General features: G+C 39.2%; 47 protein-coding genes and 1 other RNA gene (2 of these 48 running past the window's edge). 18 read left to right on the top strand and 30 right to left on the bottom strand.

Annotation, left to right across the window (positions count from 1 at the left end):
* The 3 genes in view from P0077_RS01915 to P0077_RS01905 are tightly spaced (at most 46 nt apart) and all read left to right on the top strand, a layout consistent with a single transcriptional unit that may run on beyond the window.
* A protein-coding gene (locus P0077_RS01915) for a sulfocyanin-like copper-binding protein (protein ID WP_276167495.1) crosses the window boundary here: on the top strand, positions 1 to 790 show its 3' portion. It extends 1160 nt beyond the left edge of the window; 790 of the gene's 1950 nt are visible here — the last part of the coding sequence; its start codon lies beyond the left edge, outside the window; it ends in the stop codon at positions 788 to 790.
* Positions 791 to 823: 33 nt separating this feature from the next.
* On the top strand, positions 824 to 1456 hold the full coding sequence (gene trhA / locus P0077_RS01910) for a PAQR family membrane homeostasis protein TrhA (RefSeq protein WP_276167494.1): 633 nt from the start codon (positions 824 to 826) through the stop codon (positions 1454 to 1456).
* Positions 1457 to 1502: 46 nt separating this feature from the next.
* Complete coding sequence (locus P0077_RS01905) at positions 1503 to 3734, top strand: DUF7133 domain-containing protein (RefSeq protein ID WP_276167493.1); 2232 nt, start codon at positions 1503 to 1505, stop codon at positions 3732 to 3734.
* An 8-nt stretch (positions 3735 to 3742) separates the two neighbouring features.
* On the opposite strand, the gene P0077_RS01900 is transcribed toward P0077_RS01905, so the two are convergent.
* The 3 genes from P0077_RS01900 to P0077_RS01890 are packed head-to-tail and all read right to left on the bottom strand — an operon-like array spanning position 3743 to position 6542.
* Positions 3743 to 4558 carry a DUF6503 family protein gene (locus P0077_RS01900; protein WP_276167492.1) on the bottom strand — a complete coding sequence of 272 codons (816 nt, stop codon included), beginning with the start codon at positions 4556 to 4558 and terminating at the stop codon, positions 3743 to 3745.
* Between the two features lie 37 nt (positions 4559 to 4595).
* A complete protein-coding gene (locus tag P0077_RS01895) occupies positions 4596 to 5510 on the bottom strand; it encodes a ThuA domain-containing protein (RefSeq protein ID WP_276167491.1) in 915 nt (304 codons plus the stop codon).
* 15 nt (positions 5511 to 5525) lie between these two features.
* A complete protein-coding gene (locus P0077_RS01890) occupies positions 5526 to 6542 on the bottom strand; it encodes a LacI family DNA-binding transcriptional regulator (RefSeq protein ID WP_276167490.1) in 1017 nt (338 codons plus the stop codon).
* A gap of 245 nt (positions 6543 to 6787) precedes the next feature.
* Between P0077_RS01890 and P0077_RS01885 the strand changes: the two genes are divergently transcribed.
* From P0077_RS01885 to uxuA, 7 genes are all read left to right on the top strand, one after another.
* On the top strand, positions 6788 to 10000 hold the full coding sequence (locus tag P0077_RS01885) for a SusC/RagA family TonB-linked outer membrane protein (RefSeq protein WP_276167489.1): 3213 nt from the start codon (positions 6788 to 6790) through the stop codon (positions 9998 to 10000).
* 23 nt (positions 10001 to 10023) lie between these two features.
* Positions 10024 to 11883 carry a RagB/SusD family nutrient uptake outer membrane protein gene (locus tag P0077_RS01880; RefSeq protein ID WP_276167488.1) on the top strand — a complete coding sequence of 620 codons (1860 nt, stop codon included), beginning with the start codon at positions 10024 to 10026 and terminating at the stop codon, positions 11881 to 11883.
* Between the two features lie 56 nt (positions 11884 to 11939).
* On the top strand, positions 11940 to 13184 hold the full coding sequence (locus P0077_RS01875; protein WP_276167487.1) for a DUF6807 domain-containing protein: 1245 nt from the start codon (positions 11940 to 11942) through the stop codon (positions 13182 to 13184).
* A 17-nt stretch (positions 13185 to 13201) separates the two neighbouring features.
* Positions 13202 to 14578, top strand: a complete 1377-nt coding sequence (locus P0077_RS01870; RefSeq protein WP_276167486.1) for a Gfo/Idh/MocA family protein — start codon at positions 13202 to 13204, stop codon at positions 14576 to 14578.
* A gap of 119 nt (positions 14579 to 14697) precedes the next feature.
* The gene (locus P0077_RS01865) at positions 14698 to 16074 is read left to right on the top strand and encodes a putative oxidoreductase C-terminal domain-containing protein (RefSeq protein ID WP_276167485.1); all 1377 of its coding nucleotides are present in this window, start codon (positions 14698 to 14700) and stop codon (positions 16072 to 16074) included.
* A 5-nt stretch (positions 16075 to 16079) separates the two neighbouring features.
* Positions 16080 to 16898 (top strand): SDR family oxidoreductase, encoded by an 819-nt coding sequence (locus P0077_RS01860; protein ID WP_276167484.1) that lies wholly within the window; start codon positions 16080 to 16082, stop codon positions 16896 to 16898.
* Positions 16899 to 18098 (top strand): mannonate dehydratase, encoded by a 1200-nt coding sequence (gene uxuA, locus P0077_RS01855; RefSeq protein WP_276167483.1) that lies wholly within the window; start codon positions 16899 to 16901, stop codon positions 18096 to 18098. It abuts the gene before it with no gap.
* A 2-nt stretch (positions 18099 to 18100) separates the two neighbouring features.
* Here uxuA and P0077_RS01850 read toward each other — a convergent pair whose 3' ends face one another.
* Entirely contained in the window at positions 18101 to 18529 is a 429-nt protein-coding gene (locus P0077_RS01850) for a DUF4268 domain-containing protein (RefSeq protein ID WP_276167482.1), read from the bottom strand.
* 1 nt (position 18530) lies between these two features.
* Entirely contained in the window at positions 18531 to 19202 is a 672-nt protein-coding gene (locus tag P0077_RS01845) for a ZIP family metal transporter (RefSeq protein WP_276167481.1), read from the bottom strand.
* A 203-nt stretch (positions 19203 to 19405) separates the two neighbouring features.
* Here P0077_RS01845 and P0077_RS01840 point away from each other — a divergent pair, with 203 nt between their 5' ends.
* Complete coding sequence (locus P0077_RS01840; RefSeq protein WP_276167480.1) at positions 19406 to 20575, top strand: THUMP domain-containing class I SAM-dependent RNA methyltransferase; 1170 nt, start codon at positions 19406 to 19408, stop codon at positions 20573 to 20575.
* Between the two features lie 42 nt (positions 20576 to 20617).
* Here P0077_RS01840 and P0077_RS01835 read toward each other — a convergent pair whose 3' ends face one another.
* Genes P0077_RS01835 through rlmD form a run of 3 tightly spaced genes read right to left on the bottom strand, consistent with a single transcriptional unit; the run spans position 20618 to position 23328 of the window.
* On the bottom strand, positions 20618 to 21445 hold the full coding sequence (locus tag P0077_RS01835; protein WP_276167479.1) for a DUF6048 family protein: 828 nt from the start codon (positions 21443 to 21445) through the stop codon (positions 20618 to 20620).
* Complete coding sequence (locus P0077_RS01830) at positions 21426 to 21914, bottom strand: DUF6452 family protein (RefSeq protein ID WP_276167478.1); 489 nt, start codon at positions 21912 to 21914, stop codon at positions 21426 to 21428. The genes P0077_RS01835 and P0077_RS01830 overlap by 20 nt, the downstream gene beginning before the upstream one ends.
* 4 nt (positions 21915 to 21918) lie before the next feature.
* Entirely contained in the window at positions 21919 to 23328 is a 1410-nt protein-coding gene (gene rlmD, locus P0077_RS01825; protein WP_276167477.1) for a 23S rRNA (uracil(1939)-C(5))-methyltransferase RlmD, read from the bottom strand.
* Positions 23329 to 23803: 475 nt separating this feature from the next.
* Between rlmD and rocD the strand changes: the two genes are divergently transcribed.
* Complete coding sequence (gene rocD / locus P0077_RS01820) at positions 23804 to 25048, top strand: ornithine--oxo-acid transaminase (RefSeq protein WP_276167476.1); 1245 nt, start codon at positions 23804 to 23806, stop codon at positions 25046 to 25048.
* Positions 25049 to 25117: 69 nt separating this feature from the next.
* Here the strand turns inward: rocD and P0077_RS01815 are convergent, their stop codons facing one another.
* The 3 genes from P0077_RS01815 to P0077_RS01805 are packed head-to-tail and all read right to left on the bottom strand — an operon-like array spanning position 25118 to position 26073.
* Positions 25118 to 25423, bottom strand: a complete 306-nt coding sequence (locus P0077_RS01815; protein ID WP_276167475.1) for a CCC motif membrane protein — start codon at positions 25421 to 25423, stop codon at positions 25118 to 25120.
* A gap of 4 nt (positions 25424 to 25427) precedes the next feature.
* A complete protein-coding gene (locus P0077_RS01810) occupies positions 25428 to 25757 on the bottom strand; it encodes a CCC motif membrane protein (protein WP_276167474.1) in 330 nt (109 codons plus the stop codon).
* A 4-nt stretch (positions 25758 to 25761) separates the two neighbouring features.
* A complete protein-coding gene (locus tag P0077_RS01805) occupies positions 25762 to 26073 on the bottom strand; it encodes a DUF2752 domain-containing protein (protein WP_276167473.1) in 312 nt (103 codons plus the stop codon).
* 62 nt (positions 26074 to 26135) lie between these two features.
* Between P0077_RS01805 and P0077_RS01800 the strand changes: the two genes are divergently transcribed.
* Complete coding sequence (locus P0077_RS01800) at positions 26136 to 26681, top strand: DUF8465 domain-containing protein (RefSeq protein WP_276169160.1); 546 nt, start codon at positions 26136 to 26138, stop codon at positions 26679 to 26681.
* On the opposite strand, the gene P0077_RS01795 is transcribed toward P0077_RS01800, so the two are convergent.
* The gene (locus tag P0077_RS01795) at positions 26678 to 27691 is read right to left on the bottom strand and encodes a hypothetical protein (protein WP_276167472.1); all 1014 of its coding nucleotides are present in this window, start codon (positions 27689 to 27691) and stop codon (positions 26678 to 26680) included. The genes P0077_RS01800 and P0077_RS01795 overlap by 4 nt on opposite strands.
* Positions 27692 to 27793: 102 nt before the next feature.
* Between P0077_RS01795 and P0077_RS01790 the strand changes: the two genes are divergently transcribed.
* Positions 27794 to 28942, top strand: a complete 1149-nt coding sequence (locus P0077_RS01790; RefSeq protein ID WP_276167471.1) for a cysteine desulfurase family protein — start codon at positions 27794 to 27796, stop codon at positions 28940 to 28942.
* Between the two features lie 68 nt (positions 28943 to 29010).
* On the opposite strand, the gene P0077_RS01785 is transcribed toward P0077_RS01790, so the two are convergent.
* Genes P0077_RS01785 through P0077_RS01775 form a run of 3 tightly spaced genes read right to left on the bottom strand, consistent with a single transcriptional unit; the run spans position 29011 to position 33841 of the window.
* Positions 29011 to 29664 (bottom strand): hypothetical protein, encoded by a 654-nt coding sequence (locus P0077_RS01785; protein ID WP_276167470.1) that lies wholly within the window; start codon positions 29662 to 29664, stop codon positions 29011 to 29013.
* Between the two features lie 9 nt (positions 29665 to 29673).
* Complete coding sequence (locus tag P0077_RS01780) at positions 29674 to 32142, bottom strand: TonB-dependent receptor (RefSeq protein ID WP_276167469.1); 2469 nt, start codon at positions 32140 to 32142, stop codon at positions 29674 to 29676.
* Positions 32143 to 32149: 7 nt separating this feature from the next.
* On the bottom strand, positions 32150 to 33841 hold the full coding sequence (locus tag P0077_RS01775) for a M23 family metallopeptidase (RefSeq protein WP_276167468.1): 1692 nt from the start codon (positions 33839 to 33841) through the stop codon (positions 32150 to 32152).
* A gap of 194 nt (positions 33842 to 34035) precedes the next feature.
* Here P0077_RS01775 and P0077_RS01770 point away from each other — a divergent pair, with 194 nt between their 5' ends.
* The 4 genes from P0077_RS01770 (at position 34036) to rny (ending at position 36495) form a co-directional block, all read left to right on the top strand.
* Positions 34036 to 34326, top strand: a complete 291-nt coding sequence (locus tag P0077_RS01770) for a hypothetical protein (protein ID WP_276167467.1) — start codon at positions 34036 to 34038, stop codon at positions 34324 to 34326.
* A 15-nt stretch (positions 34327 to 34341) separates the two neighbouring features.
* Positions 34342 to 34638, top strand: coding sequence for a cell division protein ZapA (locus P0077_RS01765; RefSeq protein ID WP_194527991.1), 297 nt, complete (start codon positions 34342 to 34344; stop codon positions 34636 to 34638).
* Between the two features lie 56 nt (positions 34639 to 34694).
* Positions 34695 to 34805, top strand: a non-coding RNA gene (gene ssrS / locus P0077_RS01760) — 6S RNA.
* 121 nt (positions 34806 to 34926) lie between these two features.
* Complete coding sequence (gene rny, locus P0077_RS01755) at positions 34927 to 36495, top strand: ribonuclease Y (RefSeq protein ID WP_276167466.1); 1569 nt, start codon at positions 34927 to 34929, stop codon at positions 36493 to 36495.
* 67 nt (positions 36496 to 36562) lie between these two features.
* On the opposite strand, the gene P0077_RS01750 is transcribed toward rny, so the two are convergent.
* From P0077_RS01750 to P0077_RS01680, 15 genes are all read right to left on the bottom strand, one after another.
* Positions 36563 to 38044: a sulfatase family protein gene (locus P0077_RS01750; protein ID WP_276167465.1), complete on the bottom strand. Its 1482-nt coding sequence runs from the start codon at positions 38042 to 38044 to the stop codon at positions 36563 to 36565.
* Positions 38045 to 38080: 36 nt separating this feature from the next.
* Positions 38081 to 39721: a sulfatase gene (locus P0077_RS01745; protein ID WP_276167464.1), complete on the bottom strand. Its 1641-nt coding sequence runs from the start codon at positions 39719 to 39721 to the stop codon at positions 38081 to 38083.
* Between the two features lie 36 nt (positions 39722 to 39757).
* Complete coding sequence (locus tag P0077_RS01740) at positions 39758 to 41803, bottom strand: glycoside hydrolase family 127 protein (protein WP_276167463.1); 2046 nt, start codon at positions 41801 to 41803, stop codon at positions 39758 to 39760.
* A 185-nt stretch (positions 41804 to 41988) separates the two neighbouring features.
* Positions 41989 to 43959 (bottom strand): glycoside hydrolase family 127 protein, encoded by a 1971-nt coding sequence (locus P0077_RS01735; RefSeq protein WP_276167462.1) that lies wholly within the window; start codon positions 43957 to 43959, stop codon positions 41989 to 41991.
* 6 nt (positions 43960 to 43965) lie between these two features.
* Positions 43966 to 45540, bottom strand: a complete 1575-nt coding sequence (locus P0077_RS01730) for an MFS transporter (RefSeq protein ID WP_276167461.1) — start codon at positions 45538 to 45540, stop codon at positions 43966 to 43968.
* A gap of 39 nt (positions 45541 to 45579) precedes the next feature.
* Complete coding sequence (locus tag P0077_RS01725; protein ID WP_276167460.1) at positions 45580 to 47661, bottom strand: glycoside hydrolase family 127 protein; 2082 nt, start codon at positions 47659 to 47661, stop codon at positions 45580 to 45582.
* A 253-nt stretch (positions 47662 to 47914) separates the two neighbouring features.
* Complete coding sequence (locus P0077_RS01720) at positions 47915 to 48067, bottom strand: hypothetical protein (RefSeq protein ID WP_276167459.1); 153 nt, start codon at positions 48065 to 48067, stop codon at positions 47915 to 47917.
* Positions 48068 to 48199: 132 nt separating this feature from the next.
* The gene (locus P0077_RS01715) at positions 48200 to 49678 is read right to left on the bottom strand and encodes an arylsulfatase (RefSeq protein ID WP_276167458.1); all 1479 of its coding nucleotides are present in this window, start codon (positions 49676 to 49678) and stop codon (positions 48200 to 48202) included.
* A 39-nt stretch (positions 49679 to 49717) separates the two neighbouring features.
* On the bottom strand, positions 49718 to 51802 hold the full coding sequence (locus P0077_RS01710; RefSeq protein WP_276167457.1) for a DUF5696 domain-containing protein: 2085 nt from the start codon (positions 51800 to 51802) through the stop codon (positions 49718 to 49720).
* A gap of 26 nt (positions 51803 to 51828) precedes the next feature.
* The gene (locus P0077_RS01705) at positions 51829 to 52476 is read right to left on the bottom strand and encodes a bifunctional 4-hydroxy-2-oxoglutarate aldolase/2-dehydro-3-deoxy-phosphogluconate aldolase (RefSeq protein WP_276167456.1); all 648 of its coding nucleotides are present in this window, start codon (positions 52474 to 52476) and stop codon (positions 51829 to 51831) included.
* Positions 52466 to 53419 carry a 2-dehydro-3-deoxygalactonokinase gene (locus P0077_RS01700; protein ID WP_276167455.1) on the bottom strand — a complete coding sequence of 318 codons (954 nt, stop codon included), beginning with the start codon at positions 53417 to 53419 and terminating at the stop codon, positions 52466 to 52468. The genes P0077_RS01705 and P0077_RS01700 overlap by 11 nt, the downstream gene beginning before the upstream one ends.
* Positions 53416 to 54882, bottom strand: a complete 1467-nt coding sequence (locus tag P0077_RS01695; RefSeq protein ID WP_276167454.1) for an aldehyde dehydrogenase family protein — start codon at positions 54880 to 54882, stop codon at positions 53416 to 53418. Before P0077_RS01695 ends, P0077_RS01700 begins: the two co-directional genes overlap by 4 nt.
* Positions 54842 to 56008, bottom strand: a complete 1167-nt coding sequence (locus P0077_RS01690; protein ID WP_276167453.1) for a mandelate racemase/muconate lactonizing enzyme family protein — start codon at positions 56006 to 56008, stop codon at positions 54842 to 54844. The genes P0077_RS01695 and P0077_RS01690 overlap by 41 nt, the downstream gene beginning before the upstream one ends.
* A 35-nt stretch (positions 56009 to 56043) precedes the next feature.
* The gene (locus tag P0077_RS01685; protein ID WP_276167452.1) at positions 56044 to 57051 is read right to left on the bottom strand and encodes an L-rhamnose/proton symporter RhaT; all 1008 of its coding nucleotides are present in this window, start codon (positions 57049 to 57051) and stop codon (positions 56044 to 56046) included.
* Between the two features lie 146 nt (positions 57052 to 57197).
* Positions 57198 to 57671 carry the end of a GntP family permease gene (locus P0077_RS01680; protein ID WP_276167451.1) on the bottom strand. It continues 825 nt past the right edge of the window, so only the last 474 of its 1299 coding nucleotides appear in the window; the start codon falls outside the window, past its right edge — the gene reads right to left on this strand; the stop codon is at positions 57198 to 57200.

Here is a 57671-nt window from a genome sequence, read left to right as displayed (position 1 = left end):
GAAGGCTCAAGCTGATGGGTTTCTGCTAGAGTTTACTAAGCCTATAAATAAAGCTATGGGAGGTGATACATCTAGCTATCAGATTACAACCTTCAATTATTTGTATCATAATACCTATGGAAGTCCGATTGTAGATCAGCAAAAAGCTGTAGTTACAGAGGCTGATATCTCGGATGATGCCCTTTCTGTAAAATTGAAAGTAAATGGTATGCGTTTGGGTTTTATACATCAATTGAAAATACCTGAATTAAAGGCTACTAGTGGAGAGAAGCTTTTGCATGATGTTGGATATTATACGTTGAACGAAGTTCCTGGAGGTAATTTACAATCCTCTCCTATTGAAAGTAAAACAGGAAAAAATGGGCTGGTTCAACCTAAAAGAGTAAATGAAATGCCGTTGACGTGGGTAAACGGTCCTGATGAAAAAATAGTCATTAGTACTAAGCCGGGGTTAAAATATGATATTACTGAACTTAAACTGAGAAGAAAATCTAAGGTGGCCATAACATTCAATAATAATGATGACATGCTGCATAATTTAGTTATAACGGAAAGAGGGGAAGAGTCGGTAAATAAAGTGGGCGATTTGGCGCTGCATTTAGGATTGGATGGTGCGGATTTAAATTATGTTCCGGATACGGATTTGGTTCTTGCTCACACCGGAATTGTTCAGCCAGAAACTGACGAAACTATTTATTTTGATACACCTAAATTTGCTGGTGAATACTGGATTGTTTGTACCTTCCCGGGACATTCGGCTTCCATGAGGATTAAACTCATAGTAGAGTAATGTTGCCCTGAATGTGCTAGTAGTCTTGCTTGCATGAACGAAAGATTAGTTTTTACAAAAGAAGAAAAATTTAATAGCGTCTCACATGGAATTGGGGCGCTATTGGCTTTTGCAGGAATGATAGTTCTGTTTGTCAAAAGTGGAAATAAAACATCTTACGCCACATTTTCCATTTTACTTTATTCAGTAACCTTAATTTCTATGTTAGGTGTATCAGCAATATATCACCTTACCACAAATCCTTGGTTAAAAAATAAATTAAGAGTAAAGGATCATATCAATATCTATTTTTTAATAGCGGGTACATATACGCCCATAGCTCTTATCACTTTGTTTGAAGGAAATGGATGGCTAATTTTCTATGTTATTTGGGGAATTGCCATGTTGGGTACATTATTTAAATTATTTTATACCGAAACATATGAATTCTTGTCCTTAGTGCTCTATGTGGTCATGGGATGGTTCATAGTTTTGGATTTCAATAACCTTCTGAATAGTGTGCCTCAACAAGGTATTTGGCTGTTATTTCTTGGAGGTGTTTTATATACCGTCGGCATTATTTTTTATGCATGGGAGCGTATTCCTTTTAATCATTTTATATGGCATATTTTTGTCATTGGCGGTGCTACTAGTCACTGGTTTCTTATGTATTTGTACATAGTTTGATGTATCTTTAAACGATATAATTATTTGCATAAAGTTTTCTTATAGAATGAAGTATTTTAAATCCCCGATTCTTTTTGGTTTCCTTATTATTTTATTGTCTAATTGTAATACTTCGTATGAAGAACCTCGCATTTCTTTGGAAGGCTATGAGGTTGAAAGTGGGTTTAAATTAGCTGTTATAGCATCAGAACCGCATTTAAAAGCTCCTGTTGCTATAGATTTTGATGATCAAGGGAGAATTTGGGTAGCCCAAATGCCTGGTTATATGAATGATATGCAGGGTAGCGATGAGACTAAACCTAATGGGAGTATTGATATATTGGAAGATTTGGACAAGGATGGTGTTGTAGACCATGTCAAGACATTTTTAGACAGTCTGGTTATGCCAAGAGCCTTGGCGCATGTTTACGGTGGACTTTTGTATTCAGAGCCTCCATTCCTTTATTTTACCGAGATTGAAGATGATAAACCTGTTAATAGGGTAGTGGTAGATTCTATTTATGCCGTAGAAGGCAATCCAGAGCATCAGCCTAATGGTTTGATGATGAATATTGATAACTGGATATATAACGCAAAGTCCAATTTTCGCTATCGTCGGGTTAATGGCGTTTGGAAAAAAGAGGCAACTACTTTTAGAGGACAATGGGGAATAAGTCATGATAATTTCGGGAGACTTTATTTTAATGATAATTCAAGACAGTTGTTAGGAGATCATGTTCTGCCAAATGTATTGGTAAGAAATAAGTACTTTACGCCGCAACAGGGGGTAAACAGGATGTTAACAACCGATCAGCGGGTTTATCCTGTGCATGCTACAACTGTAAATAGGGGCTATGCAAAGGGGGTTTTGAACCAAGATAGTATTTTGGTCAAGGCTACAGCCGCTTGTGCACCATTGGTGTATAGGGGCGGGGCTTTCCCTCAAGAATATGATGAAAATGTATTTGTGTGTATTCCTGAAGGTAATCTTATCAAAAGAAACCTGCTCACGTTTACAGGAGACTCTACCATTGCAAAACAAGCTTATGAAGGTAAAGAGTTTTTAACCTCTACGGATGAAGGTTTTAGGCCTGTAAATTTGAATAATGGCCCTGATGGTAGTATGTATATTACCGATATGCACCGAGGTATGATCGGTCATCACGCGTATTTGAGTCCATATTTGAAGAAGAAAGTAGAAGTGAACAAATTGGATACACTTGTAAACTTTGGGCGCATATTACAAGTAAGAAAAGTGAATCAAGTTCATGAGCCGGTTCGTAACTTTAAAAAACTGAACTCTACGGAGCTTATTGCACTGTTAAAAGATGAGAATGGATGGGTACGTGATCGTGCGCAACAATCGCTGGTATATCAACAACAAAAAGAATCCGTAGATGAATTAAAAAATCTAGTTGGCGATGCTCAAAATCCTTTAGCTCAATTACATGCACTATACGCGTTAGAAGGCTTAGGGGCTTTGTCGTATGATTTTCTTAGCGAGGTAGCCAGAAGTGGCACAGCCAACTTAACAGCGCATGCTCTTATACTTATAGAGCCATTTTTCAATAAGGCGGATATAGATAAAAATGAAGCTTTGGTTACTGAGCTTTTAGCAAAGAATGATGTAACTGTGGACCTTTACTTAAGTAGTGTTATAGGGAGTTTAGTTTCTTTGGACAAGGAACGGTTTATGCCTGTAATGGTGGAATTAAGTTCAAAATATGCTAAAAACCCAATTTTTACGGAAGCTTTGGCTAGTGGAGTTCAAGGAGATGAAGGTGCGGTATCGGATGCTTTAAAGTCTAAAAACGAAAGACTTTCAAAAGCACTGGCGTTAAGCGAGGAAAAGAGAAAGGAAGACAAAGTCAATCCTATATTTGCGAGGAAGTCGTTAATAGAAGATACGAGAACTAGTGGTGCAAAAATGTTTTATGAGATTTGTGCATCATGTCATGGAGTTAACGGTCAAGGTATAGAAGGGCTGGCACCACCTCTAATGGGGTCGGAACATGTAGCGGATACAGAAAGATTAGGTCTAATTATTCTACATGGTCTTGAAGGACCTATTACGGTTAAAGGTGAACGTTACGATTTGAATCTGGCCATGCCTGGTCTAATCCGCAATGAAGATATTTCAAACAAAGATATAGCTGATATTATCTCATATGTGACGAATGCATTTTCAGATGAGCCCAAACGATTATCGATTGATAAGATTGAGGAGTTACGTAGCACCAAGCCTGAAAGTGGAGCGGAATATACGGAACAAGAATTGCTGGACTTCTCTAAGAAATAGGTTTTGTATTAGTTTATTTCTTCGGTTATAGCGTCTTCTCGTATTTCAAAAACAGTTGTATCCGCAATCGTATCTAGAAATTGAATATCACTAACCAATCTAATATGGTTGGTGCTTTCTCCCATTTCGTTATTTTTCCATTTAAAATTTTCTAGTTTGGTAGGTATCATGATACCTTGAACCTCTTTGTAGTTAGAGTAAACTTTGGCTGAATTTATTCCAGCATTATCCTTATCGAAAAATGAAACGGAATACGTAAGAATTTCTAATCTAGAAGTTTCCGGGTCTATATACAGGTAATAGATATCTTCTGGTGTAAGGCCTATTTCCGAGCCAAAGGTGATTTTTAGTGTCTCGTATGATTTTCCATTAACTACAGAATTACCTTCATCGGTGGCGATTACTCCTGGGTCTTTTAGCAAAAAGGGAATCCCGATGAAATAAAAGTCAAGATTGTAGTAAAATGAAGCTGATTTACCTGGGATTTTGGAGACATCTGGAAATGCCCAAGCTGTTTTTCCGTCAAAACCGACTTCAAAATCCTTTGATTTTAAGTAGGCTCTACGGTCCTTTATATTCGTTAGTTGCTTTACTTCTCTACCTTTTTCAGTAACAGTATAGCTCAAGGCAGTAAAAGAATTCCATACATCTATACCGCCATGTGCGGCAATGCATCGATCAAGTAAACTTATGGTTTCGGTAGTATCTGTATTTGAAACAGGGGTACTGTCAGTTGTTGTTTTGGAGGAGTCCTTCTTTTCTTCCTTGCAGGCAATAGAAAAAAAGAAGGATAGGACCAATATAAAGAGATGTTTTGCTTTCAAAATTTTATTATTTTAGGCAAAATTACTCCAATGGAATCTATTTTCCTATTGGAGAGTCGTCACATTCAAGGTCGCCCACAACATATTGTAGGCCATCCAAGAAGAACTGGAGGAGCTCAGGGTGATCCAAGCTTTGTGCATTGTGAGAAGGTGAGCTGTAAAAAACGCGACCTTTGCCATGTCTCTTGATCCATGAAACATAATTGACCTTTTCATCAACCTCTTTTTTCATGCCCTCCAACTTATCTATTTCAATATAAAGCAAGGGTCTAAAGTTGTAATCAAAGTAGGCATTATTAAAAAAATAAGGTTCATCAACATGTGTAAGTCCGTTTCCGTTAAAAGCTTGGACTAAAGGGTGTTTAGGATCTACTTCCTTAACATGCATTTCTTGTTGCTTAGGGTGATAGTCAAAGCTTCCTCCCGTCATTTTACTAAACTCTTTAGAATTGTTTTGAACCGTGATAGCTCCGTGCAGTATCATTAGACCACCTCCGCTGGCCACGTAATTCAATAAATTGGTTTCATATTGTTTGGAAAGAGCAGCTATCTTATTATCGGAAAGGTTGGAATTCATTTGTAATAAGTCCCAAAATAAATCACGCTTTGGTCCTGATGGGTTGCAATTGTTGAAGACTACGGCATTGTACTTTTTCAGGCTATTTTTTTCAAAACTATCAATATCATATGCTATGTGTATTTCAAACGCGCCTGTTTTTTTTCCTAAAATTTTCAGCATTTCGGTGTTATGCGGTATGGTCCAATGATCAAATCCCGTAGCCTTCGAAAAAACTAATATTTTCTTTTTGGCTACATTTTTTACGGTAGTTTCAGAAGGCGCCAACTGTTCCATTTTGGCAAGCCATTCATCTGTAATTTTAAATTCTTCAATATGCTGAGAAAAAATGAGACCGGAAACAAATAGAAATAGGGCAGTAATATTTTTCTTCATAGGTAACGATTGTATTTAAATCTTGGTAGATTCTCTTATGATTAATTTGTGTTTGATTAGTATTTGATCCGCAGACTGAATGTTGATAGACCCGCTCAAGTGACTGATTATACTTTGTCCGGCCAGCATACCCATTTTATAACCAGGGTATTCAATGGTGCTCAAGTTGGGAGAAATAACCTCAGAGACGGGGTCGTTATTGAAACCAATAATTTTTATGTCCTCAGGAATTTTGTATCCTTCCTTTTTCAATTCTTTTATACAGTGTACCGCAAATGTATCGTTCGATACAAAAATACCATCAACCTTATGTTTGGAGTCTTTGATGCGCTCAACAAATTTCTGTACATTCTCTATACTAAGGTCACTTTCGTATAAGTTCTCTTTGTGAAATTCTATGCCATTTTTGTGCAGCGCCCTTTGGTATCCGTCAAACCTGTCAGCATAAACGTTTCGCTTTAGGCTACCGCTTATATGAACTATATTTCTGCAGCCCTGCTGAATCAAATGTTGGGTGGCATCAAACCCTGCGGCATGGTTGTCTATAGAAATAGTAGGGCAATTTGGTAAATCACATACCCTATCAAAAAATAATAAAGGAATTTTTCTTTCCGTATACGTGGTGAAATGATCAAAGTTTTCAGTTTCGTAAGCCAGTGAAACAAGTAGAGCATCCACACCGCTATCAAATAGAGTTTTTGCATTCAACTTTTCTTTTTCCTCGGACTCTAAAGACTGACTAATAATTAAGTTATAGCCAATGTCATTTGCAATTTTTTCTATACCGGACAAGACGGTAGACATAAAGTTGGAATTCAGTTTGGGTACAATAACGCCTATAGTGTTGGATTTCTGTGTACTTAAGTTAGCTGCAAATTTATTGGTTCTATATCCTGTTTCCCTGGCGGCCAAAAGCACTTTGTTTTTGGTCTTTTGACTTATAGCGGGGTGGTCGTTTAAGCTTCTACTAACAGTTGCGGGCGAGATGTTCAGTTTCTGCGCCAAGTCATATATCGTGATTTTCTTTGCCATTTGGTCAGTGCAATGTTACTGCAACAATATTACGCAACAAATTTAAATATACAATATTAATTACTGTTTTATTAAGTTTTAGATACTTAACATGGGTTATTGTGTACTTTGTAGAGCTAAAATTATCTAATTAGCACATTTTATGTAATTAATTTACGCAATCGGTTGCGTAATTCATAATATTTTATAGTTTTGTTTTAAGTCAACCAGATTTAAATAATCCAACTCAATTTAATTTACTCTCTATGAAACAACTATTAAGCCATTTTAAGCTATTTAAACGAACGCCACTTCTCTTCGGGCTCGTGCTATTTTTTAGTTTCCCAGCACTAGCTCAAGACGATTTTACTGTAACAGGAAAAGTTACAGATGAGTATGATGCGCCTTTGCCAGGGGCCTCGGTTGTTGAAAAAGGAACAACCAATGGGGTGTCTACGGATTTTGATGGTAATTTTTCCATTCAAGTATCCAATCGGGATGCTATTTTGATGATTAGTTATATCGGTTACGCAGAAAAAAATGTTTCCATAGCTGGTAATAATCAAATAAGCACTTCTTTGGAGCCAAGTGCTTCCTCACTGGATGAAGTGGTTGTAGTAGGATATGGGGCTGTAAAGAAAAAGGATTTAACCGGTTCAGTTGCGCAGGTTGATGCTGCTGAACTTTCCAATCAATCCGTAAATTCTGTCACTGATGTTTTACGAGGAAATGTAGCTGGTTTAAATATTGGATTTTCTGCGTCACCTAAAGGAACCAGTCAGATTCAAATAAGAGGTAGCAATAGTTTGTCAGCTGGTACAAGTCCTTTAATTGTCGTAGACGGTATGCTTTACACAGGAGACCTTTCCGATATTAATCCTGCTGATATTGATAAATTGGATGTGTTAAAGGACGCGAGTTCTGCCGCGGTCTATGGAGCCCGCGGTGCTGGTGGAGTAATTTTGGTTACTACTAAAAGAGGTTCTAGTGATAAACCTAAAATAACTATTAATACTAGTGTTGGTTTTGCAAGTGAACAAAATCCGGTGAAACCATATAGCCCAGATGGATATGCAGATTGGCGTGTTGATGTCTTTAAAAGTAGTAGAGGGCAACTGGCTTCTGAAAACCCTGGCATATTTGATAACCCAAATAACCTTCCTGATGGGGTTTCAGTAGATGAATGGCTAGCTTATACAGGTGCACAAGGTGACCCTACGACTGTGTGGTTAACGAGAATAGGTTTTCAAGATGTTGAAGTCCAGAATTACTTAGCAGGTAAGAGTATTGACTGGTATGACAAGATTATGCAAACTGGGTTTAGGAATGAACAAAATGTTAGTATTTCGGGTCGCAATGGTGGATTGAATTATTATTGGTCTGTTGGACGAACCTCTAATGAAGGTATTGTTGTGGGAGAAAAATTTGAGGCACTTCGGTCACGTTTAAACTTAGATGCTACCATTAACGATTGGCTAACTGTAGGTATGAATACGCAATTTGCTAAAAGAAATGAAGGGTTTATTCCGGCCGACCAAAATCAGGTTTTTAATTCATCGCCTTGGGGTTCAGAATTTAATGATGAAGGTACATTGTTAAGAATAAGTCCTCAAGATGATCCGGGTGCAGGCGCATCATCGGCTTTCTTACGACCTACATATGATGATTTGGTAGATTTAGAACATACATTCAACTCAAGAGTATATGCAAAAGTGCAATTGCCATTAGGCTTTTCTTATGAATTGGGATTTACTAATCGACTGGATATTGAGGAATATTTTGTACATGCTTCTTCTTTAAATCCTAACAATGTTGTTGGTCGTGCGCAACGATGGAACAGAAAACAGAAGGAATATCAACTTGACAATATTATACGTTGGGATAAAAGTGTTAACAAACATACTTTTGGTTTAACCGCGTTGTTCTACGCAGAGAAGTTTGAGACTTACACGACAATTGCGAATGCAAATACATTTGAACCGAGTGATGCCTTAGGTTTTAGCAATCTACAAGCAGGTACAAATCAAACGGTTTTTACCGATGATGAAGAGACGACGGGCGATGCTATCATGACTAGATTTAATTATAACTACGATTCTAGGTACAATCTAAGTTTAACAATGAGACGAGATGGTTATTCGGCATTTGGTCTGAATAATAAGCGAGCCTACTTTCCTTCAGTAGGCGGGGCATGGACAATTTCAGAAGAGAACTTTTTCAAATCTGATTTTGTAACCTTTTTGAAATTAAGAGCTTCTTACGGTGAAAACGGAAATCGAGGCTTCGGTAGTGCTAGAGGTATTACAACAAATCCTAATCCAGGCGGATTTAGAACATTTAATAATGAAAGAGGTTTAGGAGCTTACGCCCAATTATCAGAATTATCCGGCGGTAATTACCTAAATGTAGATGGAGGTACGGTAACCCCTGTTCCAACATTCAATAATAATACCATAGCAAATCCGGACCTGCGTTGGGAGAGAACAAAAGCAGTTAACTTGGGCCTGGATTTTAGTTTTGCAGGTGGTATTGTAGAAGGGTCTTTAGATGCATACCGCAATGTCACTACTGATTTAATTGTAAGAAGACAATTGCCGAGCGTAATTGGTTTTAATGAAGTTTTTACGAATTTGGGAGAGGTTCAAAACAAAGGACTTGAATTTGTGGTTTCTACGCAGAATTATAACCGTGAAAATTTTAGTTGGAATACAAGCTTTAACTTTTCCTTAAATAGAAATCAGATTAACGAACTATATGGAGACTTAGATGAAGATGGGAATGAGCTTGATGATTTAACAACACAGCGTTTTATTGGTCAACCTACAGATATAATATGGGATTATGAAGTGCAAGGGGTCTGGCAAACAGAAGAAGCTGCGGAAGCAGCGGCCCTTGGTTTTGAACCGGGAGATTTTAAGTTAAGGGATGTTAATGGTGATGGTATATTTACTGATGCCGATAAAGTTTTTGTAGGTAATCGTTCCCCGCAGTTTAGTATGGGTATGTCTAACCGTTTCTCCTTTTTGAAAAATTTTGACTTCTCATTTGAATGGTATGCCAGACTAGGCCAAAAAAGAGTTTTTAATGAAGCAAAAAATAGAAATGGCTTTGTGGATAGGGTAAACTCTCCACAAACTCCCTATTGGACACCAGAAAACCCATTGGACGATTATGCCCGTTTATTTTCTAACGATGGGCCGGGTTTTAATGTGTATAGAAGTGCTTCGTTCGTTAGGTTGAGCAATATAACATTGGCTTACAGACTTCCTCAAAGTTTATTGTCAAAGTTGTCAATGTCAAGTGCACGCATCTATGCTAATATTAGAAATGCTGCTGTTTGGGCACCTGATTGGGATTTCTATGATCCAGAAGGATCAAATGTCAATGGGGCATCTAGGGGTTCTGATGGTTTGTTTGATGCCAATGGTCGAGAACCAACACCTAGATTCTTCACTTTAGGAGTTGATATTAGTCTATAATAAATTTAAAATTTAGCAGTAAGATGAAAAATATATATACAAACTATTTGAGAAATCTGATACGATTTTTTCTGGTGGCACTTTTCATTCCGATTTCTTGTTCAAAAGATTTTTTGGATCAAGAACCAAAGTCATTCTTTACACCTGAAAATGCTTTGAATACACCTGAAGGATTAAATGCGATTCTTTCACAAGCACTTACGGGTATCCGCGGCGAATTTTACGGAGATGGCGCGCCTATGATTACGGAGAACATTTTTTCCGAGGTTTCTATTGAGGGTACAACCGATAAGGCGGGGCCAGCACAGGATTTGAATGCTCAGATTTTACCAGATGCTAATAACAATAGTAGTAATACCAACAAAATCAACTGGTATTGGGAGAGTTTTTACGAGGGTATCAAATTTGCAAATACGGTTATTGATAGGTTAGACGATGCAGAGTTTGATAGTGCCGAACAGCGAGCTGATATTTTAGGTAGAGCTCTATTTCATAGAGCATATCGTTATTACCGATTGACGCATCAGTTTGGCGATATTCCTTTTGTATTAGAAGAAATAAGTGGACCAAAATTAGATTTTGTTTCAACGGAGAGAGATGTTGTTCTAAGAAAAATTCAAGAAGATTTGAATATGGCGGCATCCATGGTTAATGAAGTGGCATCTGGGGGAGAAGTTACAAGAGGGGCTGTTTTACATCTGTTAACGAAAGTAAATCTTGCTTTGGGTGATTTTGATGAAGCCATAACTTCGGCATCACAGGTTATAGATGGGGGACAGTATGCTTTAATGACGGAAAGGTTTGGTATTAATGCTAACGACGATACTAAAGATATAACCTGGGATTTACATCGAGTCGAAAATAAAAGTATACCAGGTAACACTGAAGGGATTTTAGTAGCGATAGATCGTTTGGAGTTTCGTGAACAAGGGGCTACAAGTGATGGTACCAGTATTCAGAGACAGGCGGTACCTTTATGGTGGCGTTTTATCAATACGCCAGATGGTCAGAACGGAATGTCTGACTCTCCGGAGGCAGAAATTAATCTGGTTACGGATATAGGCAGAGGAATAGGAAGAAACAGAGGAACCAATTATAGTACCAAAGAAATTTGGAAAGATGCTAACAATGATCAAAGACATAAGCTTGGTAATTGGTACGATATGGAAGATTTGGTTTATAATGCACCAAGTTTAAAGGAATCCGGGAATAGTTTTTATGGTAAGAATTTAGAATTGTACTTGCCAGACGGAACTCCTCTTTGTTCTGATACCATCAGAAATTGGTACGGATTTCCTCAATATAAATTTTTGGTTCCAGACCCAACGGCTACAAGACCAGCAGGAGGTCACGGAGACTGGTATGTCTATCGTATTGCAGAAACTTACTTATTACGGGCCGAAGCTTATTTTTGGAACAATAATAATGCTCTCGCCGCGGCAGACATAAATGCGGTTAGGCAAAGAGCTGAAGCTGATCCAATTTCCGCTACAGATGTTAATATAGATATGATTCTAGATGAGCGTGCAAGAGAGTTGTACTATGAAGAAAGCAGAAAAACCGAACTTACGAGAATAGCTTACATCTTTGCTAGAACGGGAAGAACGGCTTATAATGGTAAGTCATATAATTTAGATAATTTCTCTCAAGACAATTTTTGGTATGATAGAATTATGGATGTGACGGATTTTTATAATGTTCCAGGTCTCAAAACTATTTTTGGAGTGTCTTTTACCATGAGTCCGTACCATGTTCTGTGGCCTATTCCGGCTTCGGCTATAAATGCAAATACACAGGGGCGTATCAATCAAAATGAAGGATATCCCGGTGCAGAATTAAATATAGCGCCGCTTACCAGTGTTCCTGAAGAAAGCGACAATTAATTAGTAGTTTGTTTGAGTTAGTTTTTGTTTAAATTCCGTTATCAAAAGTAAAGTTTATGAGTAGAGTTCTTTTATTAATACTATCAATTGTGCTGTTTTCATCCTGCACAAGTGATAAATCGATTCAGTTTTCTTTAAAAAAGGGTAACGGAATTTTTTTAGCACAACCGGTTAGTTTCGACTTGACCAAAGCAGAGGTTGCTCAAATCGATATAAAAAAGCCAATGGTTCTTTTTCAAGAGAAAGATGGAGAGTCCGTAGAGATTCCTTTTCAGATAGATGAAGAAGAAAATCGCATTTGGTTTGTGCCTGCCGATGATACTCAAAATTATCGGTTGCAAAACGGAAGTCCATCCGCAAAATCAGATGCTGGCATTTCAGAACAAAAGCAAGGGGGTAGCTTACAGCTTAATTTTCAAAACAAGCCTGCTGTTTCCTATCGGTATGAAATGACGTATCCACCGGAAGGTGTAGATTCTATTTTTAAAAAATCAGGATATATTCACCCGATTATCACACCAAAAGGAGATACGATTACTCGTATACAACCAGATGATCACTATCATCATTATGGACTTTGGGGTCCGTGGACACATACACAAGTAGATGGGGAAAGGGTGGATTTTTGGAACCTTGGTGATGGTATGGGTACCGTACTGTTTAAAGAGTTCAAGGACACTCAATCTGGAGATATCTTTTCGTCCTTTACGGCTGCTCAAGAGCATATAGATTTAAAAACCAAAACGGAACCTCAGGTGGCAATGAACGAAGCGCTTGAAGTTAAATTATGGACGTTAAACCGTCCTGATCGCTATATGTTCGATTATACGACGCGGTTCAACTCTCCATTAGAAAACGGAATTTTATTTGAAGCATACCGCTATGGTGGTGGAATAGGTTTACGATTTAACGAACGGTGGAAAGCTGATAATTGTTCGGTTTTAACTTCTGAAGGTAACGACCGTTTAACTGCCGATGGAACCAATGCCAAATGGTGCATTGTATCTGGTACTTCTTCGGATGGAAAAGGCACAAATGGAATTCTGTTTATGAGTCATCCAACGAACAGAAAGCATCCTGAACCCATGAGAATATGGCCTATTGATGCTAACGGAGGTAGAGGCGATATGTTCTTTGAATTTTGCCCTATTCGTCATGAAGAATGGAAAATAGAACCAAATAAAGATTATGAATTGAATTACAGAATGGTTGTTTTTGATGGTACTTTAAATGCTGAGGAGGCAGAAGCGTACTGGCAGTCGTTCGCAAAACAGAACCAAGTAGAATTAATCAATAAATAGAAATACCGAATACCACGATGGAAAGAAGAAAATTTATAAACAGAACAGCTTTAAGTACCGCCGCTTTAGTAGGTTTTCCTAGTATTGTACCGGCTCATGTTTTGGGTAAAAATGCACCCAGTAATAAAATAAACATAGGTCAGATAGGTTGTGGGCGTATTGCTAGGAGCCACGATATTCATGATACAATTAGGTTTGATCAGGCAAATTATTTAGCCGTTTGTGATCTTGATTCCAAGAGAGCGGCAGACGCTAAACTTTTGGTAGATGGTTTCTATCAGAAAAAAACGGGCAAGGCTAAGTATGTCCGTACAAAGGTTTATGATGATTATAGAGAAATGCTTTTGAACAAAGATATTGATGCCGTAGTAATTAGTACACCGGACCATTGGCATTCGCAACCCGCTATGGAAGCTGCTTTGGCGGGAAAAGATATTTACCTTCAAAAACCTACATCCCTAACGGTTAGGGAGGGACAGCAATTAAGAGATGTTATTCAGAAAACGGGTGCCATTCTTCAGGTAGGAACACAGCAACGTGCCATGCCTCAATTTAGAATTGCGGCAGAATTAGTGAGGAATGGGCGCATTGGTAAAATACATACCGTAAAAATTGGTTTGCCCGGTGATCCTGCAGGTCCTGAGGCACCTGCAATGCCCGTGCCGTCAAACCTGAATTTTGACATGTGGTTGGGATCTACTCCAGAAGTTCCTTATACGGAAATTGGGGTGCATCCTCAAGCCGACTATAGCAGACCGGGATGGTTGCGCTCACGAAATTATGGAGCTGGCATGATTACCGGTTGGGGTCAGCATCACTACGATTCTGCCGCATGGGGTATGAATACAGAGTTAAGCGGACCAGTATCCGTGGAAGCTCTAGCAGAATTTCCGAAGTCGGGATTATGGAATGTACATGGAGATTTCTTCGTGAAGCATGAATATGATAATGGTATTACCGTTTACACCAGTGGAGGCTATACCAACGGAATCCGTTATGAAGGTTCTGATGGATGGATTTTCGTCTCTCGTGGTTCGTATCAAGCTTCGGCTACAGACCCAGTGGATAAAGAAAAGAGTAGTAAAGCGTTAAACGCTTCGGATCCTAAAATTTTGGAATCAGTAATCGGTGAAAATGAAATCCATTTAGAAAAAATTGATGACCAGCATGGTAACTGGTTAGATTGTATCAAAACCAGAAAAGCCCCTATCTCTCCTATTGAAAAAGGACATAAGGCTTGTGCTATTTGCTTGATTAGTGATATAGCCATGCAGTTTGATAGAAAACTGGAGTGGGATTATGATAAAGAAGTGTTTATTAATGATGATGAGGCCAATGCCATGTTGCGCCGCGAGCAAAGAAAACCTTACGGAACGGATACCGTAAAGTATTAAATTAGGAAAAGCCCGTTCATTGTGAACGGGCTTTTTAAACCGCTCACAAAAAATCTATTATATAGATTGAAGTAGCTTTTGCCCACCTTTGGTAAAAGCCAAAGACTAACAACCCATATATGAAAAAGAATATTGCATTTTTAGTTTTACTGCTCGGCATTGCTTGTGGTGAAAAAAAAACAGAAGATAAAATGGTTGAAACCGATACACAAGCTAAAGTTAAGTTAATGACATTGGATCCAGGTCATTTTCATGCGGCTTTGGTACAGAAAACAATGTATCCCCAAGTAGATTCTACAATTTATCTTTTTGCTCCTGATGGTCCTGAAGTCAATGATTTCCTTAATAAAATAGATTCTTATAATTCCCGGGAGACGGACCCTACTTCTTGGAAAGTAAATGAATACTTAGGCGATGATTATCTGGAAAAGATGATTGCTGATAAACCTGGTAATGTTATGATTGTGGCTGGGAAAAATAGTAAGAAAATCGATTATGTTCTTGAGGCAGTGAAAGCCGGGTTGAATGTATATGCGGACAAACCTTTGGTGATTAATCCCGAAGGATTTAAGAAGTTACAGCAGGCTTTTGAGATAGCGGAAAAGAACGGAGTGTTGATTTACGACATCATGACCGAGCGTTTTGAGTCCACCACTTTAATGCAGAAAACTTTTTCGGATATACCTGAAATATTTGGGGAATTAATTGATGGTTCTGTGGAAGAGCCCGCTATTAGCAAAGAAAGCGTACATCATTTTTTTAAGTATGTTTCCGGTCAACCGTTGGTGCGTCCGGCCTGGTTTTTTGATGTGAATGAAGAGGGCGAAGGTATTGTAGATGTTACCACACATTTGGTAGATTTGGTTCAGTGGGAAGCTTTTCCGAATCAGATAATCGACACTACTAGCATTAATATGGTGAAAGCCAAGCGCTGGCCTACCGTGCTGACCAAAGAAGAATTTCAGAAAGTTACGGGTCTTGATTCCTATCCAGAGTATTTAGAAAAGGATATAGAGAATGATAAGTTGAATGTCTTTTGCAACGGAGAGATGATATACAACATCAACGGAAAGTATGCTAAGGTTTCGGTGATATGGAATTATCAGGCGCCAGAGGGTACTGGGGACACGCACTACAGTATCATGCGGGGTACAAAAAGCGACTTGATAATCAAACAAGGAGAAGAAGAAGGCTATAAGCCAACTTTATACATTGCACCGAAAGAGCAAGACGGGTTTGATGGACTATTGAAAACCGCTATTGATGATAGGATAAATGCTCAGTTTGCAGGAACGACCATGGAAAAAACGGATGACGGAACGTATCGCGTAAACATACCCGATGAATTTAAAATTGGACATGAGGCGCATTTTGGACAGGTTACGGAGAATTATCTAAAATATTTGGAAGCTGGAGAATTACCAGAGTGGGAAGTGCCCAATATGATCAGTAAATATTACACGACAACAAAGGCATATGAACTGGCGAAGAAATAATACATATGAACGAGTTTTTTGATTTAAGAGGAAAAACAATAGCCCTGTCTGGTGGTACGGGAGTTTTAGGTGGTTCCATAGCGGAATACCTTGTACAGAATGGTGCTCGTGTGATTTTATTGGGAAGATCTCCTGATAAACTGGACGCCAAGCGTGAGGCGTTAAATACGATCAGTGAAAAAAGTGCTGCTTCATACGTTGTTGATGTTATGAAAGAAAGCCAGCTAATTAGCCTTCGTGAAAAAATAAGGGACAAACACAGTAAAATAGATGGTTTGGTAAATTTGGCTGGAGGTAACCTTCCGGGAGCTACATTACAGCCTGATCAGACTATTTTTGATATTTCGTTGAGCGATACAAAAGAAGTGGTTGATTTGAATCTTTTTGGTAGCGTACTGCCAACCATTGTGTTGAGTCAACTGATGGTAGAGCAGGGGAAAGGCACCATAATAAATATTTCTTCCATGGCTTCTAAGCAGTCCATAACAAGGGTGTTGGGCTATTCCATGGCTAAGGCCGGTATCGAAATTTTTACTAAGTGGATGGCGGAAGAACTGGCTACTAAATTCAGTGATAAAATTAGGGTTAATGCTATTGCACCAGGCTTTTTCATTGGAAATCAAAACCGAAAAATTTTAATTAATGAAGATGGTTCCCATACGGAGCGAAGCAAAAAAATACTGGCAAAAACACCTATGAACCGTTTTGGTGATGCCTCCGAACTCAACGGAATGGTGCACTATCTTTTAAGTGAAGCTTCTTCTTTTGTCACGGGAACGGTATATGATGTAGATGGAGGTTTCAATTCTTTTACCGGAGTTTAGATGGAATACTTAAAGAAAACATACCGCTGGTTTGGACCAAATTTTGGGGTGACTTTAGCTGACATTACTCAACTGGGAGCAGAGGGTATAGTTACGGCTTGCCATAGTGTGGCTACAGGAGAGGTTTGGCCGGAAGAGACTATATCGGATATTAAATCTGAAATAGAACAACACGGTATGGAATGGTCCGTTGTGGAAAGTGTGAATATTCACAACGCTATAAAGTACGGACTGCCGGAAAGAGATCTCTATATTCAGAACTACATTCAAACCTTAAAAAACCTAGCGAAGCATAACATTTATACTATTTGTTACAATTTTATGCCGCTTATTGATTGGACTCGTACCAACCTCGATTATCAATTGCCCAACGGGACTTCTAGTTTGCTTTATGACCCAATTGCCATAGCTGCATTTGATTTATTTATTTTACAACGGGAACGTGCTGTTGAGGTATATGAAGAGCAGGTTATTTCTAAAGCGGAAGCCTATTTTAAACGTTTGACAATTGAAGAAAAGAAAGCATTGGAGAGTGCTGTTTTGGCAGGTTTACCGGGTAGTAAGGAACCTATTCCTATATCCGTTTTTAGGCAAAACCTGGCAGTGGTTAGTCAAATTTCAAAAGAAGAGCTTCGGGAAAATCTTGTGTATTTTCTTAAGGCTATACTACCCGAAGCCGAGAAGTTGGGTATTAAAATGGCGATACATCCAGATGACCCGCCGTTTTCGGTTTTTGGTATTCCACGAATAGCTTCTTCCTATGATGATTTTCAGTTTGTTAAAGACTGTTACCCTTCAATTAATAATGGTTTTACTTTTTGCTCCGGCTCTTTGGGTGCATCGGCCAAAAATGATTTGGTAAAAATTGTGGAAGACTTTGGTGATTCTATTCATTTTGTTCATTTAAGAAATGTGCAGCTAAGTACCACAGGAGAATTCTATGAGGCGGAACACCTTAACGGTACGGTGCCCATGGCCGCGGTTATGGAAGCTTTTATAAAAGAGCAGCTAAAAAGGATGGGTTTAGGTCGTACGGATATTGCTATTCCTTTGCGGCCCGATCACGGTCATGTTTTACTGGATGATAAAAAAAGACAACAAGAATTTTACCCGGGATACTCACTAATTGGTAGAGCTCTGGGTATGGCACAGCTTTCGGGACTGGAAAATGGTATTCGCCATCAGATGAAGCTTTCCTGAGGCTATTCCAAAATCTCCCTGAAATCTTCAAAGAACAGTTCTACTTGGTTCATTTGTTCGCTCAAAAATATCATGGTTTCTTGCCATGTATTTTTATTGTGGATGGATACGTTTTCTAGGGTAACGTATATTCTAGAAATCTCTTTCCCGTTGGATAGAAAAAAGGCTTCGTCAAAAATAGCATCTGGCAGGTAGTCTTCAGATTGAAGTAACGATTGCAACGATTGAAATTTTTCCCAAAGTGTAATTCGTTTTTCAAGGTCATCGGTTTCTATATCAATGGAAACCATTGCCTTTTTTAAATTGAAATGAAACTTAAAAACAAGGCCTTTTATCTTGGTGTTGTAGAGTATCCACTTACGAGGATATGATTTGCCAAAGGCAATCCAAAAGTCTTCGCGTAGTTTTTTTGACTCGGCTTTGCTGAACATTTTATAAAAAATAAGCGATTATAATGCCCAAAAGTATGGCTACTATTTTTCGTAAATTAAAGGTATGTCCTTCGGAACTTTCGAAAAGTATAACCGTAGAAATATGTAAAAATACACCAATGACCAATGCGTTAATTGAGGCAAAATAAGTGTCTGCTAATTGGGTGTGCTCTGCAATATAACTGCCTAGTGGGGTCATTAATGAAAATACGGTGATAAACAAAAAGGCCTTTATTAGTGGTATTTTAGAGTTTAAGAGAAAGATACTCAATATAACAGCTATAGGTACTTTATGGATTAATATGCCGTAAATAATAGTGTTGTGGTGGTGTATGGGAAAACCTTCTAAAAAGGAATGAAGGCAAAGACTACCGAACAACAACCAAGGGAAAAGTTCTTTTTCTTTATCTAAATGTACATGGCCGTGTTCGGCCCCTTTAGAAAAATACTCCAAAATTATCTGAAGTAAGATTCCCAGCATCACAAAAAGCCCAACATTTTTAGGATCTCCGTGTTCATACACCGATGGAAAAAGTTCAAACAAGGTAAGCGCCAATAAAAAAGCACCACTAAACGCCAGAAGTAGTTTAAAATAACTTTTGTTATCAGGTTTTACAAGGTATACAAAAGCAAAACTCAGCAGAACGGCAAAAATTGGTAAGGCGTAATTCATTAACGGAAAATCGTTTTATAGGGGCTCTTAGTCTAAGAAATTTAATAATAATTACAGCTATAAACCCGCATTTTTCAGTTTTCCGAAAGAGCAATTTTGTTCTTTCAATAGAGAAAGAGCGAACGGCATTTTAGAAAGCAGAGGGTAGGTTCTTATTTCTCCGGCTAAAATACTGTATTTTTGCGGCAACTTTAGAATAAGACATGAGTAAAAATTTTAAAATGGTTGCCAAGACCCTCTTTGGTTTTGAAGAGATATTGGCTAAGGAAATTCGTAACCTTGGTGGAGGTAATGTGGTTGAAGGAGTTAGAAATGTGGCTTTTGAAGGGGATACCGGCTTTATGTATAAGGCCAATTTATGTTTGCGAACCGCCATTAAGATTATAAAACCTATTCATTCTTTTTCGGTACGTAGTGAGAATGACCTTTACAAAAAGATTTATGCCATGGATTGGGCCGAGTATCTTTCCGTGAACACCACTTTTGCCATAGATTCTACAGTTAATTCTGATAATTTTACGCATTCTCTTTATGTGTCGCAAAAGGTGAAAGATGCCATAGTTGATAAGTTTAGGGATATGGATGGAAGTCGACCTAGCGTAGACGTAAAGTTTCCTGACGTGCGTATTAATATCCATATTCATAATGAACATTGCAATGTGTCCTTGGATAGTTCAGGACGTTCTTTACACCAACGTGGATATCGTACGGCTACTAATATTGCTCCTATAAATGAAGTATTGGCAGCAGGACTTTTACTGATGAGCGGATGGGACGGGCAATGTGATTTTGTAGATCCTATGTGCGGTAGTGGTACTATGTTAACGGAGGCCGCAATGATTGCTTGCAACATACCGGTAAACATTAATAGAAAGGAATTTGCTTTTGAAAAATGGCATGATTTTGACCAAGACCTTTTTGAGAAAATTATAGAAGTCAGTCTGAACAAAGTTAGGGAGTTTCACCATAAAATTGTGGGTTATGATAAAGCTCCTTCTGCGGTGCGAAAGGCAACTGATAACGTTGAGAACGCCAACCTCTCTGAATACATTTCTGTGGAGCGAAAAAACTTTTTTGATACGGAAAAGTTCACGGACGGGAAGTTGCATATGGTCTTCAATCCGCCTTACGGAGAACGATTGAATTTGGATATGGAAGATTTTTACGCATCCATTGGAGATACTTTAAAGCAGAAATACCCAGGTACTGAAGCTTGGTTTATTACTTCAAATATGGAAGCTCTTAAATACGTAGGACTAAGACCTTCTCGAAAAATAAAGGTTTTCAATAGTCACTTAGAGTCACGTTTAGTGAAGTACGTAATGTATGAAGGAAGCAAGAAGGCCAAGTATATGAACAAGAACAACGATTAAGTAACTCTTTGTAAACCACCTTTGAGATGTAAATAGGAACGGCTATTGTCTTTGCGGTCGTTCTTTGCCTTCGGGTTTTGGTTCAGGTTGGGGCTGCGGAATTTCCTTTTTTGGTTCGTTTTTCTTTTTGTACAGGGGGATAAGGTAGCTCATAGAGAAATTGTAACCTATTCCAAACCTACTCCCATCGGTAACTTTGTTAAAACCGGGAATAAAGAGGTCGTCCAATTCATTTTCGGGTCTTTTGTTCGTTATTAATATGGCCAATCTAGCACTTGCCCCTAAATAGAGGTTACTAAAAAGTTCGGCTTTTATACCTGCTACGAATTCTAACCAAGATTTATTACGTCCTTCGTATTTTCCAAGTGCATCACTGCCAGAGGCAAAATCATCCGGATTCCAATAGCGGTTGGAGTCGAATATTTTATAGGCATTGAGTTCTTGACTAAAAGTGCTAAAAGCATAGCGCCCACCAATATAGATCATGTTTTGTTCACCATACCAGTTTCCATAGGTATTGTAATCAATTCCCACTTTAATATAGCTTCCAGATGTGGTGAACGTATATAAATCACCATCCGGATTGTCAATATCCGCACCAAGAGGCGTCCCTATTGTTTTTTCTTCGTTACCAAGTTCCGCTGCTAAATACAGGTTTTGAGTAAGTCTGTAATCCGCTACCAATTCCAAACCGGTATAATCATCATCAAAAAAGGAGTAGGCAAGTCTGCTCAAATCAGCTCCAATTCTAAGACCGTATTTTTGTTTGTATACGGTGGTGTCTTTTTTGTTGAGGTCAATAGGCTCGTTCTGAGAGAAACCCAAAGTGACAACTAAAAAGAAAAAAAGACTAGTGAAATATCTTAACATGGGCAGAAACTGTATTTTCTATAAGTGCATTATCTACGTCTATGGTCTGAATCCAAACCGAGTCATCCTGTTTAACCGTAGCCGTTAAGTTCTCAAAATTAGCAATATAACCGCAAGCTCTAGATTTGTAAAGTTCCTTTACGTCATAGTTAAAGGTTAGCGTATCTACATTAATATCATCAATACTCAATTGTCTTGATAAGGCAAATGTAGTGCTACTTGCGTCTACACGTAACGGCAAAACAATAGAATCTAATGCAATGTTGTCAATGGTGTCCTTTCCTTCGTTTTCTAAAATACCCCAAACAATCAGGTTTTGGACATCCTTAAATTCAGTAGGGTTTAGGGCATCGTAAAAACGAATAACCAGTTGGGGAGTATCGGCATCGGTACAGATATCATCCTTTTCACAAGCAGAAAAAGAGAGAATACCCAGTAGGATAACAAGAAGTATTTTGAGTTTGTTCATAAAGCTATAGCTTTTTCAAAAGTACAATATTTTCAACATGGTGCGTTTGCGGAAACATATCTACCGGTTGCACTTTTACCACTTGGTACATCTCTTTCATTAGTGCCAGGTCACGAGCTTGTGTAGCGCTATTACAGCTTACATAAACCACTTTTTCCGGGGCAATGTTCAATATTTGCTGTACCACATCTTTGTGCATACCATCCCTTGGCGGATCAGTAATAATTACGTCTGGAGTACCGTGGGTGTTTATAAATTCTTGATTGAAAACATTTTTCATGTCGCCCACAAAGAAATCTACATTGTCTATTTCATTTCGTTCGGCGTTAGCTTTGGCATCTGCAATGGCTTCGGGTACCGACTCAATACCAACAACTTTTTTTGCTTTTTTAGAAACGAACTGGGCAATGGTTCCGGTACCGGTGTAAAGGTCATAAACGAGTTCGTCCCCATTTAAATTGGCAAACTCTCGGGTAAGTTTATATAGTTCGTAAGCTTGCGCGGAATTGGTCTGATAAAATGACTTGGCGTTGATTTTAAATTTCAAGCCCTCCATCTCTTCAAAAATATGGTCACGACCAGAGAAACAAACAATTTCTTGGTCGTAAATAGTATCGTTTTGTTTCTGATTTATAACGTATAGAAGAGCCGTAATCTCTGGAAAGGTTTCTTTAAGGTGATTTAGCAACAGTTCGCGTTTTGCTTTATCATCTTCATAAAACTGAACCATAACCATAAGCTCTCCTGTGGAAGCCGTACGAATCATAAGCGTACGTAATTGTCCGTGCTGATTTCTTGGATTAAAAAATGTGAGTCCGTTTTTGATAGCAAAATCACGGGTTTCTAATCGAATAGCATTAGAAGGGTCTTGCTGCAAGTGACATTTTTTAATGTCCAAAATCTTGTCCCACATTCCGGGAATATGAAAGCCCAAAGCATTTTTATCGGCAATATTTTCGTCAGATTGAATTTCCTCTAAAGTAAGCCAACGACTATCCGAAAATGAGAACTCCATTTTGTTACGATAGAAATATTGCTCCTCGGAACCTAAAATAGGAGTAGTTTTGGGCAACTCAAGATGTCCAATACGTTTTAGGTTGTTTTCAACTTCCTTCTGCTTGTAAAAGAGCTGGTGTTCATAGCCCATATCTTGCCACTTGCAACCTCCACAAACACCAAAGTGCTGACATTGTGGTTCAGTGCGCTTATCGGAATAGCTGTGAAAAGCCGTTGCCACCCCTTCAAAATAGGCTTTTCTCTTTTTAGTGGTCTGTACATCTACAACATCACCAGGTACGGTATTGGTCAAAAAAATGACCCTTCCGTCGGGTGCTTTACCAATTGTTTTTCCTTTTGCACCGGCATCTACTACCTCTATGTTCTCGAATACCTGTCTCCTGTTCTTTCTTCGCATGCCGCAAAAGTAAGCATCCCATTGCATTTATTATAACTAAGATTACAATCCGGCTTATTAAAAATAGTTAAATGTGAAAATAATGACTTGTAAGTAGATGCAGCCCTTCTGAGTTAACCGGATAAGGTAATAAAAAAGCCAAGAAACCTCATTACAAGGAAACCTGGCTTTACAAACAATGAGAAAATCAAGGGAACTCTATTGCTTGCTATTGTTGAACTTATTTAAAATGTATTCTCATTGTGAGAGACTAGACGCAATGTTTTATAATCTGTTTATATTTTTTTTGGGCATGCTGTTTTGTTTAAAGTTCCGTTTAATTAAAGAAATTGTTAGGCGTTGTATGAGATGAAAAATATTCATTAGATTTGCAGCTCTACAAGGATGATTTCTCTCCCACGCTGAATTTTCGAATCTTCGAAAGGAAAAAGGTACAGAAGGAATTACTGAAGTTTTATTAAAAAGTAATTTTATCATGTCAGTTTTAGAAAAAATCAGTTCTAAGGATGCTATTGCATTAGAGGACAAGTACGGAGCACACAACTACCACCCATTACCTGTTGTTTTAAGTAAAGGAGAAGGTGTGTATGTTTGGGATGTTGAAGGAAAAAAATATTATGATTTTCTTTCGGCCTATTCCGCGGTAAATCAAGGGCATTGTCACCCTAAAATTGTTGAGGCCATGACCAATCAGGCGCAGACCTTAACGCTTACATCAAGGGCCTTTTATAACGATATGCTCGGAAAGTACGAGAAGTACGCTACCGAAACATTTCAGTTTGATAAGCTTTTACCCATGAACACGGGTGCGGAAGCAGTAGAAACTGCTTTGAAGCTATGTCGTAAATGGGCGTATGAGAAAAAAGGGATTTCTGAAAATGAAGCACAGATTATTGTTTGTGAAAATAACTTTCACGGACGAACTACTACCATTATTTCATTTTCGAACGACCCCGTAGCGCGTCAAAATTTTGGACCGTACACATCAGGATTCCTTAAAATTGAATACGACAATTTAGAAGCCCTGGCGCAAACATTAGAGCTAAACAAGAATGTTGCAGGATTTTTGGTGGAACCCATTCAAGGGGAAGCAGGCGTTTATGTTCCTTCTGAAGGGTATTTACGTGAGGCTAAAGCATTATGTGAAAAGCATAATGTGCTCTTTATTGCAGATGAAGTTCAAACGGGAATCGCTAGAACAGGAAAAATGTTGGCTGTAGATCATGAAAACGTTAAACCGGACGTCCTTATCTTAGGAAAGGCCCTTTCCGGAGGTGCATATCCAGTGTCTGCAGTTTTGGCAAATGATGATGTTATGGAGGTTATTAGACCAGGTAACCACGGTAGTACTTTTGGGGGTAACCCAATTGCCGCTGCGGTTGCAATGGCAGCTCTTGAAGTAGTTAAAAATGAAGAATTAGCCCAAAATGCCGAAACTTTGGGAACATTGTTCAGGGTAGAACTGAATAAATTTATTGATACTTGCAACATCGTAAACGGGGTAAGAGGTAAAGGTCTTTTGAATGCTATTTTAATTAATGATACGGAAGACAGTTCAACCGCTTGGGATATTTGTATGGCTTTAAAAGAAAACGGACTTTTGGCAAAACCTACGCATGGTAATATCATTCGTTTTGCACCACCTTTGGTAATGAACGAGGAACAACTATTAGATTGTGTCAATATTATTACCACAACTTTAAAGCAGTTCGAAAAATAGTTCGAAATAAAATAGACAAGAAAAGCCTGAAACTAAGTTTCAGGCTTTTTTTATGCGGTTCAGTTTTTATTATATGTTACCAGAGGCTGCCGTTGCAATGATTGCGGCAATGACGCCAAAGTAAAGAATGGCAATAAGTAAATATACGGCTGCCAATGCCAGACCTACGTACGATAATATTTTTCCGGTCTTAACATTTTCAATGCCTGAATATTCACCATTGCTCTGGTCAAATGCCTGCTGAGCTGTTTTTGCATTAGATAGACCAATGAAACTAAAAATAGCGCCAAAAGGACCGCAGCAAATAAGGGTCAAGACTATAGAAAGAATTCCAAAAGTGAGCGCGTTACTGGCGCCCGGTAAGGGTTGTTGCATAGTCTTATCCTAACAATTCTTCCATTTTTTCTCGCATTAACTCTGGGTCTTGCATTTCATCAAAGCCTAGGAAAGCTATCATACCAATAGTCATTAATAGATAGATGGCACTTAACACAATACCAATAATAGCTAGAATTTTACCTGTTTTTACATTGCCGTAATCTGTATAGTTTTCTGGGTTTTCTAAATATATAGCAGTTGCTTTTTTTGCTAAGACTAAGGCCACGATTCCAAATATTAGACCAAGAATACCATAGCAACAGCATGTAACTATTGAGAGTATTCCAAATACAAGAATGAGCGTAGCATTGGGCAATTTGTGTTGTTCCATTTTTTTAGTGGGTTAGGTGAGTCATTTTTAAAATATAGTTAACTACTATAATAGAACCGCTGAGTATACCAAGGGTGATTTTTATAGTGGTATCAAATCGAAATCGAATAAATTGACTTGTAATAGCAAACAAAACAAGCGGAATTAACGTAAAAATGGCCGGGTACATATCAAAAGCAGCACTTAAATCCCCTTTGAAGAAAAGAACGATAGAGCGTTGAAGACCACAGCCAGGACAATCAATACCAAAAAGCTTTTTGTTCAGGCAAGGCAGCATATAATCTTCAAGTACTAGTAGAATGGCGGCTAATTGCATTTTTACGGTTTAGCAATTCTTTCACGAAAATTACCATTATTTTTGTGGATACAAAACAAATTATGGCCGTTTTTCAAATAGGGGACAAGGTAGAGACCATAGATGATGTTATCTCTGGTAAGGTAATTAAGATTTTAGGAAGTGTGGTAACCATTGAAACGAACGATGGATTTGCCCTAGATTTTGAGTCGAATGAATTGGTTAGGATAGATACGGGCGATATTAGGGTTAGTAATTACGAAATAAACCAAATCAAGGCTGAAAAAGAACTTCCAAAGAAAAGAAGAACCCAGATTATAAAACCCAAGGAACGGAATGCGCCCAAAATGGAAGTGGACTTACATATACACCAACTCACCAAGTCCAGTAAGGGTATGAGTAATCATGAAATGCTTAATTTACAATTGGATACGGCGCGCGGTCAATTGGAGTTTGCTATACGTAAACGCATCCAAAAAGTAGTGTTTATCCACGGAGTAGGAGAAGGTGTGCTTAAAGAAGAACTGTATTATCTTTTTAGGCGCTACGACAATATCAAATACTATGATGCGGATTACCAAAAATATGGTTTAGGGGCTACCGAGATTTATATTTACCAGAACGGTTAGTTGCCCACGGTGGTATATGTACCTAGAACAAAATTGTCCAGAGCGGCAAGTGTTTCATCCGTAATATCATCACCATTGCCTTTTAAAACAAGTACTACGGTGTTAATAGAAATGGTATGAGTGTAGGTAACTGCTCCGGCACCATCAGGTTCGCTTGCTACCGTTTCTACATTAATAGCCCCGCCGGAAGAGATAAAGTTATGGCTTATAATCTCTTCGGAGAGTGCAGCGGTTGTACAAATCATCTCATCGGTGACAACAGTATCAAGTACAGTATAATTAAACTCACCGTTTTCTAAGGTTGCCGTTCGTGGGGTATCTACCTCCGTAACTTCATTTGCCAAAGCCGACAAAGGAATATCTAAGGAAACATATTCGTCGTTTATTGTTTTGTATAACCTAATGCTACCTTCAACAATAGCACTTGTACATTCGGAAAAATTGGTAATAGCCTCGTAGTCCGTAAATGGAACTTCAAGATTTATACTTGTTGGTGTAGATGTTTTAAAGGTACCATAGGTTAAGGTAGATGAATCTATAATGCTTTCATTTTGTTCATTGGTCAAAACCAAACCGCTAATTAATATGGTATGTGAATAGGTTTTTACATCTTTGGAAACCGCGGTTACTTTTGTGTTTACCGCAATATCTCCGGCTTCAGCCGTATTCTCGTTTATAACCGTTGGTTCCAATACAGGTATGGTGGAACAGAAATAATCTGAAGAAACATCATCAGAAAAAAGTCTATAGACCAAACTAGAAGAGCCGCCCAAAGAGCTGGTAAGTGTGCCTTCGGTAGAAGTTTCGTCTATCAACAACCCTTCTTCCAACTCTAATAAAAAAGCTTCATCCCCATCTATTTTAAAGAAAAAAGTGGTGTCAAGCGGGTCGTCCTCAAAGCCACAGGAGGCAAGGCTTACCGTGTCAAAATCTACACGTTCAATTTGTAGGTCGCCGTCATCACAGGCAGATAAAAGGATTAAAATACCTAAAAGTAGCGTTTTCTTCATGTGCCAAATTTAAAGGAAATAAAGGACAAGTTTATTCTGAATTAGGGAGAAATTAACTTTAATTCAGCTAATTTTGGAGGCTCTTAATTGAATTTTTTGGTAATGAAAAAGGTTTATTTAGATAATGCGGCCACTACGCAGGTACGCGAAAATGTCATTGTGAAGATGCAAGATGCATTAGCTAATTTTTATGGCAACCCATCTTCTACGCATAGTTTTGGACGATCTGCAAAGACAGCAGTAGAGAGTGCCCGTAAGACAATTGCCAAATACATGAACGCCCACCCTTCAGAAATTGTTTTTACTTCGGGAGGTACCGAAGCGGATAACATGATCTTACGTTGTGCCGTTCGTGACTTGGGCGTAGAAACGATTATAACATCAAAAATAGAGCATCATGCCGTTCTTCATACAGTTGAAGATTTGGCCAATGAAAAAGGAACCCAGGTTATATATGTTGATTTGGATCCTTTTGGGAATCCAAAACTTTCGCATTTAGAAGAGCTATTAACAAAGGACGATTCTAAAAAGTTGGTGAGTTTAATGCATGTTAATAATGAAATTGGTAATAAGATAGATATTTCTGCAGTATGTGAACTATGTCATGCAAGCGGAGCACTTTTTCATTCGGATACGGTGCAATCAATAGGCCATTATCCTTGGGATGTAAAAGAGGTTCCTGCCGACTTTTTGACGGCTGCCGCGCATAAATTTCATGGTCCTAAGGGAATTGGTTTTGCGTACGTAAAGAAAAATTCAGGACTGAAACCTTTTATTTCAGGAGGCTCACAAGAGCGAGGTAATCGTGCTGGAACCGAATCTTTCCATAATATTGTTGGGTTGGAAACAGCTTTCATAGAGGCGTATGATAATCTAGAATCTGAAACGGCTTATGTTCGTGAGTTGAAATCTTATTTTATAGGTAAGATGAAAGAAGAGATTCCGAATGCTAAATTTAATGGGCATTCTGGCGATTTGGATAAAAGTACGTTTACCTTGGTGAATGTTTGTTTGCCCATTAACCCACAGAAAGCTCTGATGCTTTTGTTTCATTTAGATATTAAAGGAATAGCCTGTTCTAAAGGGAGTGCATGCCAGTCTGGAAGTGATTTGGGTTCACACGTACTTACTGAAATCTTATCGGACGAAGATCTTGAAAAACCTTCGGTTCGGTTTTCGTTCTCAAAATATAATACCAAAGAAGAGTTGGACTATACCGTTCAGGCTCTCAAGGAATTTGTGGAAAAATAAAACTCCCTTTATGAAAGGGAGTTTTATTATTTACTATATAATTAAGAGTTTTTACTTAAGCCCCTAATTTACTTCTGTTTTCGGTCTTTTCGTTTTTCTCGGTCGTATGGAAATTTTCTAGCCGCTAATTTCATCATTCTATCAATGAGGTCAGTAGTATTTTTACCTGACTTTTTATTGATTTTCTTCTCATACTTCCAAAGAAGTTTTCCACTTGTGCCATCACTAATTTTAACGCCTATACGACCATAATTGGCATCGCCAGAAAAATAATCCATAAAACTAAATTCCGTTGGTATACCTTTTGAAAGGAGAACGTTCAAGTCCATGTTGCCACTTATGATGCCATCTACACCTAAAATTTCACTGAGCTGTTTAGTGGTGTACACATCAATGTTATTATAATCAATGTTGTTTTGTTTCAAAATTGCATTTGTGTTTTTTACATCTTGAAAGTCTACATTGAATTTCTTTTTCTTCTTTCGCTTAGAAAAATAGGTTTCAAGCGCATTCTGAACGGCATAACCTTCTTTTTGTTCAAGTGCATTAAGCTCCTCATGAGAAATATCGTCCTTTAGTTCAAGATTGGCTAAAAAAGGAATAATGGCCAATACTTGGTGGCTGTCACTAAGGGCGTCAAACTTGTCGCTTTCATAAATGTTCTTTTGGGCATTGGCAAAAATGCTGGTCAAAAGTAGTGCGGCAAAAAAAATCTTCTTCATTAGTATGTCTTAAAAGCGCATGCTTAATCTTAGGTTGAACACGCGACTTGTCATGAAATTAGGGACTGCAAATTGTTGTTTGCTATCCACGTCCCTGACCCATGTATTGGTAATTGAATTTTGATTGTTGAACAAATTAAATATCTCAAATCCTGCGCTCAGTTCTTTAAACCTGTGCAACCAATGGTTTTTTTGATAGGTTCTGTTTCCGCCAACAAAAATATGGGAAATTCCTAAATCTGCACGTTTATAATCACGTAATCTTGTATTATACTGATAAGGGTCTGCATAATTTGGGGAACCACCGGGAACACCCGTGTTATAAACTAGGTTAAGGTACATTTTGAAATTGGGGAATTCAGGAATATAATCTTGAAATAATACACCCAATTTTAACCGTTGGTCAGAAGGTCTGGCAATATAGCCGCGGCCATTGCTATTTTCTTCTGTCTTTAATACTCCTATGCTTACCCAGGATTCAGTGCCGGGAACAAAAGCTCCGTTTAATCTTAAATCTGCTCCGTAAGCGTAGGCTTTAGCATCATTATTGGCAACATATCGTATGCGCACATCTTCTAGCGTATACGTATTTACGTGGTTCAATTTCTTATAGTATACCTCGCTCATAAGTGTAAAAGGACGGTCCCAAAGGTGAAAAGAATACTCATTGCCCAATACTAGGTGAATGGATTCTTGGGCTTTTACATCTGGATTGATGGTTCCGGTCGCATCCCGCAGTTCACGATAAAAAGGAGGCTGGTAATAAAGTCCACCAGAAAGCCGGAAAACCATATCCCTTTTCCAATTGGGTTTTAAAGACATCTGCCCGCGTGGACTAATAACAAATTGTGATAAGGTTTTAATGTCTTCTCCTGAAATTGTCCAGTGTTGCGCTCGAACTCCAATATTATAGTGGAAATCATGAGAGGCCAAGGAGAGTCTATTGCTAAATTGCACAAAACCTGAAAAGCGATCGGTCTTGACAAAATTTATAGCGTTAACACCATCATAAGCAACAAGTGGTGAGTTGGAAGGTTCTTCTGGTTCATTGGTATTGAACTCGGGCAAAGGTGGGCGAACAAAAAAACCAACGGAATCAATAAATTCAGATTCACGCAATTGATCGCGAATGTCTTCGTGAGTATATTTTATTCCCCATTCAAGCACTTTGTTTTCAATGGTATGGTTTCCTTTATGGGTAATGTTGAAAATTAGCGCATCCAGCTCGTTTCTAGCGCGGTTGAATTGTGTGCCGATGCCACGTAGATTGGTAGCACTCCCAAAAGAAGGACTATTAAGATCATTATTAATATCACCTAATGCATATTGTGCAATTACATCTGAATATTCTTCTTCTGTAGTGTGGTAGAGTGAAGCAATAAGCTTTAGTGTGGTATTTTCGTTTAAGAAATAATTCCCTTTTAACGCTCCTAAAACCGTGTTATAGCGATTGTTTTCTTCCCCTTGATAATATATTTTGAGTGATTTTGGGTCGTTAATAGTACCAAAATTGGTCTGCCGGTCTAAAGGTTCGTTCTTGTAATCGTTAATGGAGACCGTTCCCAGAAAGTCTAGATGGAATTTGTTGGAAAACCGATAGGTAGTAAAGGTTTGTGCATCTGCAAAAGTAGGGTTGAAATTGGAGTTGGTCTCTTGGCTATTTACTAGTAGGCCATTATTTCTATACCGAATGCCACTAATTGTACTGAGTTTTTTGTTTTTGGAAACCGTTTCTACAGTGGCACTCGCTCCTAGAAAACTTAAGTCTAATTGAGCGCCGGTTTCTGAGGGTTTCTTATAAGTGATGTCTAAAACGGATGAAAGTTTATCGCCATATTTTGCTTGGAATCCACCAGAAGAAAAACGAACATTTTGAACCATATCACTATTCACAAAACTCATTCCTTCCTGCTGAGCTGAGCGAATCAAAAAAGGACGATAGACTTCAATCTCATTTACATATACCAGATTTTCATCATAGTTGCCGCCGCGCACATTATATTGGGTGCTTAGTTCATTGCTTGAAGAAACACCGGGTAACAGTTTTAGGATATTTTCCACTCCAGCATTAGCTCCTGGTATATTTCGTACAATTTCTGGGCTTAGCGAGGTAATACCGGAAACCATTTTCTTTCCCGTAGGAGTAATGGTTACACCATCAATTTGTATGGCATCAACGCTCAATATAGGGTTGAATTCAAAAACTTCGTTGGTGGATAAAATTAAGTCTTCTAATATGGCATTTTTATGTCCTAAATGAGAAAATGTTATCGTAATGGGTTTATCTGCTATTACTTGCACTGAGTAAAATCCATTTTCATCGGAAAAAGTGCCGGAGGAGTTAGTGGTAATATGTACCTCTCTTAAAGGTTCATTGGCTTTGTTTAGAACTATACCCGTAAGCGTAGCGGTTTGTGCACTTGTGGCAAGTGTAAAACCGAATAGCGCAAAAACAAGGATAAGTCTAGAGCACTTCAAAAAGGTGTCATTTTCTGTAAAAAGTATGTGTCAAAGTATTGGTATTGCCCACATTGTCAGTCACGGTAACTTCAAGTTTGCATTCTTTCTGGTCAAGAATAACATCGTCAAAATTATAAGTTAGCGTAGCGGTTTTTGGCTCGTATTCCATCAATATCCATTTGCCGTTCAAGGTTGCGGAATACGTGTCTATACCACTTAGGTCATCAGTAATTCGTATGCTTAGATAGTGGTAGTTGTTCAGCCACTGTTTTTCTTTAAAGTTTTTAGCCTTTATCCTGGGGGCTACAGTGTCTTTCGCCAAAGTATAGGTGCCCAAGTTCCTGGTGCGTGTTGTAAATGTGTTCCCGCGTTTGTAAGTTGAGGCATGTGAAGGTCTTAACCTGCTGTCTAGCCTTGCAATGAACATTTGTTTTCTTTCCGCCTCGCTATATTTTGAAACATCAAAAGTAATGGTGAAGTTGCGGTGCGCCGCCACGGTAGAATTATGAATGCGGACCGTATCATCATCTTTTTTCAAATCAATATAGAAATTGTCATAAAAAGTATGAGCGGGGAAATACACTTTTGCCGCCCCTAGATCATAATTGTTAGGTTTTTTGGCAATTACATAGTTTTCGGTTTTCTTTTCGTCCTTATCGACCTTTATAAGTTCTTTTTTTCCTTCTACAGGGATGATAGCTTTGGTTACGTTGCCTGCATAATCCTTGATCAATAATTCAACCTTATAGCTTAATCCTTCGCGAATATCGATCTTACCTTCGTTTTCAACCGTGTTGTAAATGCTTAACTTATTTCCGGGGGATTTGTAAAGCAATTGAATGCGTTGACGGTATTTTCCGTAATGGTAATAATCAATTAGAGTATTGATATATCTAGTTTCTCCAAAAGAAAATGATTCTAAGTCATAATCCGTATACACTTTTCCGTTTACCAATTGCTGTACGGAATACACGCCATTGTGGTTAGCGGCAAGGTCTTGACGGTCAAAACCAACAAAGCCAAATCCTATTGTACCAACGGCATTAACGGGATCCGCTAAGAACGTTCCATCTTTTTGCCTCTTAAAATTAAGGGGCGTGGTGTTTTTACTTTGATTGATTTGTGCATCTTCAGAAAGAGGAAAACCGTACAGCTTTTGTAGCGTAGGGTTTGTAGCATCCCGGACGTCAAAACCGTACAACAATGGGTTCGTAGGTTTTTCAGAAATACTGCTTCTAATTTCAAAATGAAGGTGAGGACCAGAAGAACCGCCAGTATTTCCTCCGTAGGCTATTATTTCTCCTTTTTCCACCTTTATTTCGGCATAATCAGGGAAGTCTTCTACTTCGTAAGATCTTTTCTTGTACTGTAATTTTTTAATAAACTCTTGAATTTTAGGACTAAATTTTTGAAGGTGTCCGTAAACAGAGGTGTAGCCATTTGGGTGGGCAATGTATAGTACTTTTCCATAGCCCCAATGAGAAACTTTTATACGGGTAACACTTCCGTCTGCAATAGCATAAATGGGCAATCCTTCCCGTTGTTGGGTTTTTATGTCAATACCAGAGTGAAAATGGTTGGAACGTAATTCCCCGAATGTCCCGGCAAGGACCATGGGAATATCTACTGGAGACCGGAATGCATCTTGGGGGTATTTTTCTTGGGAAACACCAACAACAGTAGTAAACAGCAAAAGAAAGGCAAAAAGTTTTTTCATAATTCTAAGGGGCACAGATACGAAATTAGCCAAACGGTTTGAATTCTAGAAAATATATAGCGTCAAAAATGATACTTCTTATGTAACCAACGCTATTTAAAGGCTTAAAGTATTACTTGAAGAATAATTGAAAAAAGTATTGCTAAGTAGGGGCAGGTATGTTAACTTTGTGTAAAATGCATTGCGTTTGATTTATGAGTGAATTAGTCAAAGTCGTAGACTCGTTAGAGAATAAAATAAGCAAGCTTTTGCATAAGTTGGAGGTGCTACACCAATCCAATGCTAAATTGCAAGAGGAGCTTAATCATCTAAAGGAGGACAAAGACAAAGTGTTGGATTCTGTCTCTATGTGGGAGGAAAAATACAACTCGTTGAAGCTCGCAAACTCAATGCTTGGCAGTAATACGAATAAAACCGAAGCTAAGCTTAAAATAAATACATTGATCAGGGAATTGGACTATTGTATAGCACAACTTTCAGAATAATGTTTAAAAAATAAAATGTCGGAAAAGCTAAAAATAAAGCTTTCTATAGCTGATAGGGTGTACCCTTTGACCATTGATCCAAGCCAGGAAGAAGGCTTGCGAAAGGCGGCGAAGAACATTGAACAATTGGCGAAAAAGTTTGAACAAAGTTATGCTGTGCGAGATAAGCAAGATGTTTTGGCCATGTGTGCCTTACAATTTGCCTCTAAAATCGAGCAGCGTGGTATTGATCAATCCGAAGGAACCGAAAATGCAACCGAACGTTTAAAAGCGTTGGATCAGTTGGTGACATCAAAGCTAGGTTTAAAATAAAATACGTTCTTTAAAATACATAAGTTACTGCCCACATTGGTATTACCTTTTGACAAACTCAACATTTATTTTGTTTAAAAAGGGTGAGTTTAGATTGTAAAAGCGGGCCCTACTCGTATAGGGATTCTTGATCAGTCTTGTAGCCCTAAACCTGTTTATTGGAGTTTGTTCAAAACTTCGCTGATGTGGGCTTTTTTTATGGATTTGTTTGAGCAACGGTGGTCGGTACATGTATCACAATGTAACTGCTAAGTGCTCAGGCTTGTTCAAACCTAAATTGTTAGATATATGGATAGTGCAACACTTATAATAGCCGGTATCGTCGGCCTTGCGATTGGATTTGCCATCGCAAAATTTATGGAAAAGGGGAAAGCTTCAAAAATGCTTTCCAATGCCAAAACCGAGGCAAATTCAATAATCAGTGCCGCCAAGACCGAAGGCGAAAACATTAAGAAGGATAAGATTTTTCAAGCTAAAGAGAAGTTTTTAGAGTTGAAAGCAGAGCATGAGAAAGTAATTATTAATAAAGACAAGAAGATTGGCGAGGCCGAAAAGCGGACTCGGGATAAAGAGTCTCAGGTTAGTAATGAATTGGCCAAAAGTAAAAAACTCAACTCTCAGCTAGACGGTAAGTTAAAGGAAGTTTCCCATAAGGAGGCATTCCTTGAAAAGAAGCAAAATGAACTAGAAAAGCTTCATAAGAACCAAGTACAGCAGTTAGAGGTAATCTCGGGACTTTCCGCAGATGATGCAAAAGGGCAGCTGATGGAGTCGTTAAAGGAAACGGCAAAGACAGATGCTATGGCCTATATTCAAACTACCGTAGAAGAGGCTAAGTTAACTGCGCAGCAGGAAGCCAAGAAAATTGTTATTAACACCATTCAACGTATAGGAACGGAGGAAGCGGTAGAGAACTGTGTATCTGTTTTTAACTTGGAATCAGATGATGTTAAAGGTAGGATTATTGGTAGGGAAGGTAGAAATATTCGTGCTTTGGAATCTGCAACAGGAGTAGAAATTATTGTTGATGATACTCCGGAAGCGATTATTCTATCTTGTTTTGATTCGGTACGTCGTGAGGTGGCAAGACTTTCGTTGCACAAGTTGGTAACAGACGGTAGAATTCACCCAGCGCGTATTGAAGAGATAGTTAAGAAAACAGAAAAACAAATTGAACAAGAAATTGTAGAAGTAGGTAAACGTGCCGTTATTGATTTGGGTATTCACGGTTTGCACCCAGAATTGGTTCGTGCGGTAGGTAGAATGAAATACCGTTCTTCTTACGGACAAAACTTGCTACAACACTCCAGAGAAGTGGCTAAACTATGTGGTGTAATGGCCGCTGAACTTGGTTTGAACCCTAAATTGGCAAAACGTGCCGGACTTTTGCACGATATAGGTAAAGTACCGAACACGGAAGCAGAAGTAGAAACTCCGCACGCTATACTCGGTATGCAGTGGGCAGAGAAATACGGAGAGAAACCAGATGTATGTAATGCTATTGGTGCTCACCATGATGAAATTGAAATGAAGACGCTTATCTCACCGATCGTACAGGTTTGCGATGCCATTAGCGGTGCAAGACCGGGAGCACGTAGACAAGTATTGGACTCGTACATTCAGCGTTTAAAAGACTTAGAAGAAGTAGCTTTTAGTTTTGGAGGTGTTCAGAAGGCTTATGCTATTCAAGCAGGTCGTGAACTACGGGTAATCGTTGAAAGCGAAAAAGTGAATGATGAGAAAGCAGCACAGTTGTCTTTTGAAATTTCACAGAAAATACAAACAGACATGACCTACCCTGGGCAAGTAAAAGTCACTGTTATCAGAGAAACAAGGTCAGTGAACGTAGCGAAGTAGACTTCACTATAGATATCAAATAAAAGAGCCGCATATAGCGGCTCTTTTTTGTTTAATTAAGTGAATATTAATTGTGAACCGGAGGTTCAACAAGTTTATCCACTTCAAAGGTGCCTTCGTAATTTGGCATTACACCGCTATTCCATAGCTCTTGGTCTTTGCGTGAATAGACCCACAACGGAGCCACAAAACTGTTTGTCCATTCTTGTGTTCTTGCTACCATTTCTTTCAGTCGCTCAGGGTGCCGGCCTGCCAAATTTTTCTTTTCTCCTATATCCTCTTTAAGGTTGTGAAGTCGCCATGGTTCATTGCCCATTCTTGTAATTTTCCAATCGCCAAGCCTAGCTCCAACATCATTATAGCCTTCGCGATAGCGTAAAGAAAAAATCATTTCGTCTTTATAAGGTTCGGTTTGTTGAATTACATCCTCAATAATATTTTTTCCGCTTAATTCTTTTCCTTCCGGAAGTTTGGCATTAGCGAGTTCTACAAAAGTAGGGTAGAGGTCCATTGCAGAAACAGGAAAGTCAAAACGTTGCTCTTTTTTTATTCTCTTGGGCCAATGAAAGAACATTGGTACCCTATAACCACCTTCATAAGTATCCCCTTTTGTGCCTTTCAGCGGATAGTTATTGGCACCATGATCAAAGTTCCCACCATTATCACTTAAAAAAACGATTAAGGTATTGTCTAGTTGGCCTGTCTCTTTTAGGGTCTTTACAATGTTACCAATTCCACGGTCAACGGCATATACCATGGCCGCATAGGTTCTACGATCTTTGTCTTCTATGTGTGAAAACTTAGCTATATCCTCTGCCTTGGCTTGCAGCGGAACGTGCGGTGCATTATAGGCTAGGTAGATAAAGAAAGGTTGCTTCTTTTTTGTAGCCAAGCGTATGGAATTACTTGCCTCTCTAGAAAACTCATCCGTAATGTATTCGGTTTCATTGGCAGGCTTCCCGTTATGTTCCATGGGCCATAAATAATCCCTTATATTTTCTACCCCAGATTTAACCTGTGATTTGTAGGTAATGTTGTATTTGGCAGGGAAATAGTCATGGCCACCACCTAGAAAACCATAGAAATTATCAAATCCCCTTTTGTTAGGATGAAATTTTGGAGCGGAACCCAAATGCCATTTTCCAATTGCACTGGTGTAGTATCCCGCATTTTGAAGCACTTTGGACATATAGGTTTCTTCCACGGGAACGCCCAGATTATCCTCGTCTCTATCGCTGCTATTATGAAACAGATTATAAGGTGTTCCCGTTAAGTGCGGATAGCGCCCTGTTAACAATGCGGAACGACTTGGTCCGCAGAAGGGGTGCGCCACATACGCTGACGAGAAAATAGTTCCATTCTTAGCTAGTTTATCCATTTCTGGAGTGACAATATCCGTAGCGCCATTAAAACCAACATCGGCATAACCGAGGTCATCGCATAAAACAACCAGAATATTAGGACGAGTTTCTTGGGCAAGCCCGAAGGTTGTTACGGACAGAACAGTGGAATATAGGATTAGTTTAAAACGATTAAGATGAATTGACATAGATGTAAATTTAATTTAGTTTAAAAAGTATATTTTCTACTCATTAGTTTGTTCAGGTATATTTTTCTCGTTTTTGAATTGAGTGAATAATTGAGCCACCAGTTCAGGGTTTTCTGGAGCAATATTTACCATTTCCTCAGGGTCGTTCTTGTGGTCATAAAGCTCAAAGTAAAGAGGTAATGCTTGCGGTAGTGTACGGTCTTTCCAGACAATAAATCTATATTGGTCGGTTCGCATAGCATACCCCATTAATTTGTTTTCGAAGAGGTCTCTATTCCATTTTTCTTTTTGTTGGACTTTAATTTTTGCTTCAATACTTTCAATAAGCGGCCCAAAATAAGTTTCGCGCATAGCAGGGCGTAAGGGGTAGGAACCCCATTCCCGCAAGGCTGGAGAAGGAAACTGACTAAATACGGCTGTTTTCCAATCTTGTGTTGGATTGTCTAAAAGAGGTACAAAACTTTTTCCTTCTACATGACTAGGCTTTTCAATTCCGGCCAGTTCGCAAAGGGTAGGATACATGTCTATTAACTCTACCAGAGCTTCCGTTTGGGCTCCTCTATTTGCTTCGGGCATATCTGGAGTCCAAATCATAAGTGGAACTCTCGTCGCAATTTCATAGTTGGTGGCCTTGCCCCAAATACCCATATCACCCAGATGGTACCCATGGTCACTCCAAACAATAATAATAGTGTTATCCCGTATTCCAGCTTCATCCAAAGCTTGTATGGCGCGGCCAATTTGTGCATCCACATAGCTTACACAGGCCAAATATGCCTGTTTTAAGGTTTTTGAAAGACCCCGGCCTAACTTTCCTTTTTTAGGAATTCCTGATCTGACTCGTAACTCAAAGGACGGGTGAATACCCATTGCGGCACTGTTCCTAGGAGAGATACTGTCACTGGCCATTGGGATATCTTCTTCCTCGTACAAATCCCAATATTTTTTTGGCGCCACCCAATTTAAATGAGGTTTGTTAAAACCGAGACCTAAGAAGAAAGGCTTTTCATTGGTCTTTGCCATTTCTTTGATATGTGCAATAGCTAAATCCGTATTGTAACCATCAGCATAGGTATTATCGGGAACATCTGCCGATTCGTAGGCTGGACCCATAGCCAGACCGTATTTTGCTACATCGCCATATTTGGAAAACATATCCTTACGGGTGGCTTCACGAATGCTTTGGTTCTTGGGAAGTGCAAAACCCACAACCGATTTAGGATAGGGATTGGGCACACGACTCCACGATAGAGAATCATCTAAATCACCGTGATGAAATATCTTTCCGAAATAAGTAGCTTCGTAGCCATTGTTTTTAAAGAGCTGAGGTAAAGTAACGATATCCGGATATAGCTCACGTATTTTTAAATAGTTGTGAAAAATACCGCTGGTCTCTGGTCGAAGTCCGGTTAAAACGCTAGCACGTGATGGGCCACAAATAGCCTGTTGACAATAGGCTCGGTTAAACTGAAGACCATCACTGGCTAGTTTGTCTAAGTTAGGGCTTTGGACTATTTCAGAACCATAGGACCCCAGTTCTGGTCTGAGGTCGTCTATAGCAATGAATAAAATATTGGGTTTTTTGGCAAGCGCTTTTCCAGATTCACTTTTTTGAGAATTACAACCTAAAGCATGACCGAGCAGGAAAAAACAAACGATACATTTTGTTAGATTCATTTCTTTTAAATTACTTAATTTTCCTTTGGTCTTAAATCAATATTGCAATGGCAACCAAACGGACATATCATGAACACCACGGTTCGCCCATGCAAAATAAGGTATCATCTTTATAGGTGTTTTTTGTAGTTCAGGTTTTGCCAGTGGCTTGTATAGTTGTTTAGACCAATCTTCTTTTGGTAAAAGGTTGGCTTCGCCTTCCAAAACCGTAATCCCTGATAAAAGGTTGGCTTCATATTTAGGTTGAAACGAGATATTGCTAGGAACTATAATGTCTTTGATGTTAGTGCCTGCTACTAAATCTTCGCTCTCCAAGCAGTAAACTAAAGGACCACGTTTTACGGCTACTTGGTTTCTAGTCTCTTCAACATTTGGGTCCGCAGTAATCAATAGGGGAGCCATAGGTAGTTCTAGCTCTACCACATCTCCTTTTTTCCATTTGCGGGTAACTTCTGCATATGACCCTGCTTTTGGAGATTGGTCAACTTTTTCTCCGTTCACTGTAATGGCAGCGCTCTCCGCCCAAGCAGGAATGCGCAGCATTAAACTATATTCTTTTTTCTTTTTGGAATCAATAGTGATTTTGATATTCCCGTCCCAAGGATAATTGCTTTGTTGAGTTAGTTTGATGTTGGTGCCATCTGCTAAATCGGTATCAAGTACATTGCTTCCGTACAGGTTTACCCAAATTCCTTTTTCTGAAGTGCTATAAGCGTAGGTATGCATTTTGGCAATGGTACGGATGATGTTTGGGGGGCAACAAAAAACCGACATGAATTCACCGCGTTTGCCTTCATCTTTTGTATTCTGCGGGTGGCCTTCAATAAAACGTAATGGGTTGGTGTAAAAGAAATGTTCGCCATCTAATGAAATACCCGAAATGGCACTATTGTAAAAAATCAGTTCCATAATATCGGCAAAACGGCCTTCACCGTTCATTAAAAACATACGCCAGTTCCACATGGCATTACCAATGTTGGCACAGGTTTCGTTATAGGCTTTTATATTGGGAAGCTCATAATCTTTACCGTAAGCTTCAGCAACAATTGCATGATCGGATATTCCGAAATGGTGAGGGCCGGTTGCTCCGGTCAAGTACATTTTTTGAGTAGTTACGTTCGTCCAAATACGCTCTAGGTAGTCTTTTAAGGTTTGGTCACCGGTTTCCGCGTACAAATCGGCCACACCGGCATACAAATAGTTGGCATGGCCGGCATGACCCACTGCTTTGGATTCTTCCCTAACGGACGTACCCCTTTGGCTATGGTCCATACCACGATGGTCTCCATGTTTTTTGGGTGCTGTACCTAGCATGTTTACAAAGCTCTCAGTAAGCTCTAGGTATTTTTTGTCTCCAGTGGTGCGGTACATTTCTATCAGACCCATATAATGCGGCGGGTTCCAGTCTATACGAGCTAGTTCTGGAGAAGGTTCTTTAAAATGGTCGTAGATATTATCACTCGCTTTAATAGCTATATCAAGAAAGTTCTTTTTACCAGTGATTTTATAATGGACACAAGCAGCGGTCATGAGGTGTCCGAAATTGTAAAATTCGTGAGAAGGTCCGTTGGTATAGGGTTTTTCATCACTTTTAAATGGATGTTCGGATTCATGAAGAAAACCTGCAATACCGTGACCGATTTGAATTTTAGTGTGGATGTAACCATTGGGACGTTGTGCTTTTGCAATCACCGCGATGATTTCATCCATCTGTTGGTTTATCTTTTCATCTTTGGTCATTGCATATTCATACGCCAGTGCCTCTACATATTTGTAGAAATCTCCATCTGTAAAGGACCATCCTCTAAATTCCCCTTCCTCAAGGCCTGCAGCCACTTTAAAATTGGCATAGGCATGAATAATTTCAGGGTCGTCCATTAACCTGCCTAAATTAGGAATCATTACCTCATGGGCCGCTTTGAGTTTATCGGCCCAAAAACCATCCGTCCACCGACAATCATCTATATCAATGGTCTTAAGGTTCATGTGCGGGGTCTTTGAATTGTTCATGACCCCATGTTCTTGTGCAAAGCTGCAAATAGATAGTAATAAGCCGCCAGCAAGTGCTAATGTTCTTTTCATAGTTGAGTCTTAAAAAGGATAAATGTTTTAGTTAGGTTGAGATGGTTACTCAGGATTATAACCTGAGTCTCACAAATAAAACACTAAAACAAATGTTTCCTTTTACGTGGGTTAACCGCTAATGGCACTATTTTATCTATTTAGTACGGTCTGGTCTGTTTTTGGCAGAATATGGGAAATGGGTTTTAATCCTCCCAAACCACAGGCATGAATACTGTCATTTCGGCCTGCCCGCGATTACTCCACGCAAAATAGGGTACAAGTTGCGTTTTGTAAGGTGTCCATTCAGGTTTTTGAACGGTTCTGTAGATACCTTCGCCTTTATCTTTTCGGATTAGGACTTCTCCTTCTAGGGTAGTAACACCTCCTAAAAACTCAGTTTGATAAGTAGGTTCCAGTTTTTTGTTGCCGTTGAAGTAAATATCCAGAATGTCTGTATTCTCTGGTAAATCTGGAGATTCAATACAGTAAACTATTGGTCCGCGTTTTATAGCAATTTGATTCCGTACTTCTTCAATTCTTGGATGGCCTTCTATAAATTCAACTTCCATTGGCATGTCAAGAATAAGCACATCGCCTTTCTTCCAGTTACGCTCAATCTTCACGAAGCTTCCGGGAGTTATGGAGTTATTTAATTTTTCATTGTTGATTGTAATCTGTGCAGTTTTTGACCATTTTGGAATGCGTAAACTAATGGTGAAAGTATCTGTTTTACACTCCTCAATATTCATCTTTACCTTTCCTTGCCAAGGATATTCCGTTTCTTGCGAAATTTTAATAGGGGAACCATCTTGTAGATGGGACACTAGATTATTTGCACCGTATAGATTTACGGTTACTCCATTTTCAGAAAGACTATAAGCCCATTCCGAAACCGTAGCAATAGTACGAACTAGGTTAGGAGGGCAGCAGAAACAACTCAGATAAGGTTCTCTGTTGGGTGTTTCGGTCACATTTTCGTGTGCGTTATAATCTCTGGTGTTATTTAGCATCCGCAATGGGTTCGCATAAAAGTATTCTTTGCCCGTTACGCTAATACCAGATAATGCACTGTTGTATAGTACCAACTCAACAATATCTGCATATTTGGCCTCCCCTTTAAGATTTAACATGCGGTAGCTGAACATAGCGTTGCATAAATTGGCGCAGGTCTCATTATAGGCGGTCATGTTGGGCATCATATATGCATCTATGAAGCCTTCTTCTATCATATCACGATTTACCGAAGCTCCATAGTGGGCTTGACCCACGGCACCGGTTACATACATTTTCTTGGTCGTCACGTTTTCCCAAAGACGGTCTAAGGCATCAATAAGGTCTTTTTCTCCTGTCTCGGCATAAACATCTGCAGCTCCGGCGTAGTAATATAGGGCAAGCACGGCATGACCCACGGCTTCCTTGGATTCCCGTAAAGGTGTACGTTCCTGTACCATATCGCCAATAGGATAGCCCTCAGTGGTCGGGTGGTGTTTTACGTCATATTTTCCACGGTTGTCTATAAATTTTTCTGCGAGGGTCAAATACTTTTTGTCTCCTGTAACACGGTACAATTCTACGAGGCCCATTATCTGGGTCTGGTTAAAGCCAAAACGACCGTAATGTTTGGTGTCTGGCATAAAGATAGTGTACAGTAAATCTGCATGTTTTATTGCGATATCCAGAAAATTACGTTGTTCGGTAATGCTGTGATGAATACAAGCGCTAATGAGCAAATGTCCAGTGTTGTACATTTCATGGTATTTGCGATTTTCATAGCGATCAACGCCTTCTCTCAATTGTATCTGAGTCTGAAGGTACCCATCACTTTCCTGTGCTTTTCCAATTATGGTGATGTACTCGTCCAACTCATGAAGTAATTCTTTGTTTTTGGTTTGGGCGTACACATAGGTTTTGGCCTCCATGAATTTGTAGAAATCGCCATCATGCCAAAACATGCCTTGATGCTCGCCTTCTTTTTCTCCGGCCGCTATTTTAAAGTTGTTAAGTGCATGACCCACGTCTCCACATAATACGTCTCCCATATACGGCACCATGGCATTGACACAGAGTTCAAATTTATCGGCCCAAAAACCTGTAGTCCACTGGCAATTACCAATATTCAGACTTTTTAGTTGGGTATACGGGCTGTTTATATTTGAAGGAGTGGCTTGTTTCATTTCTATTTATTTTTTTCGTCTAGTGGCCAGCGCCAATTGTACTTCTTCTATAGTCATATTTTTGGTCTCCTTTAAATAGATATAAAGAATAACCAAGCCAATACTTACCACAATGGCATAGAATAAAAGGGTTGAGCTAATGCCCATAGTAGCTAATTGCCATGGAAAAAATTTCTGTACCAGATAGCTCACAAAACTGGTGATCAAGGTGAAAAATGGTATGGCAATTCCTCGTAGGGAAATAGGGAAAATTTCTGAAAAAAGAACCCACATAATCGGTCCTACCGAAAAATGAAATGCTGCAATAAAGCTTAGGATTCCCAGGAGTATGAGAATTGCGTTAATATTTGCGGCCTTTTGTAATAAAAGTCCGGAGTGGTTTCTGGCTTCGGTTTCTCCAATACTTTCTATTAAAGCATTTTTAAAGGCAATATCACTCTCGTAAGGAATCCCGACCAAGGCGGACAAATTTTCAGAGTTGGGAATATCCTTCATTTCGGTTATGGCTTGTTCGGTAATGGTGTAATCCGCCATTTTGAAACCATAAAAGCAAACCCCAAGACTTAGTACTATCCAAGCCATACCCCATAAAATCATGGGTCTTCTACCAATTCTATCAACCAGAAGCAGTCCCAGAACGGTAAAAACAATACTGGTAAGGCCAATGTATATAGCTTGGGCAAATGCCGCATCGGTACCAATGCCCAATTGTTCAAAAACAGTAGGTGCATAGAAAACGATGGCGTTAATTCCGGTGGCTTGTTGTGCAATTGCGATAGTCATGGCAATAATCATGGTGATTCGCATTGGCTTAGAAAAAATTTCTTTTAATTGAGTAATTATGGTGTGGTCTTGATTGCCTTTTTCAAGACTCGCCTTCATTTGACCTATTTTTTCCGATATTTTTTCTTGGACCGTAACTTTTAGTAGTATTTGTTCCGCTTCTTGCGTTCTTCCCTTATATAGTAACCAAGCAGGACTTCTGGGAATGAAAAATAAAAGAACGAACCATAATAGTGCAAAAATAATTTCAGTAGCAAGCATCCATCTCCAAGTATATTCGTTGATACCTAGGGTTGCTACCCAATTGGCATTAGAGTTTGCAAGACCAAGAATAAAGTAATTAATGAAGTACGCAGCAGAGAGGCCGAACACAATATTTATCTGGGTCATGGATACCAATTTTCCGCGCCATTTTGGAGGTGCTATTTCCCCAATGTACATGGATGCCAAAGAGATTGAGCTAAAAGCGAGTCCACCCAAGAAACGGGCGCTAATAAGCGTCCAATATGAAGGTGCCAAAGACGAACAGATTGCGGAAATGAGATAAAAGGCAGCGGCAATCATTAAGGTGGTTTTTCGTCCTAATGTGTTGCAAGCGTACCCCATGAACAAAAGTGCCAAAAGAACCCCCATGGCGGGAGCACCTACAACAGAGCCTAGCTCAAGTTCGTTCAATGAAAATTCAATTGTGATGAACTTAATCGTACCTGAGATAAGTGCAGCGTCCAATCCAAATATAAAACCGCCCATTGCCACAATGGTGGAGTACGTAAAAGCATTCTTTTTATAAGAATCCATAAATCGTCTAAATTAAGTTATGGTCAGTTACCATAAATCCTAATTCCAGATTACAGGTAAGAAAACCGTCATTTCTCCTTGGCCTCTATTGCTCCAAGCGTAGTAAGGTATAAAATTGGTTTTAAAGGATTGGAATTCTGGTTCGCTTACTTCTTGATACATTTCTCCCAACTTGTCCTGACGTAAAAGTATCTCTCCTTCTAGAGTAGTAACACCACCCAGAAAATCAGGTCTAGAGGTAGGTTTTAGTTTTTTATTGGAAGAAAGATAAACATTGGTGATATCTGTATTTTCGGGTAAATCTGCTGATTCTATACAGTACACAACCGGGCCTCTTTTTAGGGCTACTTGGTTACGGACTTCTTCAATGCGAGGGTGTCCTTCTATGAACTTGGTCTCCATGGGCATATCAACAGTAATTTCGTCACCGGCCGTCCATTTTCTTTCGATTTTGACGAAAGTCCCTGATTGCACATTGTCCACCAAAGTCCCATTGACTTTAATTTTAGTTCCTTTAGCCCAACTAGGAATGCGAAGAAGAACTTCAAAGGCGTCAGCTTTACATTCATTGACCGTTATTTTTACCGCACCGTTCCATGGGTAATCTGTCTTTTGGGTCAATTTTATAGTTGAACCATCCAATAATGTAGTATTCAATTCATTTCCACCGTATAGGTTAACGGCAATTCCGTTTTCGGATTTACTATAGGCCCATCCAGGAGATTTTGCAATGGTACGTACTAAGTTCGGTGGGCAACAAAAGCATTTAAGATAGGGTTGTCTTTCAGGAAACTCAACGTTCATTTTTTCATAATCAAGCGCTCCCTCAATTTTACGTAGTGGGTTGGAATAATAATAGTCTTTTCCTTCAAGACTGATGCCCGAGAGTCCACTATTATGCAACACAAGCTCCATAATATCACCGTGTTTGGCATCTCCGGTTAAGGTAAGCATACGGTAATTGAACATGGAATTACAGATGTTGGCACAAGTTTCATTGTAGGCCGTCATATTGGGCATCATATATTCATCAATAAAACCTTCTTCAATCTTATCCAGGCGAGAAGAACGTCCGTAATGAGTTTGACCAATTGCTCCTGTGATGTACATTTTCTTGTTGGTCACGTTGTCCCATAATCTTTCCAACGCATCAATTAGTTCTTTTTCTCCGGTTTCGGCATACACATCGGCAGCACCGGCATAATAGTATAGTGCCAATACTGCATGGCCCACGGCTTCGGTTTCTTCACGAAGAGGAACACGCTCCTGGACCATATCACCAATAGGGTAGCCCTTGGTAGTCTCATCATCTTCAATTTTGTACGTACCTCTCATGTTTATGAATTGTTCCGCTAGTTCTAGATATCGCTTGTCTTTTGTGGTGCGGTACAATTCAACCAAGCCCATAATCTGAGTTTGGTTAAAGCCAAATCGTTTCAAGTGGTCCGGCTTTGGTGAAAAAAGTTTGTAGAGGTAATCAGCGTGTTTTACTGCAATATCTAGAAAATTTGTTTTGCCAGTGAGACGATAATGAATACAGGCACTAGTAAGTAGGTGGCCACTATTGTACAGCTCGTGATATCGTCTATTGGTAAAAGGTTCAATATCCTCGCGAATAATTGCTGGAGTAGAAAGGTACCCGTCATTTTGCTGAGCTTGAGCTATGACGTCTATTATTTCATCTATTTCCTCTACAATTTTTTCATCTTTATTTACACCGTAGATATACATTTTGGCTTCCATCCACTTGTAGAAATCGCCATCATGCCACCAAAATCCTTTGTGTTCCCCTTCTTTTAATCCAGCAGCGATTTTAAAGTTATTGTAACCGTGGCCTATGTCTCCTTTTAGGATTTCGCCCATATGCGGAATCATGGTTTCTTCGGCAACTTTCCATTTTTCGGCCCAGAAACCTTCTGTCCATTTACAATCGCCAATGTCAATACTTTTTAGTTTTACATGCGGACTATTTGTATTGTTAATAATGCCTTTTCCTGAATCCAAATTGGCGGCGTAGTCCTTGGTATTCGTTCCCTCTGAAGATTGATGTTGATCAGTTGTATTTTGCTTGCAGGAAAGCAAGGTGAGAAAAATGCAAAGGATGAAGCTGAGTTTTTTCATAATCCGAAAATTTATATCGCACGATGCTCTTTTGTTGGTTTGTTGAGAATTCACATAATTAAAATGTGAAAGTTATAAAGCAGCGCAGCATACAAATTAAGGGCAATACAAGAAAAAACAATTCTTAGATTTTATCTAGTTGTAGCATTATTTTAGCCTTATTTGTTAATAGATAAGCTAAAACGTGGTACTTAAGTGCGGCTTGATGAGGTTTGAAAATATAAATACAGCTATGTAGTCAAGCTTGTAAATATTAGTCAATACGTTCTACATCAACAAATAAAGGACCTTTTGCTAGTCTTTCCGTTTTTAGGAAAGCGTGTAAATTTCCTTTTCCTTCGGGAAGGGTAACCTCTTTAAAAACTACTTTCTTCTGGTTTTTAGTTACGGGAAGTTCTAAATGCACATCTTTATATTTTAGATGGGCTATACCATCTTTTTCTAGAGTAGGAAGGTCAAAGCTAAAGTTGTAAATTCCGGCTTCAGTTGTAACGCGCCAGTGACCTAGATCGTTTTTGGAAATTACCCTAGGACCTCCTCAATCAAACTGAGATAAATTTGTGGAACGTTGTATGGCGTTACCAAGATAGATGCGTTGTATTCCTTTGGAGTCTCTTTCTTCGGTAACTTCGTCAAACCAGTTTTCATAACGGGCTAGAAGGTTCTCTACAATTTCAGGGTGATTCTTGGCTATATTTATACGTTCGCTTGGGTCGTTCTCAACATCATATAATTCAAGGTTGGCCAGTACTTCTTTTAGTTCTTCGTCTTTAGGTTGATAGAGAATATGGTGCGGGTCATCATGCGGGCTTACCAATTTATACTTCTGGGTACGAACGGCAAAATGCATGTATTTAAAGACAGTTGGGCCGTAATGCATTTCCCTATCTCCAAAGTCTGTTTTTTCATTTTTCCATAGAGGAAGAAGAGATTTGCCATCTAATTTAATATGTTGAGGTGCCTCAATTTTACAGACGTCCAGTATGGTCGGTAACACGTCTATGACTGCACCCATAGTACTTTTCTGTTGTGATTTTTCAATCTTTTTTGGCCATTGAACAAAGAAAGGTACGCGTATTCCACATTCGTACACACTGGTCTTTGTACCTCTTAAATTAGATACCCATCTACCCGGATAAACATCATTTTTAGTACGACGGTGTCGTGGACCATTGTCCGAAAGAAAAATAACAAGTGTGTTATCTGCGATGCCTAATTTTTTTAATCGCTTTAAAACACGCCCTACATTGGCATCAATATTATCGATCATGCCGTAGGTACGCGCATTATCTTCATGCAGGCCTATTTTTCTATACGGGTCTACTTTTTCATTTGGAACTTCCAGTGGAAAATGCGGTAGGTTGGTAGCTAGGTACGTGAAAAACGGTTGGTCACTTTTTTTGCTGATAAAATCCAGAGCAGCATCGGTAAAGATATCATCACAATAACCTTTGTATTTTTTAGATTCATTATTGTGTTCAAGGATGGGGTCAAAATACGTGTTTCCGGCGGGGCCTGCAGCTTGACCAATGCCACCTCCTTTATGTACCAAAGCTTCTTGAAACCCTTGGTCTGTTGGTCGCATAGGAGCATTATCACCCAAATGCCATTTACCGAATATTCCCGTGCGATAGCCGTTCTTAGCTAAAATTTCCGCTAGGGTTTCTTCCGAAGTATTCATAAAGTGGTCTACTTGGGTAACACCCGTAACTCCTGTGCGGTACGGGTAACGGCCCGTTAAAATTGCAGCTCTAGTGGCGGAACAGTTGGGGTACGAAAAAAAATGGGTCATTTCGAGCCCTTGTTTCCCTATCTCTTCAATATGAGGAGTTTTTAAATAGGGATTACCATGAGAACCTAAGTCGCCATAACCTTGATCATCCGTAAGCATGATCAAAACGTTAGGACGGTTTTGTGCCGAAAGAAAAGTGGTGCTGCAAAGAAGTGTAAGTAGAAAAAACGTAAAGAAAATGGTGGTATCTTTGGTCTGCTTAAATTTTACTGTAACATTCTTCATAATAATCTGCCACTTTATTTCCGTTGCAAGAAGCTCACCTTAATCCATATGCAGGCTCACTTGAAAATGACCGGTCTTAATACTACCATCTTTCATCTTAATTCTATATCCGTAACCGGGAATAGAAATACCTCCTTCTATTTTTTGAGTTACCGGACCTAAATTGGCAACCACTTCGGTGCCGCTGGAAAAGCGACTTCTTTGTACTTTGTAGTCTGCGCTCAGGTATTCATGGTTCTTTAATTCAGAATAGAAGGTTTCCTTATGCACCGGACTGACTAAGTCTCGTGCCATTTCAACCATTGGGTACATGCCCTCAAATTCATAAGGAGAAAAGAAAATAGTAGTTCCCCTACCAAATAACATGCTTCGTAGAGCTTTGATTCTAAAATCGCCATTAGCGGTAACCTCATTGTCCGGGTCTTGGATTTTTCCGAAGTTGGCTATAGCTTCATGGTACACCAGGTTGAAAAGAGGGGCAGGGTGGGAGATAACCGAAAGTGGGCGATCTTCCAAATACGTCATCCCTTCAAACATGTCAAAATAAGGAATCCATTGTTCTTGACCGTGCTCCGTACCGTTTACCAAATTAAAACTGTCTATGTATTTGGCCAGCTCAATACGGCCCTCCTTACCTTTTTCCCGATAAGCGGCAAAAGTAATATCCGTAATATCGGCCTCTAGGCCTAAATAAGATATCTCGTTTTCAATATTTTCTTGGGCCAAACCTTTTTGGAATTTAGGGTCTACACGTCCCCAGCGGCTACCGGTATTCATCAAGTTTCCTTCGGCATCACGCTGCATAAGGTCGGTCGTGAAATTTGGGTCGTTCTCCAACATGGGGGAATAAGCGTGGTAGGAAGAGTATAAATAGCCATATGATTTCGCTAAACTTACTGCAGCTTTCAACTTTTCCGGTCCACCTAACGCATCGCTGATAGGGTGGTTGTGTGGCACAAAATTGGAGAAAGTTCCCCAGGCGTGAACAAAAGCTTTATCCACTTTTAAATCGTCATGAATGGTTTGGATAATATTTTTCAACTCATCAAACGTAAAGGCCATTCCGGGCATATTTACATAGTGTGGATACCCCCCATAAACTCCAAAGTAAATAGCTCCGGGCAGTTTGTCTACGTTCGGGTTTCTTTTTAGTTTTTCTTTTAGGGAAACAAAATGCCCTCGGTTTTTAGCCTCTTTTTGATATACTTTGGTCATATCTACATAATCTCCGCCGGGAATAAAATGGTAGCTCATACGCATCTTACCTTTTTCTTCTTGTAAATTCCAAACGGGGTCAAGAAAGGCAATGCGTTGGTAGGTAGACATTTTACCCTTAAAAAGATGCTGTCCGTTATTGTTAATATTGTATTGCATACGCGGACGGGCGGAAACGTCAACAATACCCATGACCGCAGATTTTTGATTATACGTTCCCCACCACGGCATAGTCAACCCGGTACCGTTATTGAATAATTCTAAAGAACCTATGGATTTTCTGTTGTAGGTAGCATCGTCCCACTTGCAAAACCTGCCTCCGTTCATTGGGAAAATATAGGAAGGACAGATTATGCCCTGTTTCTGAGGAATAACTGCCGCTCCTTTGTCTTCATCCATTTTTAAACTGAAAGCTCGCGCGGGGTAACGTAAATCCGATAGTTTAAAGTTGCCCGCTTTCGTTTCTATAACTTCAGTATCTAATTGCGCTGTTTTTGGGTCCAGTCTTAATTCTGTAAAAATGGATACACCAGTGGCGGTGGAACCATCTTCAAGAACCGGGTCAATAAATTTAATGGATACAGTATTATTGGCAGTTTTTGAAACTTCAATTTTCTTGCTCTTGGAAATGTTAACGGTCTGTTTCTTTCCTTTAGAATCGGTCAAGGTCAATAGACCCGCGGCATTTTCCCACGGGTCTGATTTCCAAACATGGCCGGAAGTCTTTTCGGTTACCGAGAAGCATCCCGTTGCCTCATCAACACTGACATTCAATTTTTCATTTTCTAAAACAATAGATTTGATAAGATCAGAACCACCTGTGTCCCATGCAAGAGCGTTAAAAAAGGTTAGCCCAGTAATTACCAGAAACAAGAAGGTTTGTTTTACCGTGTGTCTATTGTTTTTCATTTTTTAAATTATTGATTGTGTAAACTTTATTCTTTAATAAAATCTTTGATCTCATTTTTCATTTTGGCAAAATGCTTTTCCAAATCGGCATAGTTTTCTTCACGAATCATCTTTTTATCGAAAAGTGCACTTGCCAAACCGGCACCAACAGCCCCTGCTTCAAAAAATGATTTTATATTGTCTACGGAAACACCGCCGGTAGGTAAAAGTTTTATTTCATTAAGTGGTGCCAAAACGTCTTTTATGTATTGAACGCCCAACTGCGTTGCAGGAAATACTTTTACGGCAGAAGCGCCCCAAGACCATGCTTTGTGGATTTCAGTAGGTGTATATGCTCCTGGAAAAATAGGAACTTCATTTGCCACGCAATGTTTAATGACTTCTTCGTCAATAATAGGGGTTACAATAAATTGAGAGCCGGCATCTAAAGCCACTTTTAAATCTTCCATAGTACAAACCGTTCCTGCTCCTACATTAAGCTCCGGGTACTCTTTGGCTAAAGTTGTAATGGTTTTAGCAACCTGTGGGGAGTTCATGGTAATTTCAATAGTATAGAAGCCGGTCTTTATATATGACGGAATGATTTTAAGAACCTCTTCCGTTGTGAGCCCTCTTAAGATTCCTACTATTGGGTTCTGATTGTATTTATCCCATGAAAATGAATTATTCTGCATAAGTCCGTAATATTTGTTGTTGTCCTGTTAGTAATGCTTTTTCTAATATTTGCTCCTCAAAGCAAACAATTTGTTCTGCTGGTAAAAATGATTCAAGGGCTAACTTGTAGAGTACACCATGGATACCGCTTGCTGCTAGGAAAATAGTTTCATTTTTATCTTTTAAACTGGCTAGTTCCCCGCCAATCATTAGGCCGGATAAAAAATAAAAGTTTTGTTCACCAGAAACTTGGTTGATCAAGGTGTTCGCTCTAATTGAAAACAAAGATTGCATCTGTTGTTCCGATAGTCCTTTTTTAACTCCTTTTAGGAACATATCCTGAAAAGATACATCCCATGCAGTTGGGTGTAAAGAAGCGGATAGAATCGTGTGCTTGCTAATAGTGTCAAAAAGTTCACCGGTCATGTATGTGGTGAAATCTTTAAAAACACCTGCTTCAAAGGTTATGTGTTTACAATGTGTGCCAGGCAGTAACAAAACACCCTTATCATATTTTGAAAGTTCCACAGACAACCCGATAGCCTGAATTTCTTCGCCTCGCATAACATCTGCATTGGTTTTGGCTCCGGAAACTAACAATAGATCAGGCATATCATCAAAAGAAATATATTTGCTAATTACCCCCTTTCCATTAAAGGCTAAAGGCATGTTTGCGTAATCCAATTCATGCATGCCAATAGAGGACGAAAGCATTCCGGATGCAACAATGCAAGAGTCATTACTTATGGCACTGTCCAATATTTTAATCTGGTTTTTTAAATATTCGGTAAAAAACTGATCCTGGGTTAATTTTGATTGCGCGTTAAACTCCTGAAAACATTTTTTAATGCCCATATCCGTCGAGTGTTCCGATAGGATTTTGAGGGATTCAGTGTCTATTAAGCGCAGTCTAAAATTGGTTGTGCCCCAGTCGCAACTAATAAATTTTTCTGGTAATTTCATTGAAGTTGTAAGGCTTTGGTTACTCTTTTTTTCGCAAGATAATCATCTAGCGCATATGTAGAGCAATCTACGCCAATACCACTATTTTTCACTCCACCGTGCGGCAGGTATATGTCATATTTCACTCCATTAAGCTGAACTTCACCGAATTCTAGGCGGTTCGCAAAGAATTCCAAAGTGTCATTATTTTTAGAAAAAACGTAAGAAGCTAGCCCGGCATCCGTATTATTGGCCAGATCAATTACTTCTTCTTTTGTTTTAAATGGAACAATAAGTGCAACAGGACCAAAAATCTCATGTTGAAGGATTTCAGAATCATTTTCTTTAAAGGTGATTACCGTTAGTTCAAAATAAAAGCCGGGACCATCTACAGCCTTGCCTCCGTAACGTAGTTGCCCGCCTTGTTGAACGGCTTGTTGCACTATATCTTTAACTTTTACAACCGATTGTTTATTGGTCAATGGACCCATATCCGGCTTATTCTCACGACCGAAACCTAATTTGGTGGCTTTGAATTTTTCTACCATTCCAGTGGTAAAATCTTCAATGAGTGATTCGTGAACAAAAAAGCGGTTTGGAGCTACGCAAATTTGTCCGCTGTTTCCAATTTTTAGTGCTGTTCCTATGTTTACGGCCAATTCTAGGTCTGCATCTTCACAAACGATGAAAGGAGCATTTCCGCCGCACTCCATACTGTATCTTTTTATGGATGTTTTTGCACTTTGTGCGATAAGTTTCTGTGCAGTTTCCGTAGAACCGATCATGGTAATCAACCTTGGAATTGTACTCTCGCAAAGCGGAACCCCAACCTCTTTTACATCTCCGCAAAGCACGGTTATGACTCCCTTTGGGAAATTAATTTCGGCACACAACTCACCAATAATATAAGCTGATAAAGGAGAAAATTCAGAAGGCTTTAAAATGATGCTAGAGCCGGCAGCCAAAGCAGGACCTAGTTTAAAACCAAGGTTTAAAAGAGGGAAGTTATATGCCAAAAAGGCAACGGCAACGCCCAAAGGTTGTGATACAAAATGGTGTTCGTGAGTCCCTTCTTTATCCTCTAAAGGAATATCTGAACGTTTTATAATCTCTTCTGAATAGTATTGTAATGAGTTGGTAATACTGGTCAGGTCTTCTTCGGAGCCTTCCCAAGTTTTACCCATTTCATGCATGATACTTTCACGCAATAAATCGCTATTTTCAATGATTTTATTTCGAAGCTTACTAATCCAGCTTAAGCGCTCCTCAAGAGGAAGTACTGACCAACTTTTGAAGCCTTCCTGAGCACTTTTTAAAGCTCTTTCCGTATCGGCTGCACTTGCCCAAGCAATAGTCGCAGTGGGTTTTTCATCTGCTGGACAGATAACTTCAAAGGTTTTTTTATCAGAGGCTTCAACAAGCTCTCCATTTATATAAAGCTTTTTATGACCGAATTTTAGTTGCTCCATCTTTATGTATTTCATTATCTAAATAACATTCTAATTTGTCCATGTCAACATCTACCCCTAAACCTGGTGTGCGGGGTACTTCTAAATGTCCATTTTCAATTTTGATATTTTGCAGGGTTACCTCGTCGCGCAAAGCATTTTCAGTCCTGTCAAGTTCCATTGTTGGAAGGTCGTTGTACATTCTACCAGGGTTCTTGTCCAAATTGGCTACTAGGTGCACGGCAGCACTTATGGCAATCCAAGTGCCCCAAGTATGGGGTACCACATCTTTGTTATAAGCCTGTGCCAATGTTGTAATTCTTTTGGTCTCCGTTAATCCTCCGGTAGCGCAAATATCAGGTTGCGCTATATCTACGGCATCATTATCAAAAAGACGTTTAAAACCGAATTTCAGATACTCGCATTCACCGCCAGCAATTGGGACGGTAGTGTTTTCTCTAAGTCTCCGGTAACCGTCATAATCTTCTGGAGAAACAGGTTCCTCAAACCAGGAGATGTCATATTGTTCAGATTTCCTGGCCAGTTCAATAGCCTCTTTATAACAATAGGCATGGTTGGAATCTATCATTAACCGCATATCGGGACCAATGGCCTTTCGTATGGCGGCTATATATTTTAAGTCTTGCTGAATGCCTAGGCCAACTTTCATTTTTGTTGCTTTGAACCCTTGCGATTTATACAACAAAGCCTCTTCCACCAAAAGTTCCTCAAGATTCTCACTTCGGGTAAAATACAGTCCTGTGGCATATGGTTCGATAATCGGGTTTTTGATACCTCCCAATAATACAGAAACCGGTTGATTTAAAAGCTTTCCTTTAATATCCCAGAGCGCTACATCTATCGCACTAATCGCTGCTTGGAGTGCTCCACTACGAGCATAGTCCATGGACCTTCTGTACATTTCCTGCCAAAGAGTCTCATTTTCCAATGCATTTTTCTCCAATATAAAAGGTGTGAAAAAGTCAATACCGGCTTTAATTACCGCTGCAGGACCGTAACCTTCTCCCCATCCGTAAGTGCCATCTTCCAAGGTTATTTTTACGATACAAATCTTCCTAGTATCATATTGCCATTGGGAAAAATAGAAGGGTGTATCAAGAGTATGTGTGATAACAAAAGGCTCTATTTTCTTGATTTTCATAATTTAACGTGCTTGTAGTTTAAAGAAATGGTGGTTTAATAATTGGCGTATCCTAAAATACAAATAGCAAAAATCAGTACGGCCAAGCCCCCCAGTAAAATTTTAAAAGGCTTTTGGGCATTTTTCCATTCACCTTCCCGATAGCCCCAAATATTACTAATGATCAAAGCGAGCCCTAAAAGTATGGGCCAGCCTACAACCGGACCTAAATTGCCCATAAGAGCAGCTCCTTGACCGTAAACGCCAAGTGCCGCAAACCAGAAAATACCAGCCACAACGGCCCACCTCAAAGCTTTTCCTTTATTAGGAATTGCAAAGGCATTCCATGATTTGTTTTTTATGAAAAGGTAAAGAGCGTATCCTCCGTTCATGGCAAAAGCGCCCAATAAGACCACTACCCATGAGGCCAAGCTGGCATCTTGGGTATCTATTGCGTATTCGTTTACGGCAACGGCTGCGACAGGGGCGGCGTTTGAAAAGCCAATATTAAGAAAGGCGGACAAAACCCCTGAAGCTACAGCTATTAATACACCAACTTTTATAGATTTACTTGTTGTTGACGAATTGCTGTGCAGTTTGTCTCTTTGAACTCCGGCAACTGCCGTAATGGCTACCCCCACTAATAGCAACGCCACACCCAACAGGATGATAGGAAAAGAGGGTTGGTCAAATGCTCCGTCTATTTGGAATAACGGAATGATAGAACCTACCGATGCTGCAAGTCCCATAACAATACCATAGGTAATGGATATACCGGTTTTTTCAACACTAACCCCAAACAGAATACCTCCAATACCCCATAAAAAACCATAAAACGCAGCTAGGAACAAAGTGTTCCTAGCTGTTTGGGAAATGATTTCAAATAGGTTAGGGATAACAATTAGAGCCCAAATCATGGGAAACAATATCATTGCCGTAAACGTGTGGACAATCCACCAAGCTTCCCATTTTAAAGGTGCTATATGTTTCATTCCTAATCCAAAAGTTCCTTGAAAGAAGCTGGCGAATAGTATTAAAACAATAGCCAATAGATAAGTATCCATGTATTTTGTTCTGTTTTGTTGATGTTCAGAAAATGAGGGTAGATGTATTCAAATCCTCTTGTGCTACAAAGAAAATTGAATATGATGCAGATGGATTCTCGAATTTTACCCTAGTATAACATTATTTTATCCGTGTTGATTTAGGGTTAGAGTTGTGTTATGTAATATAAAGCCAACACAAGAAGTCCGCCACTTAAGGCAACCACACCGGATAGTAGACTAAAAGATTTTAATAAGCGAGATACGGAAACATCGTGTACTTCTTTAAATAACCAAAAGAAGCTACTGTTTACATGTATAATACCTAAAGAACCCGCTCCAATTGCTGCCGCTGTAAAGGTTGGGTGTAAAGTACCATTGGAAACTAATGGGGCAACAATAGATGCGGTAGTTATAAGCGATACCGTGATGGAACCAGTTACCGTAGTGAAGAGAAAACTCAAAATAAAAGGTATAACGATACCCATAGCGGCAATATCTCCCACATCCGAAAACATAGACCCCACTATTTCTGTGTCTTTTATTACCTGTCCAAATGCACCTCCTGTACCGGTAATTAAAATAACAATAGCCGATTTCTCCCCAGAAGTCTTAAAAAATGTATTTAAGCGGGTAGAAAA

The organism is Zobellia alginiliquefaciens, from assembly GCF_029323795.1.
GTDB lineage: Bacteria > Bacteroidota > Bacteroidia > Flavobacteriales > Flavobacteriaceae > Zobellia > Zobellia alginiliquefaciens.
Note: the sequence above shows the minus strand (reverse complement) of the source record. Positions and strands in the feature narration are given on the sequence as shown.

Coding starts and splice junctions, on each gene's coding strand:
- trhA (WP_276167494.1), top strand. CDS start 824: ATGAACGAAAGATTAGTTTTTACAAAAGAAGAAAAATTTAATAGCGTC.
- P0077_RS01905 (WP_276167493.1), top strand. CDS start 1,503: ATGAAGTATTTTAAATCCCCGATTCTTTTTGGTTTCCTTATTATTTTA.
- P0077_RS01895 (WP_276167491.1), bottom strand. CDS start 5,510: ATGAAGAAAAATATTACTGCCCTATTTCTATTTGTTTCCGGTCTCATT.
- P0077_RS01890 (WP_276167490.1), bottom strand. CDS start 6,542: ATGGCAAAGAAAATCACGATATATGACTTGGCGCAGAAACTGAACATC.
- P0077_RS01885 (WP_276167489.1), top strand. CDS start 6,788: ATGAAACAACTATTAAGCCATTTTAAGCTATTTAAACGAACGCCACTT.
- P0077_RS01880 (WP_276167488.1), top strand. CDS start 10,024: ATGAAAAATATATATACAAACTATTTGAGAAATCTGATACGATTTTTT.
- P0077_RS01875 (WP_276167487.1), top strand. CDS start 11,940: ATGAGTAGAGTTCTTTTATTAATACTATCAATTGTGCTGTTTTCATCC.
- P0077_RS01870 (WP_276167486.1), top strand. CDS start 13,202: ATGGAAAGAAGAAAATTTATAAACAGAACAGCTTTAAGTACCGCCGCT.
- P0077_RS01865 (WP_276167485.1), top strand. CDS start 14,698: ATGAAAAAGAATATTGCATTTTTAGTTTTACTGCTCGGCATTGCTTGT.
- P0077_RS01860 (WP_276167484.1), top strand. CDS start 16,080: ATGAACGAGTTTTTTGATTTAAGAGGAAAAACAATAGCCCTGTCTGGT.
- uxuA (WP_276167483.1), top strand. CDS start 16,899: ATGGAATACTTAAAGAAAACATACCGCTGGTTTGGACCAAATTTTGGG.
- P0077_RS01850 (WP_276167482.1), bottom strand. CDS start 18,529: ATGTTCAGCAAAGCCGAGTCAAAAAAACTACGCGAAGACTTTTGGATT.
- P0077_RS01845 (WP_276167481.1), bottom strand. CDS start 19,202: ATGAATTACGCCTTACCAATTTTTGCCGTTCTGCTGAGTTTTGCTTTT.
- P0077_RS01840 (WP_276167480.1), top strand. CDS start 19,406: ATGAGTAAAAATTTTAAAATGGTTGCCAAGACCCTCTTTGGTTTTGAA.
- P0077_RS01835 (WP_276167479.1), bottom strand. CDS start 21,445: ATGTTAAGATATTTCACTAGTCTTTTTTTCTTTTTAGTTGTCACTTTG.
- P0077_RS01830 (WP_276167478.1), bottom strand. CDS start 21,914: ATGAACAAACTCAAAATACTTCTTGTTATCCTACTGGGTATTCTCTCT.
- rlmD (WP_276167477.1), bottom strand. CDS start 23,328: ATGCGAAGAAAGAACAGGAGACAGGTATTCGAGAACATAGAGGTAGTA.
- rocD (WP_276167476.1), top strand. CDS start 23,804: ATGTCAGTTTTAGAAAAAATCAGTTCTAAGGATGCTATTGCATTAGAG.
- P0077_RS01815 (WP_276167475.1), bottom strand. CDS start 25,423: ATGCAACAACCCTTACCGGGCGCCAGTAACGCGCTCACTTTTGGAATT.
- P0077_RS01810 (WP_276167474.1), bottom strand. CDS start 25,757: ATGGAACAACACAAATTGCCCAATGCTACGCTCATTCTTGTATTTGGA.
- P0077_RS01805 (WP_276167473.1), bottom strand. CDS start 26,073: ATGCAATTAGCCGCCATTCTACTAGTACTTGAAGATTATATGCTGCCT.
- P0077_RS01800 (WP_276169160.1), top strand. CDS start 26,136: ATGGCCGTTTTTCAAATAGGGGACAAGGTAGAGACCATAGATGATGTT.
- P0077_RS01795 (WP_276167472.1), bottom strand. CDS start 27,691: ATGAAGAAAACGCTACTTTTAGGTATTTTAATCCTTTTATCTGCCTGT.
- P0077_RS01790 (WP_276167471.1), top strand. CDS start 27,794: ATGAAAAAGGTTTATTTAGATAATGCGGCCACTACGCAGGTACGCGAA.
- P0077_RS01785 (WP_276167470.1), bottom strand. CDS start 29,664: ATGAAGAAGATTTTTTTTGCCGCACTACTTTTGACCAGCATTTTTGCC.
- P0077_RS01775 (WP_276167468.1), bottom strand. CDS start 33,841: ATGAAAAAACTTTTTGCCTTTCTTTTGCTGTTTACTACTGTTGTTGGT.
- P0077_RS01770 (WP_276167467.1), top strand. CDS start 34,036: ATGAGTGAATTAGTCAAAGTCGTAGACTCGTTAGAGAATAAAATAAGC.
- P0077_RS01765 (WP_194527991.1), top strand. CDS start 34,342: ATGTCGGAAAAGCTAAAAATAAAGCTTTCTATAGCTGATAGGGTGTAC.
- rny (WP_276167466.1), top strand. CDS start 34,927: ATGGATAGTGCAACACTTATAATAGCCGGTATCGTCGGCCTTGCGATT.
- P0077_RS01750 (WP_276167465.1), bottom strand. CDS start 38,044: ATGTCAATTCATCTTAATCGTTTTAAACTAATCCTATATTCCACTGTT.
- P0077_RS01745 (WP_276167464.1), bottom strand. CDS start 39,721: ATGAATCTAACAAAATGTATCGTTTGTTTTTTCCTGCTCGGTCATGCT.
- P0077_RS01740 (WP_276167463.1), bottom strand. CDS start 41,803: ATGAAAAGAACATTAGCACTTGCTGGCGGCTTATTACTATCTATTTGC.
- P0077_RS01735 (WP_276167462.1), bottom strand. CDS start 43,959: ATGAAACAAGCCACTCCTTCAAATATAAACAGCCCGTATACCCAACTA.
- P0077_RS01730 (WP_276167461.1), bottom strand. CDS start 45,540: ATGGATTCTTATAAAAAGAATGCTTTTACGTACTCCACCATTGTGGCA.
- P0077_RS01725 (WP_276167460.1), bottom strand. CDS start 47,661: ATGAAAAAACTCAGCTTCATCCTTTGCATTTTTCTCACCTTGCTTTCC.
- P0077_RS01715 (WP_276167458.1), bottom strand. CDS start 49,678: ATGAAGAATGTTACAGTAAAATTTAAGCAGACCAAAGATACCACCATT.
- P0077_RS01710 (WP_276167457.1), bottom strand. CDS start 51,802: ATGAAAAACAATAGACACACGGTAAAACAAACCTTCTTGTTTCTGGTA.
- P0077_RS01705 (WP_276167456.1), bottom strand. CDS start 52,476: ATGCAGAATAATTCATTTTCATGGGATAAATACAATCAGAACCCAATA.
- P0077_RS01700 (WP_276167455.1), bottom strand. CDS start 53,419: ATGAAATTACCAGAAAAATTTATTAGTTGCGACTGGGGCACAACCAAT.
- P0077_RS01695 (WP_276167454.1), bottom strand. CDS start 54,882: ATGAAATACATAAAGATGGAGCAACTAAAATTCGGTCATAAAAAGCTT.
- P0077_RS01690 (WP_276167453.1), bottom strand. CDS start 56,008: ATGAAAATCAAGAAAATAGAGCCTTTTGTTATCACACATACTCTTGAT.
- P0077_RS01685 (WP_276167452.1), bottom strand. CDS start 57,051: ATGGATACTTATCTATTGGCTATTGTTTTAATACTATTCGCCAGCTTC.